General features: G+C 36.3%; 30 protein-coding genes (2 of these 30 only partly in view). All 30 read right to left on the reverse strand.

The genetic code is table 11. From position 1 onward, the window contains the following. Positions 1 to 1,088, reverse strand: the 5' portion of a protein-coding gene (locus ACFSC2_RS17485) for an alpha-d-galacturonidase (RefSeq protein WP_379815626.1). 1,642 nt of this gene lie to the left of the window's left edge; only the first 1,088 of its 2,730 coding nucleotides appear in the window; it begins with the start codon at positions 1,086 to 1,088; the stop codon falls past the left edge of the window. 154 nt (positions 1,089 to 1,242) lie between these two features. Then, entirely contained in the window at positions 1,243 to 2,127 is an 885-nt protein-coding gene (locus tag ACFSC2_RS17490; RefSeq protein ID WP_379815627.1) for a sugar phosphate isomerase/epimerase family protein, read from the reverse strand. Positions 2,128 to 2,220: 93 nt separating this feature from the next. Beyond that, positions 2,221 to 3,366, reverse strand: a complete 1,146-nt coding sequence (locus ACFSC2_RS17495) for a sialidase family protein (protein ID WP_379815628.1) — start codon at positions 3,364 to 3,366, stop codon at positions 2,221 to 2,223. A gap of 141 nt (positions 3,367 to 3,507) precedes the next feature. Beyond that, positions 3,508 to 6,258, reverse strand: coding sequence for a glycoside hydrolase family 78 protein (locus ACFSC2_RS17500; RefSeq protein ID WP_379815629.1), 2,751 nt, complete (start codon positions 6,256 to 6,258; stop codon positions 3,508 to 3,510). Positions 6,259 to 6,442: 184 nt separating this feature from the next. Then, positions 6,443 to 7,531 carry a hypothetical protein gene (locus ACFSC2_RS17505; protein WP_379815630.1) on the reverse strand — a complete coding sequence of 363 codons (1,089 nt, stop codon included), beginning with the start codon at positions 7,529 to 7,531 and terminating at the stop codon, positions 6,443 to 6,445. 14 nt (positions 7,532 to 7,545) lie between these two features. Next, the gene (locus tag ACFSC2_RS17510; protein WP_379815631.1) at positions 7,546 to 9,114 is read right to left on the reverse strand and encodes an MGH1-like glycoside hydrolase domain-containing protein; all 1,569 of its coding nucleotides are present in this window, start codon (positions 9,112 to 9,114) and stop codon (positions 7,546 to 7,548) included. Positions 9,115 to 9,296: 182 nt separating this feature from the next. Then, positions 9,297 to 11,744 carry a glycoside hydrolase family 95 protein gene (locus ACFSC2_RS17515; protein ID WP_379815632.1) on the reverse strand — a complete coding sequence of 816 codons (2,448 nt, stop codon included), beginning with the start codon at positions 11,742 to 11,744 and terminating at the stop codon, positions 9,297 to 9,299. 254 nt (positions 11,745 to 11,998) lie between these two features. Next, the gene (locus ACFSC2_RS17520) at positions 11,999 to 13,417 is read right to left on the reverse strand and encodes an acetylxylan esterase (RefSeq protein WP_379815633.1); all 1,419 of its coding nucleotides are present in this window, start codon (positions 13,415 to 13,417) and stop codon (positions 11,999 to 12,001) included. A gap of 143 nt (positions 13,418 to 13,560) precedes the next feature. Next, entirely contained in the window at positions 13,561 to 16,341 is a 2,781-nt protein-coding gene (locus ACFSC2_RS17525) for a glycoside hydrolase family 78 protein (protein WP_379815634.1), read from the reverse strand. Positions 16,342 to 16,585: 244 nt separating this feature from the next. Continuing rightward, the gene (locus tag ACFSC2_RS17530) at positions 16,586 to 18,448 is read right to left on the reverse strand and encodes a six-hairpin glycosidase (protein WP_379815635.1); all 1,863 of its coding nucleotides are present in this window, start codon (positions 18,446 to 18,448) and stop codon (positions 16,586 to 16,588) included. Between the two features lie 278 nt (positions 18,449 to 18,726). Next, on the reverse strand, positions 18,727 to 19,644 hold the full coding sequence (locus tag ACFSC2_RS17535; protein WP_379815636.1) for a glycoside hydrolase family 43 protein: 918 nt from the start codon (positions 19,642 to 19,644) through the stop codon (positions 18,727 to 18,729). Positions 19,645 to 19,905: 261 nt separating this feature from the next. After that, on the reverse strand, positions 19,906 to 21,498 hold the full coding sequence (locus ACFSC2_RS17540) for a glycoside hydrolase family 28 protein (RefSeq protein ID WP_379815637.1): 1,593 nt from the start codon (positions 21,496 to 21,498) through the stop codon (positions 19,906 to 19,908). Positions 21,499 to 21,668: 170 nt separating this feature from the next. Then, positions 21,669 to 23,075 (reverse strand): glycoside hydrolase family 140 protein, encoded by a 1,407-nt coding sequence (locus tag ACFSC2_RS17545; RefSeq protein ID WP_379815638.1) that lies wholly within the window; start codon positions 23,073 to 23,075, stop codon positions 21,669 to 21,671. A gap of 284 nt (positions 23,076 to 23,359) precedes the next feature. Next, positions 23,360 to 26,515, reverse strand: coding sequence for a DUF6298 domain-containing protein (locus tag ACFSC2_RS17550; protein ID WP_379815639.1), 3,156 nt, complete (start codon positions 26,513 to 26,515; stop codon positions 23,360 to 23,362). A gap of 155 nt (positions 26,516 to 26,670) precedes the next feature. After that, entirely contained in the window at positions 26,671 to 28,377 is a 1,707-nt protein-coding gene (locus ACFSC2_RS17555; protein WP_379815640.1) for a polysaccharide lyase, read from the reverse strand. Between the two features lie 51 nt (positions 28,378 to 28,428). Beyond that, entirely contained in the window at positions 28,429 to 29,118 is a 690-nt protein-coding gene (locus ACFSC2_RS17560) for a DUF3826 domain-containing protein (protein WP_379815641.1), read from the reverse strand. Between the two features lie 183 nt (positions 29,119 to 29,301). Continuing rightward, the gene (locus ACFSC2_RS17565) at positions 29,302 to 31,014 is read right to left on the reverse strand and encodes a polysaccharide lyase (RefSeq protein ID WP_379815642.1); all 1,713 of its coding nucleotides are present in this window, start codon (positions 31,012 to 31,014) and stop codon (positions 29,302 to 29,304) included. 115 nt (positions 31,015 to 31,129) lie between these two features. Beyond that, the gene (locus tag ACFSC2_RS17570) at positions 31,130 to 33,094 is read right to left on the reverse strand and encodes a RagB/SusD family nutrient uptake outer membrane protein (protein ID WP_379815643.1); all 1,965 of its coding nucleotides are present in this window, start codon (positions 33,092 to 33,094) and stop codon (positions 31,130 to 31,132) included. An 11-nt stretch (positions 33,095 to 33,105) separates the two neighbouring features. Further along, a complete protein-coding gene (locus tag ACFSC2_RS17575; protein WP_379815644.1) occupies positions 33,106 to 36,474 on the reverse strand; it encodes a SusC/RagA family TonB-linked outer membrane protein in 3,369 nt (1,122 codons plus the stop codon). 659 nt (positions 36,475 to 37,133) lie between these two features. Beyond that, entirely contained in the window at positions 37,134 to 37,916 is a 783-nt protein-coding gene (locus ACFSC2_RS17580; protein ID WP_379815645.1) for a rhamnogalacturonan acetylesterase, read from the reverse strand. A gap of 33 nt (positions 37,917 to 37,949) precedes the next feature. Continuing rightward, complete coding sequence (locus ACFSC2_RS17585) at positions 37,950 to 38,903, reverse strand: pectinesterase family protein (RefSeq protein ID WP_379815646.1); 954 nt, start codon at positions 38,901 to 38,903, stop codon at positions 37,950 to 37,952. A 146-nt stretch (positions 38,904 to 39,049) separates the two neighbouring features. Then, complete coding sequence (locus ACFSC2_RS17590) at positions 39,050 to 41,065, reverse strand: aceric acid hydrolase (protein ID WP_379815647.1); 2,016 nt, start codon at positions 41,063 to 41,065, stop codon at positions 39,050 to 39,052. 192 nt (positions 41,066 to 41,257) lie between these two features. After that, on the reverse strand, positions 41,258 to 43,708 hold the full coding sequence (locus ACFSC2_RS17595) for a pectate lyase family protein (RefSeq protein ID WP_379815648.1): 2,451 nt from the start codon (positions 43,706 to 43,708) through the stop codon (positions 41,258 to 41,260). Then, positions 43,705 to 46,050 (reverse strand): DUF5703 domain-containing protein, encoded by a 2,346-nt coding sequence (locus ACFSC2_RS17600; protein ID WP_379815649.1) that lies wholly within the window; start codon positions 46,048 to 46,050, stop codon positions 43,705 to 43,707. Before ACFSC2_RS17600 ends, ACFSC2_RS17595 begins: the two co-directional genes overlap by 4 nt. Before the next feature lie 153 nt (positions 46,051 to 46,203). Further along, the gene (locus ACFSC2_RS17605; RefSeq protein ID WP_379815650.1) at positions 46,204 to 47,628 is read right to left on the reverse strand and encodes a sialate O-acetylesterase; all 1,425 of its coding nucleotides are present in this window, start codon (positions 47,626 to 47,628) and stop codon (positions 46,204 to 46,206) included. A gap of 340 nt (positions 47,629 to 47,968) precedes the next feature. Next, positions 47,969 to 51,355, reverse strand: a complete 3,387-nt coding sequence (locus tag ACFSC2_RS17610) for a glycosyl hydrolase (RefSeq protein ID WP_379815651.1) — start codon at positions 51,353 to 51,355, stop codon at positions 47,969 to 47,971. 449 nt (positions 51,356 to 51,804) lie between these two features. Beyond that, the gene (locus ACFSC2_RS17615) at positions 51,805 to 55,149 is read right to left on the reverse strand and encodes a glycoside hydrolase family 2 TIM barrel-domain containing protein (protein ID WP_379815652.1); all 3,345 of its coding nucleotides are present in this window, start codon (positions 55,147 to 55,149) and stop codon (positions 51,805 to 51,807) included. 151 nt (positions 55,150 to 55,300) lie between these two features. Next, positions 55,301 to 56,425: a glycoside hydrolase family protein gene (locus ACFSC2_RS17620; RefSeq protein ID WP_379815653.1), complete on the reverse strand. Its 1,125-nt coding sequence runs from the start codon at positions 56,423 to 56,425 to the stop codon at positions 55,301 to 55,303. 103 nt (positions 56,426 to 56,528) lie between these two features. Next, positions 56,529 to 56,654 (reverse strand): hypothetical protein, encoded by a 126-nt coding sequence (locus ACFSC2_RS17625; protein WP_379818679.1) that lies wholly within the window; start codon positions 56,652 to 56,654, stop codon positions 56,529 to 56,531. 21 nt (positions 56,655 to 56,675) lie between these two features. Further along, positions 56,676 to 57,671, reverse strand: partial view of a hypothetical protein gene (locus ACFSC2_RS17630; RefSeq protein ID WP_379815654.1) — the 3' portion only. Its footprint extends 684 nt past the window's final position; only the last 996 of its 1,680 coding nucleotides appear in the window; its start codon lies beyond the right edge, outside the window — the gene reads right to left on this strand; its stop codon occupies positions 56,676 to 56,678.

A 57,671-nucleotide genomic window follows, 5' to 3' on the forward strand; every position in this document is an offset into this window, starting at 1 on the left:
GTATACAGGTTTTTGTATAATGGAAGCGATTTTTCCATAACCAAAGGCCCGTCTGTATCGTGAGAACGCAAGATAATCGGCGGTTCTTCTGTTTTTCCTAATGCCTGTAAACCATCACGAACACCCGGAATAATGGTTTTGGTGAACCATTCCACATCATCATCAACGGTATTGATTGCTTCTCCCAAACAAACCATTAATCCAACATTTGGGTATTTTTCAATGAAAGCCGCAATAGATTTTCTGGTATAATCAGACAACAAAGGCGTGATTGGTCTTGAACGATCTTGCGTTTTAATGTTATAATGTTCTGCAAAAGGCTTAGAAACAATAATGTTGTAAAACATCTGGATTACCCAGATTCCTCTTTTGTTCGCTTCAACGGTTAAGAATTTATAGATTTCTTCATTCTTTTTGAAATCTTCGTCGCTCACTTCTACAGCAAACGGATAATCTTTCAATTTTACTAAAGAAGCAAATGGATGTCCGTTCCATAAATACAAAGAGTTCATGCGGTTTTCTACCAGCATGTCTAGGTATTTAATCCAAAGTGCTTTATCATAAAACCAAGGAAAAGTTTCCGGTGTATATGGATATTCGTAAACATCGCGTCCTGGAAGGTAAACCGGTTTCTGCATTCCGATACAAGCACCGCGAAGCACCATTTCTGGGCTATCATCAATATTAATTTCTGAAGGAAGCTGACCTGAAGTTTTAATCCTGTCTGCTAATTCTAATGCGCCGTATAAAGTTCCGCTCGCATCTGATCCTTCAATATAAATTATATTTTTTTGCGTACGAATCTGAAAACCTTCTTTCTTACTTAATTTGCTATCGTCGATTTTAGCACTTTTAGCATTTTGTTTCCAAAAGTCAGTTCCTTTTTCTCCGATAACAATTACTTTGTCTTTTGAGTTTTTTAGTTTGTCAACAGAAGTCACTTTGAAACCTTTTGCAGAAAGCGTTTCTGATAATTTATCTGCTCCAAATTTTGCTCTTGGCGAACTAGCGTCACTAACAATCGTAACATTTTGCGCTGTCGTGAAAGAGACGAAAAGACATAAAAAAAGTAATTGTAAATATTTCATGGTATGCTGTTTTTGGGTATGCTGTTTAAAATTAATCTGCTTAATCTGCTAGATCTGCGGGAAAAATAAACTCTCGCAGATATAGCAGATTTGGCAGATTTTTAAGTGATAAATTCAGTTTAACGATTACATATTGATCACTCTATTTTTCTATTTAATTCTGGAAAATCTTCTTCAAATAAGCTACGTTTGCTCCGTAATTGGCTTTTACATTATGCACCTGATTAACGTCTCTTGAACGCTCTACAATAAGCCATCCACTCCATTTCATTTCGTCCAGAGTTTGTTTGATTTTTGGCATGTCGATCGCAGGGTCATTTTCTAACCAGAATTGATCGGTATTTGAAGCGTGAATCTGAGCTAAATATTTCTTTCCTAAAATTTTTAATTCTGAAGAAATATCTCTTTTATTATCTAAAGCATTCGCAAAATTAAAAGAGCTTTTAATATATTTTGAGCCTACTTCGTCTAAAAGTTTTTTCTCTTCTGTCGCATCCAAAGAAGTTTCAATCGCAATAACACCTCCAATTTTGCCAACTTCTTTTCCTGCCCATTGCAGTCTTTTAATTACTTCTGGACGCAGTTCTGGATTTTTAACTAAATCTGTTTGTGTTCCCAACGGAAGATACGCCACTTTTACGTTCATATCTTTCATCGCTTTTATACAATCGGTAATCATTGGTGTGATTTCTCTTGCAGCAAATGACTGTGCATAAAATCCAGACATCGCAATCGAACTGATTCCAACTCCTGTTTCTTTTGATTTATTCAAGAATTTTTGTCTTTCAACAGGATCGCCTAGTTTGCTGTCAAAAGTTGGTCGGTTTCCTAAACCTCCCATGTCCATTTCGATTCCGTCTGCTTTTATTTCAGATGCCAAACCAAAAGCGCCTAATTTTTGTCTTTTTAAAATCATCCAGTCGCAAACTGCCACTTTATATTTTTGCTTTTTGTTCGAAGACTGAGCCGTAGCACAGCTGTTGAATGTTGTTGATAGCACAACAAGGAATGCAATTAATAAATGTTTTTTAGATTTCATGCTCATATATTTTTTGCCACGAATTCCACCAATTTTCACGAATTATATTTTAAAAATTTGTGGAAATTTGTGCAATTCGTGGCGAACTTTCTTTTACTCTTCTTCTGCTTTTACTGCTGTTACCACTTTTCCTTCTTCGCCTGGCCAAACACCATTTTTGATTGGAAGTGCCACTAGTTTACTTGGATCAACTTTTACGTATTTCAATTTTTCTCTTCTCCAAGTATAAACAATATGCACCATTCCGTCTGAACCTTGAATCATCGAAGGATATGAATATTGGCTGATTTTTGAATCTTCTAAAACCAAAGCAGCATTCCAGTGAATTCCGTCTTTAGAAACCGAAACGTTTAAAGGTGTTCTTGGTCCTTTTGCTTCTTTTCCTGGAGGAAGAACGTGGTTATAAACCAACAAATGTCTGCCGTCTATAAGAGTTACAGCATCCGTGCCAGAGTTGTTATTTGGCAATCCGATTAACTCAACATCCGACCAGGTTTTTCCGTTATCTTTTGAGAAGGTGCTGAAAATCGCTCTGTTTCGAGTTCTTCCAATTGCTTGAATGCTTCCGTCCTTATGAAATAAAATACTTGGCTGAATCGCATTGATTTTTTGTTTTCCTCTTGAAAGCGTATCGCCCATTACCCAAGTTTTTCCGAAATCGGGAGTAGATTCCATACGAAGTCTCCATCCATCGCCTTCAATACTTGACGGACATAATAAAGTTCCGTTGCTTAATAAAACCGGTTTATTTTTGATTGGTCCTAAGAAACCGTCTGGCATCTTTTTAGCTTCAGACCATGTTTTTCCGCCATCAGATGAAGTTCTGATTACGCCCCACCATTCTGATGGTTTTGGTCCTATTTTATAAAATAACATTAAATCGCCACCCGGAATTTGATATAAAACCGGATTCCAAGTTGGTAATCTTGGGCCTTCTTTCATGACACCATCGGCAACTTTTACGCCTTCGTTCCAAGTATCGCTTCCTTTTGGTTTGATAGCGACATAAATACAAACATCAGGATTTCTCTCGTGAGTTCCGCCAAACCAAGACGCAACTAAATCACCATTTGTAGCTTCGACAATTGTAATCGCGTGACAAGACGGATAAGGTGCTTTATCGTAAACAAACTGATCTACTAAAATTCCTTCTTTCCAGGTCTTTTTTTCTAAAGCCGATTTACAACTTCCCAAAAGGAAAAGTCCAAACAAGACAAATGCTAATTTTGTTATCTTCATTCTTAATTGAATTATGAATTATTTTTTGACTATAAATATATACCTAACATTTTTTTAGGTAAAAATATTTAATAAGTGTAAAAATAACACCAAAAAATTAACAATGTATCCTGTACTATCCCGAATTATTGAAAAGGCAGATTATTTAACGTTTATCGCATAATTTCCTGACGAAAGTGTTACAACAACCTGATTTTTTTCAGTAGAATAAGTATAAGATGTCTTGTCGAGTCTCTGTTTATTGATCGAAACAGCCGAAACATCATTAGCTGGAAGATAAACTTTTGCTGAAGAATTTGCAGGAATGCTAATATTCCAAACCAATCCTTTTTTATCCTTTTTCCAATCGCTTTTAATTGTTCCGTAAACTGATTCATAAGAAGCATTTACATAAGTCAATCCAGCATTGAAATCAGGTTTCATGATGATTTGTTTGAAACCTGGAGTTTCAGGATTGCTCTTGATTCCTGCCATATTTTCGTAATACCAAATTAGTAGATCTCCTAAAAGCATGACGTGGTTTTGCGAATTCATAGCTGGATCTGCGGTATTCCCATTCCAAAGTTCCCAGATTGTAGTTGCTCCATTTTCGACCATATAACCCCAACTTGGATAAGTTTTGTTGGATGCTAATTTGAAAGCCAAATCGCCACGACCAAAATTAGTCAGCGTTCGCATTAAAAACTGTGTTCCGATAACTCCTGTACTTACGTGTCCGTTTTTAGTTACTTCGACTTCATGTGCTAAATTTTCGAATATTTTGGTTTGAAGTCCGTCTGGAACCATTCCGAAAGTCAAAGGCAATAAATTAGCTGTAACCGTATTATTGGCGTAGCTGTTTTTTTCTTTGTTTAGGTATTTAGTGTTGAATGCCTTTTTGATTCTTGAAGCCAATTCGTCGTAATGTTTAATATCATTCTGAGAATTCGCAATCACAGCAAATTTCTTCATGATATTCAAAAGCTGATAATAAAACGCACTCGAAATCAATTCGCCATCCGTTAAACGAGACGGATCTTTGGAACGAATTAATTCTAAAGATTCTGGCGGAACGCACCAATCACCGTATTTATCTTTGGTCATGATATCATCAACAAGATAATTTTCTTCCATATAATCCATCCATTTTTTCATGTTCGGATATTGTTTTTCGACCACTTTTGCATCGCCAAACTGCTGATACAACATATCTGCAACCGTAATATAAGTTCCCGGCCAAGTCACATTGTCGCCATAATAACGCCAAAAAGCAGGTGCCACATCTGGAATTCCACCGTCTATAGTCTGCGAATTTTTAATATCATCCAGCCATTTTGCATATAAAGTCTGATTATCAAACAAGAAACTTTCGCCATAAGCGCCTGTTGTTCTGTCTCCCAACCAAGGCTGACGCTCGTTTCTTTGCGGGCAATCAATTGGCATTCCTTTATAATTTCCGCTAATTCCCCACCAAGCATTCTTAAAAATCTGGTTCATAATTGGATTCGAAGAATCGAAAGTTCCTGTGGTCTGAATATCATCATAAACTACTTTCCCAACAAAGTTTTCTAATGTTGGTTTTGTAGTAAATCCTGAAATTTCTACAAATCTAAATCCGTGAAAAATAAAACGAGGTTCCCAAACTTCTTCGCCTTCACCTTTTAACGTATAAATATCAGTCGTTTTGGCATCACGCAAATTGGCAATATATAACGAACCGTCTGCCTGAAGTGATTCAGCAAATTTCATCGTGATTTTTTCTCCTTTATTTCCTTTTACTTTCAATTGCAACCAGCCCACCATATTTTGTCCCATATCTAAAATATATGTTCCTTTTGGCGTCTGTTTGATCGAAATCGGTTTTACTTCACGTTTAATTTTCATGTTTGCCGACATTTGTCCTTCGTAGAATCCGCCCGGTTCCTGAACATATTCTGCCGAAAGCCATTTTTTATCATCGAAATTGACCGTATTCCAGCCTTTCATTTCTTTTCGGGCATCGTATTCTTCTCCGTCGTATTCGTTGTTGGATAAAATTGGTCCGTCAGTTGTGACTTTCCAAGTATCATCGGTTCTGATTACGTCTTTGCTTCCATCCGTATATTCTACAAATAATTGCAAAGCCATTTTAGGGTAACCAAAAGTTTTGATTTTATATGGTTTGTAATCCTGACGCATCGTGAAAAAACGTCCGTTTCCTAAAATCGTTCCCAGCATGTTTTTGCCTTCTTGCAACTGCGAAGTCACATCAAAAACATTGTATTTTATATTCTTGGTATAATCTGTCGGAACAGGCGCTAAAACCTGATCTCCGATTTTGTTTCCGTTTATGTATAATTCGTAAAGTCCCATTCCCATGATAAAAACCTTGGCATTTTTGACTTTCTTTTTAAGATTGATTTCTTTTCGAAGATAGCGAGCTGATAATCTAGAATACTGCGAAATACTGTCTCCCAGAGAAGCTTTTTCATAACCAATCCATCGCGTAGATTTCCAATCCGCATAAGTCAAAATCCCGATACTGAAATGTGCATTTTCTTTGGATTGAATTTCTCCTTTATTTGTAAAAACAGTTACTTTCCAGAAAATATCCTGACGGTCTTTTAGCTTTTTTCCATTATAAATTACATTTACTGAAGCGTCGCTTTCTACTTTTCCGCTATTCCATAAATCACCATTTCCTGCGTTTAGTTTTTCTAAACTGGTAGAAGCAATAATTTGATATGCCGTTTGTTTTACATCGTTTACCTCTGCTTTTATTTTCCAACTCAATCTTGGTTGTAAAACGTCAATTCCTTCTGGATTGGTCAGCATTTCGCATTTTAAATCGCTTACAACAATTCTGTTTTGGGCTTTCGCCGAAATTGTGAAAAGTGAGAGGATTATGGTAAGATGTAAAAAAAACTTTTTCATGGTATTTTAAATAATGTCTAGTCCTATAGGGACGATATATTTATAGATTTTATTATCTTTAGGTCATTCAGCCCCAGCGGGCTTACATATATTTTTTAAAAATGTGTCGCTCCGTTGGAGCTTTACATTATTTTGATGTACATTTTGCTATAAATATTAGGCTTCTCTGAAGCCAATTCTTTGTTTAAGGATTAATAAACCTTTTCAATTTATCCAGCGTACTTAAACTTTCAAAAGCAATTTTATTTCGTTCTAACAGTTTACTTGTTTTCCAACGCATTTTCCATTCAGGGTCTTTCAACTTTTGTCTGAGCTTCAATACTATTGTTGGATTATTCTTCAAAACGGCTTCATCGATCCAATCTTCAAGGAATTCTAAAGCGTTTAAGCGAGTTTCTACATTCTTATGATCCAAACCTTTTAACAATGTTTCTCTAACACGATCAGCATGATAAGTATCTATTGTCTCAACTAAAATCTCATTTATAACAGAAGAAAGTTCTGTAACGTTATTTTTATCCAATCCCATTTGATACACCCTGCTAAATTCATCTGAAAGAAAATCTGCCCATTTATCAAGATCTTCATCCTCGCTCAAAGCATAATAAACAAACCTAACTTTATCAGGTTGTGCATAGAGATTGTTTTCACAAAAACGTTTTACTTTCTCAAGATCTTTTACAGCTAATTTCTGGATGTCTTTTATCGCTTCTTCAGAATCTTCATGTTCAAGATCATAATAGTACTCTAAAGTTATGATCTGGTCAAAATCATGTATAGGCTGATAAACTGTTTTTTTTTTATTCATAGGACTTGGAGTATATTTTGGAGTATATTTTTTTAGAAGTTCTTTTATTTCATTTTCAGATATATCGTAATCATCTATTTTTATTTCGATCGTTTTCTGCTTATAGACAAAACTCAGGTAAAACTCTTTATAAGGCATATTAAATTTAGCGCTATGCTCCGTTTTGGCAATAGTTCTTGGAAATACAATATCTTTCCATTCAAAAAATGTCTCATTGAGTTCTATTCCTTCTTGTGAAAATATTATTTTTTTATGAAAATTAGAAAGTGTCATTACCGCTTTTATACCATAAACAATGATAAATAAAACTGCAACGACAGGTAAAGCCAGATGAGAAAACGTAAATGTAATTCTTTCAAAGTTTGTGTGTGATAAAAGATAAATTCCTAATACCACAAACACAAGATTCCATAGAATCTGAAATACACCACCTTTGATTGAATAATTTAGTACTGTTTTCTCCAAATTTTATTCTTTATTTAATCTGCTATAACTTTTTCCAATTTCTCAGAAACCGCAATTTCCTTTCCATTTTTAAAAATCCTGAAACCTTTTCCTTTTTTATATTTCTCTCCTGTTTTATCCCAAAGAATAGTGATAATATTGCCGTGATACAAAACATTATCCAGACAAAACCAATCCCACTTTTCCTGTGGAATCAACGGACTCACTTCAATTTTTTCATCAACTCTTGGACGCAAACCAACCAAACCTGTAATCACTAAATCGTTGAAAGTCGAGTGATTGTAATAACGACTTCTTTCTTTGTCGCCCATTAACCAATATCCAGTCGTTTCGTCTAAATATTCGCCAATATAAGGTTTTCCTCTATAATACTGTGATTGCACATACAATTCCATTTGTTTGAAATAATCTGGTTTTCCAACAAAATTCTGATTGTAATCATTCAAAACATTCGCCATCGCTGTTAAAGTCTGAGAACTTGCAAAAGGCCAAATCGCACCGTCCCACTCGCAGGTTCCTGTTCCGTGAATTCTAAAACGTGGACTTCTTCTTTCAGCCGTTGTCAAACCAAACGGAGCCGAAAATCCTTTTTCATCTTTTATTTGTTCCCAAGCTTTTTCAAAACCTTTTCCTTTTTCAGGAAGATTGAAATACCAAGGAATAAATCCGATGGCTTCTCGAACTTGTGCCAATGTATCTTTTTGTGTCAAAGTCTCAAAAAATTCACTTTTTGGATTCCACAATTTCGTTTCCACTAATTGTTTTAAGGCATCTGCTTTAGCTTTGAATTTTGCCTCTGCCTCTTTATCGCCTTTCATGGCAGCCATTTTAGAAATCGCTATAGCATTTCCGTACATATAACTGTTAATTGTTGGTCTTGCATTTTGCACTTTTCGTCCGCCACTTAAGGATTCTTCCATTCCATCTTTTACATCATGCTGCCAAAACAAACCATCCTTACGCTGACGGTCTTTCTCCCAAACAGCATAATCCGTAACCATGTCTGGGTATAGATCTAATAAGAATTTTTCATCCTTATTTACCAAATAACGATTGTACAAAGCATCGGCTGTCCAACTGCTGAATTTATACAATTTATTCATCGGTTTTCCTTCGTTTCCTCTATACCAGATTTTCACATCCTGCTCAATGTATTTCGGGTCATGAATCCATCTAAACTCATTGATATGATGTCCCACAGCACAAGCAATCAAATTGTATTTATCTGCGTAGGAACGATCTACCAAAAACTCTGTAATTCCAAAACCAAGCGGTGTTTTCTTGATGTGCTTTCGAGCCGTCCACCAACGATAATAATAAATCTCCTCAAAATTCTGCTGTGGGCATTCAAACAACGGAATATTCTTTTCCATCCAAGCCCAAGCACTATCATTCGGAATGGCAAATTTTAAGTTTTCATCTTCCATCGTGTTGAAATAATCAACATAATGCTTGAAGTTTTTTTCTTTTAAAACAACTGATTTTCCTTTGTTTGAAACATTTGCACCCGATTTGCAACCGCTGTTTAAACATGCAATTACGATAGAAAGAGCTATTATCTTATGTTTGAAATTTGTCAACATTTTTATTCTGTTTTTATTTTTACCCAATCTTGTCATTTCGACGAAGGAGAAATCTTCGTTAGAAACTCGACAAAGCTTGGCGACTCAAATTGCGGAGTTACTTGCGGAGATTTCTCCTTCGTCGAAATGACAAATGTTACGTAGTATTATATTTTCTTATATCACTTATATGGTTCAAAAAATTAATTCCCCGTAAAAGTATACGTCTGCCCCGCTTTCATATTCACATCGTAAATATTGTAGTTTGGCAATTGTACTTTAGGCAATTTCGCTTCACTTGAAATAATCGGTTTCTTCACTTCCACATCATAAAACAAAGGATTTGGATTTTTACCTTTAGCTTTTTTAATTGAAGAACCGCTTAAAGTATTTTCTACTTTCAAACGACAGTTTCCTCCAATTTTCGAATATATTTTTAAAGTCGAAACTTTATTGTTTTTCCATGTCATATCGATTACGAAACCGCCTCTTGCTACTAAACCTTTTATGCTTCCGTCTTTCCAAACCGTTGGTAAAGCAGGCAATAACTGAATCGCATCTTCTTGGCTCTGCATCAACATTTCGGCAAAACCGGCAGTACAGCCAAAATTCCCGTCAATTTGAAACGGCTGGTGAGCATCTAACATATTCGGATATGTTCCTCCTCCTTTTCTTTGGTCTGCAGTTACCAAATGCAATTGATCCTGAATCAGTTTATAAGCGTGATTTCCGTCTAATAATCTTGCCCAAAGATTTACTTTCCAACCCATTGACCAACCTGTTGATTCGTCTGTTCTGTAAATCAGTGATTGTTTTGCTGCTTCAAACAATTCAGGCGTTTTTATTGGCGAAATCTGATTACTCGGATACAATCCGTACAAATGCGAAACGTGTCTGTGATTGTCTTTTGGATTGTCCCAATCGTTCTGCCATTCTTGTAACTGACTGTGTTTTCCCACTTTCATTGGAGGCATTTTTGCCAAAGCATCACTTACTTTTTTCACATAAACAGCGTCTGGTGAAACCAAAGCAGAAGCTTCCATAACATGCGTAAACAAATCAAAAATCAACTGATTGTCCATTGTCGTTCCAGATGCAATTGTCGCTTTTCCTGTTCCGCCTGCGTGTGTGTTTTCTGGAGAACTTGAAGGGACTACAACCAAATATCCTGTATTCGGATCCACAATCATGAAATCCAAAAAGAAATCGGCAGCACCTTTCATAATCGGATAAATTTCTTCTAAATATTTTTTATCACCGGTGTATAAATATCTTTCCCATAAATCCTGACAAACCCAAGCGCCACCCGTCGGCCACATTCCCGAAGCAGCAGAATCTACTGGAGCTGTTACGCGCCAGATATCAGTGTTATGGTGTAAAACCCAACCGCTGGCATTGTACAACATTTTTGCCGTTTCTGCTCCTGTTACAGCTAACTCTTTTGCCATTTGCACAAAAGGCTCGTGCATTTCCTGTAAGTTAGTTACTTGTGCTGGCCAGTAATTCATCTCCGCATTGATGTTTGTTGTGTATTTACTGTCCCAAGGCGGTGTCACCATATCGTTCCAAATTCCTTGTAAATTCGCTGGTTGTCCGCCCGGTTGTGAACTTGAAATTAAAAGATAACGTCCAAACTGGAAATACAACGAAGCCAATTGTGGGTCAAATTGTTTCGAGAAATCTCTAATTCTTTCATTTGTCGGTTTCTTAGTTAATTCATTCGAACCTAAATCCAAAGAAACTCTGTTGAAGAATTTTTGATAATAATCAACGTGGGCTTTCTTTATTGTTTGAAAATCTTTTGTTTCTGCTTTCGCTAAATAGTCTTTGCTTTTTGCAATTTCATCTCCAGAAATATCTTTATAATTTATGAAATTGGTTGCAATCGAAATGTACAAAGTTACTTCGTCGGCTTTGTTGATACTTAAAACACCGTTGCTTGCGTCGATTTCTCCGCCTTTATTTTTAGCTATAAGTCTTCCCTGAAATTTTACTTTTCCTTTTACACCTTCAAAGTTAGTTCCGACTCCTGAAAGAATGATTTGATTTCCTTCTGTCGAAGCCACCGTTTTATCAATCGGACTGTTCATAAAAACGTTACAAGTAATCTGTCCTGGTTTACTCGCAGAAAGTCTGACCACAATTACCTGATCTGAAAATGAAGTCAGAATTTCTCTTGTAAATTCTACCCCGTTTACTTTGTATTTTACTTTTGCAGTAGCATTACTAATGTCTAAATCTCTGTAATAATCGGTATATTTTTGATGTCCTGCGAATGAGATATAAACGCTACCGAAAGTTTGATACGGCATTCCGTCATTGGTCTGCGACATGATATCTTTTGTGGCCAAATCTTGTGCTTCATCAAATTTTCCGTCAAAAATAAGCTGTCTTACTTTTGGCAAAGCCTCAATTGATTTTGAATGCGCATTGCTGTTTGGAGAACCTGCCCAAATGGTTTCTTCGTTCAGTTGTAAACGCTCTACTGCGGGATCGCCAAAAACCATTGCACCGAGACGTCCGTTGCCTAATGGCAAAGCTTCGTTCCAGATGGATGCTGGTTTATCGTACCATAATTTCAGATCGCTTTGCGCTGATGCAAACGAAAAAATTCCAAAACAGATTACTGTTATTTTTGTTCTTAACTTCATAAATATATTTTTTTCGCCACGAATTGCACGAATTGGCACTAATTTCTTTTTTAATTTTTATTTTAATTTCTTTAATTTTATTAGCCACAGATTAATAAGATTAAAAGGATTTTTTTTATCTCCATAATCTGCTAAATCTGCGAGAGTAAAATTTTTCACGCAGATTTAGCAGATCTTGCAGATTTTTAATCAGTGGAAATCCTTTAATCTGTGGCAAAATAATTCGTGAATTTGTGAAATTCGTGGCAACCTTTTTATTTCTTAACTTCGTAAACCTTCAGATTTTTTTCTCCGAACATTTCATATAATTTGTTGATGTCTTTTAGCGCATTTTTTGGCAGTTTTTCTCCTTTATCTCCAAAAACAAACAACTTTTCTTTTGGTTCAATTACACAAGTCGACTCGTCGATTTCGCCTTTATCATTTTTCACTTTATTCAAATCTAAATCTAAATATTTCGCCATAAACGGATACAACGCCATACGTTTCGAGATTCCGAAATCGTGTCCTTCTTTTGCAAAATGGGCGTTCTCAACTAAATCTTTCTTGCCGTACAATTCGTAGGTTCTTTGAATGAAAGGAAATTCCAATTCGGGAACTGCTAATGTCCAGTCTTTTCCATCAGAAACAATCAATTGCGGTTTTGGAGCCATCATTGCTGAGATTTCGGCATTGTTTGTTCCGTTTCCGCATAAGTGGATTCCACGCCCGCTTTCGCATGGGCATCCGCCTGAAAAGTGCGATGAAACCATCACTACCGGAGCAGTCACTTTTACCCTGTCGTCAATGGCTCCCAAAAACATCGTGTGCGAACCTCCGCCAGAACCTCCTGTAACGCCGACTCTTGTCATGTCAGCATTTTTTACGGTTGCCAAATAATCCAAGAAACGGATTCCTGTTAATACCTGAACTGTTGATGCAATGCTGTTTCTATGTGTTTCTTCTGGAAATTGTAATAACGATTCTCCCCACGCAAATAAATCGTAAGCGACCACAATTGCTCCCATTTTAGCCATCATGGCACAACGGTACTGCTCGTCTTTTCTGTATCTTCCGTCTCCGAAATGTCCGTCTGGCGTTAAAATAACAGCCGATTTTTTATTTAACGGATACGGTTTGTAAATCGAACCTGTCGCATATACACCAGGCAAAATTTCTAAGGCAATATTTTCTACACTGTAATCTTTGTAAATTCTCTTTGGAGTTAAAAGTGGTTTAGATTTCGGTGTTGGGGGCGCCTTATCCAAACCAAATGATGCAATCATACAAGCTTTTAACTCCGTTTTGCGTTTCTCCCATTCTTCTTTGGTCGAATAAAGGTTTTCCAAATAAAACAAGCGTTCTTTTCCTTTATCTACCGAAACTTTATGGTTTTCATACTTGCGTATGATGTAGGTTCCGTCGGGTTGTTTGAAATACATCAGTTCAAACGGCGCCAAAATATTGGTCAGCGAAAGTGGCAGGTTTCCCGGTTCAATTCTCCAATCGGCATAGTCCAGTTCTTTACCTTTTAATAAACCTCGGTCATCGTTAATGGTTACTTTAAAAAGAGTTTCGATTTTCTTTAAAGTTTCTGAAACCGGTTTTCTAAAATTGGTATCAGAAGTGCTTTGTGCATTCGCAAATGTGAAAGCGAAAACGGAAACTAGAAAGATGTATTTTAAATTTTTCATTTTAATATTGTTGTGTGTTGGTACGCTGATGAAACGGATTTACTTCGTAAAGACGCTGATAAAACGGATTTTTTTATTATTTGAAAAGAAAAAATCCGCGTCAATCTGCGTCTTCGCGATAGCGAATCCGTTTAATCAGCGTTCTATATTCTGCATTCTATTGTATAAATCCCTGAACCCAATTCTAAAAATGGTTTTTGAGACTTTTCGTCAAAACTTGTTCTAACTTTCTTATCATCAATTTTTATCTCAGAATTCTTAGAAATAGGCAGTTTTATTGTCGCTGTTGTATTCACAGGAATTCTAACATTCAGGATAAATTTACCGTCTTTTTTCTCCCACGAAGAAGCAATTTTTCCGTAAACCGATTGATAGTCCGCTTTCGCGAAAGTCATATCGCCAACCACTTCCGGCTGAATGAAGAAATGTTTGAATCCGGGTTTTTCAGGATCTGACATAATTCCGGCTAAACTTTGGTAAAACCATTCTTCGATCTGTCCTAGCATAAAGTGATTCCACGAATTTCCTTTTCTCGGATCCCATTGTTCTGTTAAAGTGGTCAAGCCAAATTTAATCTGAAAACCATAACCTGGCGCATCGTAATGATTGTGCATTCTGAACATGGTTTTGTTTTCGCCGTTTCGTGCCAGAGTTTGAAATAAATAGCGATTTCCAACATCGCCAGTGGTTAAACGATCTCCTTTTTCTTTGATATCCGCCAATAAATTCTGCATTACAGCTTCTTTATACTGCGGTTCTACAATATCCATAAAAATTGGAACGGAATTGCTAAACTGACTGTTAGTTCCATATTGTTTGGTTTCTTCGTTAAAAAATTCTTTGTTAAAAGCTGTTTTAATCTCCGAAGCCAATGCATTGTATTTCTCAAAATCTTCCGTTTTGCCTAATAATTTACCCGCTTTGGCTGTTAAATATGCTCCATAATAGTAATGAGAAGTTGCAGAAAGCGCAATCGGACTATTTTTAGAATATCCCGCAGGATGCGTTCCGTAATCGTACCAATCGCCTAATCCGTGCGAAACGATATTATTTGTTGCTTTGGTTCTTAAATAATCGACATATTTTTTCATTACAGAATAATATTTCTCTAATAATGAAGCATCTCCGTAATATTCGTAATACATCCACGGTAAAATCACGCCTGTTACGCCCCATTCTGGTGAATCGGTAAAATCACCTCCAAAAATCACGTATTCTGGAACGATTGTCGGAATTAAACCGTTGTCTCTTTGTGAGTCAGAAATATTCTGCATCGTTGCCGGAAGGAAAGTCTGCAAATTATAATTGAACATTAATCCTGGACCATTCAACTGAATTTCTTCTAACCAGCCTAATTTTTCACGTTGCGGACAATCGGTAAAAACGCTTTGGAAATTACTTTTTATTGAGTTGTTAATCAGTTCGTGTGTTTTATTGAAAATTTCATTAGAACAAGCAAAACTTCCCGCTTCTCCAGCCGAATTGTAAATAAAATTCGATTTTAATTCAACTAAAGTCGGAAGTTCTTTATTCTTATCTTCTTTGTAATTAATGTTTTCAATTTGAACATATTGATAACCGTAGAAACTGAATTTTGGTGTCCATTCTTCTGTTCCGTCACCTTTGAAAGTGTAATCGTAATAATAAGGTTTTCCAGATCTTCCTTGTGCGATTGTGCCTTCTTCATTTAATCCTTCCGCAACCCAAACACGAATCGATTGCCCTCTTTTTCCTTTTACTTTGATCGTTGGAAACCCAGAAAGGTTTTGTCCCATATCAAAAACATAGAAATTCGGTTTCAGTTCTTTTACTGTTTTAACTTCGTATTGTTTCTGAATTGTAACTGGCGGAGCAGTCTGCGGTCTTAAGACTCCTTTTGGTGCTTCCTGAATCACAACTTTTTTCCAATCCCTGCCTTTGAAACCTTTACTTCCCCAGCCTTTTTGTTCTAAATTGGCATTATAATCTTCTCCTCCAAAAATGCTGTTGTACGTAATCGGACTTTTGCTGTATTTCCAAGTTCCGTCTGATTTTACAATTTCTTCTGAACCATCATTATATTTGATTTTCATTTTGAAGAATAAAGTCGGCGGACCAAAGCTCACAAAGAATTTGGTATATCTTTCAGCCAGCGTATTGTACATTCCGTTTCCTAATAAAACACCAATTACGTTATCGCCTTTTTGAAAATCTTTGGCGCTTAATTCGTAAATATTGTAATTAACCGTTTTATCGTAATCCGTCCATAAAGGTGCAAATTGGCTGTTTCCAACTTTTTTTCCGTTGATGGTCAATTCGTAATGTCCTAAACCTGAAATGTAAACAACGGCTTCTTTAACTGCTTTTTCTACTTCAAAAGGTTTACGAAGCATGATACTTCTTCGTGCCAACGAATCAGAAGCATTGATAAACGAATTCTTTTTTTCTCTGTTGAAAGTCGCTGTATGATACGTTCTTCCTTCAGGTAAATGACTGTCGGCTTTTGTAATTGCACCAATCCACGTTGGATTTAAATCTGATTCCAACGGAGCGGTTCTAAAAGAAGCATTTTTACTCCATTTCGAAACTTTTCCTGCTTGATTCCATACTTTAACTTTCCAGAAATATTTGGTTTCGTTTTTTAATGGTTTTCCGTTATAAACAATATGCAGGTTTTTATCGGTATTCACCCTTCCGCTGTTCCAAATATCGCCATCGTTCATTTTTAGTTTTTCTTCCGAAGAAGCTACTAAAACCAAATAAGCGACCTGCGATGCATCTGATTCTTTTGAAATCAATTGCCAACTTAATTTTGGTTGATTCTCTATAACGGCTAATGGGTTTTCAGCCATTTCTGTTGTTAGATGTACAGGCAAAATTTGCCCTTTAGAAACTATCGTTGCTAAGAGACAAAATACTAATACAATGTTTTTGAAATTCTTCATCTTTACTTGTTTGTCTGCCAATTTTGTTTCTCGCAGATTTTGCAGATTGAGCTGATTTATTTTTTTGCCACGAATTACGCGAATTGCACTAATTTCTTTTTTAATTTTTTATACAATTTCTCTAATTTTTTTTAGCCACAGACTAAAGGATTATTTTGATTTCTTTATATAATCTGTGCGAATCATTTTAATCAGTGGCAAAAAATAATTCGTGTAAATTCGTGTAATTCGTGGCAAAAACCATTTATAATTTTTTCGTAATCAAAGACTCAATATTGAATACCGCTTCTGGGATTTGTTTTCCGGTTTGAGGCAGGTCGTCGTAATCGTCTGTGTCTGGCGCTGTGTCGGCGTTTGGTGTATATCTTTGTTCTCCTGTTCTAAACATGATTCGCTCAAAACCATCTGTAGGCGCATAAAATATTCTGGTTGATTCTTTTCCGTCATTTACTTTTACAGTGTATTGACGGTTTTTAGCATCTAATTTAACTGTGATTCTATACGCTTTATTTGCTTCGTATTTGGTAACCGAACTCAAACGAGCACCATTTTTCACTTTTAATTCTCCATCAGAATCAAAAATTAATCTTACAGATGGTAGACCTTGTTTATTTTGAAATTCAACCTGCAATAAACCGTGATTATTCTGTTCTGGCATTACGGTAAAAACCGCTTCCAGTTTTGATGTAAACGGAATCACTCTTTCAGCACGGGAATAATCAAAATAATCCTGGTCTCTTAACGTCAGCCATTTTTTACCATTGGCTTTCTTTTCGATTTTTGTGGATGCCCAAGAAAGGTCGTAGGTATTCCAAAGTTTCAATTCTTCTCCGTTTGGTAGATTATTGAAAACATCATTTGCTTGTTCTGTCACGACTGACGTAACTGGAACAGGAATCGATGCCACCCAAATATCTTCTTTGTTTACGCTGTAACCCACCCAGATTTTTCCGTCTGGCGGAGTTCCGTTTTTTTCTGTAATTCCACGTACATATTGCGGTCCTGCAGATTTGTAGTTTCCGCCATAGCGCATCGGACTCACTTCTCCGTGAATCAACAATAAATCTTTATAATTCAGTCCGTCGTCACTTGTAGAAATTGCTAAAGGCCAACGGTATTCTGACGGATTATAAAGCGTTGCATAACGATTGTCTGATGTTTTTTGTCCCCAGATTTTAGCATTACTGTTTACAAATCCTGGCGCACGCAACGGCATATAATCCCAAGATTTTCCTCCGTCTCTACTGATTGAAGTTAAAGCGTGTTTCCATAAACCAACTACATTTCCGTTTGGCAAATGATAATAACTAAAAGCTTTATATGGTTTCTGTAACGGAATTAATTCATCGTCACGATCGGCTTCTTCTACCCATTGTTGTAAAACTAATGGTTCAGATAAAATTTCTTCGCAGGCTTTCTTAAATCCTTTGTCTTTTGATGCGGTATAAAATGGGAATTTCGATTTCGATTTGTCCCAGGTTTTGTTGTATCTGATGAAATAGATTTCGCCAAAACTTCCGTCTTTTTTGATTTCACGAATGACACGCCCAATTCCTTTTCCGTCGTTTGGATCGTCTTTTTCATCCATTGCGATTCCGTAATAGGCTAAAGCAAAAAGTCTTTTGTCTTTTGAAGTGTAAAAGCCCATTCTCTGATGCATAATTGCATCCAAATTTTTGGCAACGCCTTCTACACCTTCTTTTTTCCATCCGTCGGGAATCCTATAAATTGGGAAAATAACTTCTGGTTTTGTCCACGTTACTCCGTCTTTAGAGCTCATAATTAAAGTCTGGCTCGGCGGAATATGTTCGCCCGAAGGGTCACTTAAATAATGCAGATAAAAAGTATTATTCCAATACGCCATCATTGGCTGGTGGTTGTATGTCCAACCAAAACCATCTGCTTTTTCTGGATGTTCACGGCTGGCACGCATGATTTGTGTGGCGTGAACTCCAACTGCTGGGCTTAACTGCCCGTGATGGTAATCGACGTTCGAAAGTGTTTTGCCAACATAACGCACTGTGTCGTTTTGAGCGTTTACAGCCATACACGCCAAAAGTATTGTGGCTGTGATTATGTTGGTTTTTATGTTTTGGAAAGTAATCATATTTATATTTTTGGTTTCACGCAGATTCAACAGATTTTAGCTGATTTCCGCTGATATTTTTCTTTCTCTCGCAGATTTTGCAGATTGTGCAGATTTTATTTCTATCATCTTTAATATTAATCTGCTAAATCTGCCCGATCTGCGAGAGAAAATTTTTTCACGCAGATCTAGCAGATTTTAGCTAATTTTCGCAGATTCAATTTTAATCTTTTTTTGATTTATACTGATTAAAAAAATCTGCTTAATCTGCTTAAATCATTTTAAATCTGCGTGAAATACTATTTTTTCTCAATTAATCCTTTTAAAACGTCTGCAGAAATTGTTGTAATCGTTCCGTGTTTGTGTCCTCCGGGAAGACTTATTTTGGTTGAAACATCTTCAAAATGAACAAAATCTGTTGTGCTTAACGCCTTGTAATTTTTTGAACCGTAATTATCATAATACAGCAACCAGTTTTTACCGACTTTTACAACCGTTGGCCCCTCAGATAGATACTCTGTTAAAGGCTCTGAACTTTTTTCAAACGGCCCTAAAGGCGATTTTCCGAAAGCTACTTTTATGTTTCGCATAGGTCTTGTGTTGTCTTTTAAAACCAATACATAATCTTTCTTTCCTTTTTTAACAATCACACAATCAATTACGCTGAAACCTGGGTCGTAATATAATTTTGTATCCGAAAAAGTCTTGAAATCTTTCGTTGTTACATAATACATTCGGTGGTTGTTTTTCTCCTCTTCCACACCTTTTGGAAATCGGAATGGGATTGTCGATGCCCAGATAATAATATATTCTTTTTTCACATCATCGTAAAAAATCTCCGGTGCCCAAACGTTTACTACTTCCGGCTCATTTTTCATAACCGGAATATATTGCTGTTCTGACCAGTGAATCAAGTCTTTCGAACTTGCGTAACCAAAACCGTTTCCGCCTTTCCAATCGGTTGTCCAAACCATGTGATACGTTCCGTCTGCTCCTCTGGTAATAGACGGGTCACGCATGATTTTACTGGCTCCGATTTCGGGTTTTAAGAATGATCCTTCTAAGCCTTTCCAGTTGTAACCGTCTTCGCTGTAAGCCAAATACAAACCTTCTGTTGCGGGTTCTCTAAACGACGTAAAAAGATAGAGTTCTTTCTTTTTCTGCGAGTAAGATATCGCAAAAAGTGAAAAGGTTAGTATGATGAATATTTTTCTCATGTCTTGTTTTGTTTTCCTGCAAGGTTTTCAAAACCTTGTAGGTTATTTTATGTTCAATACAAAATCCTAATAATTACAAAAAAGCCAAATCTTTCTCTTTAGCCCCGATTGCAGTGGAAATCCTTTTGTGCCGGGGTTCGGCACAAAAGATTGGAACGAAAAGCGGGACTATGTTTCCAAAAATGCCTATTGTTTCTGCTTCTAATTATAATTATTAATACCTAACAGGTTTTTAAAACCTGTTAGGATAGGGCTAAACGATTATTCTGTAATTGCTTTTTTGTCTAAATCTTTTCCTTTTTTAATCGCTGTGGTTACGTTGTTAAACACATTATTTTTTAGGAAAATATTTCTTGTGTCTTTTCCATTGGCTTCGATAAAAATATCGGTTGGATTAAATGGAAAATTATTGTTAATCAATGCATTCGAAACATTATCTAATTTAATCACCGGAACTCCTTTGATCGCTGTTGAAGATCCAACGTTGTCTAAAATCACATTTTTTGAATCTGAGATTTTGAAAGAAGAGCCTACAGTTGCGTTCACTTTTACATCATGAAATTCAACATCTGTCGCTGTGCTTACGGTAAAACCTTCTTTTCCGTCCATACTGATGTTCGAGAAAGTGATGTTTTGAATCGGCATTTCGGTAATTCCTAAAATCTGTCCGGCTTTGTTTACGTTTGAAGCCGTAATGTTGCTCATGTGAATGTTTCTGAAAATCGGTGTTTTTTCCGTTACAGGTTCGACCGTAGTGCCTTTATCGTAGAAAAGACTCAAAACGATAGCTTCTTCTTTAATGTTTTTCATGACGATATTATCTACTCGAATATCTTCTACAACTCCGCCTCTTCCTCTTGCCGATTTGATACGGATTCCTCTGTCTGTTCCGTCAAAAACACAGTTTGAAATCGTGATTTTCTTGATTCCTCCCGACATTTCACTTCCGATAACTACTCCACCGTGACCGCTTAACATCGTACAGTTTGTGATAGTTACATTTTCTGTTGCTTTTCCGTATTTACGACCGTCGCCGTCTCTTCCTGATTTAATTGTGATACAATCGTCTCCAACGCTGATATGGCAGTTTGAAATATGAACATTGGTACAAGAGGATGGATTTATTCCGTCTGTATTTGGCGAATGCGGATTGAAAATCGAAATTCCGGTAACGGTTACATTATCACAAAATTCAGGATTGATTGTCCAAAAAGGTGAATTTTTGAAAGTTACGCCTTCGATTAAAATATTTTTGCAGTTGTAAGCCTGAAAAAAAGAAGGTCTGAAGAATTTCTTGTCTACCGTTCTTTTGTAATACGGTTCTGTGTAAAGTCCTTTGTTTTGCTCTTCCCACATGGTTTGGTATTTGGTCGGAGGAAGTGGTTCTTTTGCACTTTCGATTCGGTATACTTCGTTCCACCACGCTTTTCCTTGTCCGTCGATTACGCCTCTTCCTGTGATGGTAATATTTTCTACATCTTTTGCATAAAATAGCGGTTGGAAGCTTTTCATTACGATTCCTTCATAACGCATTTCTACATACGGCAGAAAATCATCGAAGTTTTCTGAAAACTTCAAAAGCGCTCCAGAATCTAAATGAATTGTGATGTTGCTTCTTAGTGTTAAAGCTCCTGTTAAGTATTCTCCAGCTGGGAAATAGATTGTTCCTCCTCCGTTTTTAGAGGCTTTTTCGATGATTTTCTGAATGACATCGGTGCATTTTTGGCCTTTGTTGTTTCCGCCTTCGTTTAAGATGTTATACCAGCCGTCGTTTGCGAATGCTGTGAGGCTGGTTATGAAACAGAGTATTAATAGTATATTTTTGATTTTCATAGTAGTGTTGTTTTTTCTCATTTTTGTCATTTCGACGAAGGAGAAATCTTCGCAAGAAACTCCGTAAATTGAATCTCCAATCTTTGTCGAGCTACTAACGAAGATTTCTCCTTCGTCGAAATGACAAGATCGTGGTTACTTTGTTTAGACCTGACAGGTTTTAAAAACCTGTCAGGTATCTGATGCTACTTTTACTTCGATCTCAAAATCAAAACCCAATCATTACCATCTTCTTTTTTGCCTTCTGGCTGAAAGTTTTGAGTTCCTCCTTTATTATCAAATATTCCGATTTTGGTTTTCTTTCCGTTTCTTGGATTGTACCAAGTTGCTTCGAATTTATCTCCTGCAATTTTTCCTAGTTTTACTTCTATTATTCTTCCATTGTAAGTGTATAATAAAGCGTATTTTTCTCCTTTTATTGCTGGAATATAATCGTATTTTTCTCCTTGATTAACGACTAATGAAACATCTGGAGTTCCTTCTAAAAATGGAAATTCTTCCATTAATTTCTTGATGTAAACCATCTGTTTCGCTCCGGGCGCATTGATTGCTGATGTCCATAATTCTTTATTTCCGTAAGCGGGTTTGTCGCCTTTTCTGAACATTTGCATTACGGCGTTGTGTCCGTAGGTGTAACCTGCTCCACCAGATAAAACCGACCAATATCCGTAACGGCGTACATCACTTGCGGTCCATTTGGGTTGTAAAGTATCGTGCAAACCGTGTGGAATTCCTTCGTAGGAAGGTTCTCCGTCAAGTGTTGGTTTTGTTGGTTTTAATTCGAAATCTCTTAGAACGAATTTGTAATTGTCTTCTTTGAAATTCGTTTTGATTGAATCCTGATCGTATCTCCTGTGTCCTGATTGGAACATGTTGAAATCTAACCATTTTGCATTATGAAAATTCTCTGAAGAATCGGTTCTTCCAAACGGGTGAAACGTCACTAATTGATTTGGATTACCGGTTTTTAAAGTGTTTCCGATGGCATTCCAGATATCCTGAAATTCATTTCCGTGTGTGTCTCCACCGTTCAACCAGATTATGTTGGTTCTGTTTTTATATCGATTAGCCAAAAACTGAGCGTATTCTGTTGCTTGTTCTTTGCTTACTTTATTTCCTTTTGAAACGTTTGTTCCCCAAACTGGGACCATGGCAACGTAAATTCCGTTTTTCTGAGCGACATCTAAAGTGTAATCTACTTGATCCCAGTAATCGTATTGTTTTGGGTCTTTGAAATCATTTCCTGCCGTAATCAACGGTTTTGAAACGTCTTCATTGATTAAAGCCGAAGCTCCATAAACGTTTACGGCATTGATGTTGTGTAAAACCATCACCTGAACAACGTTGAATCCTTTGTCTTTTCTGTCTTTAAAATATTTCTCTACTCCTGCTCTGTCCAGTTTTCCGAATGTCAGCCAGCCTGTGTCGCCCAGCCAGAAAAATGGTTTTTCGTTTTCGGTAACAAAATAATGCTGATTTTTAGATACTTTGATTTCAGGCAGTGATGCTTTTGTTTTGGCAGATTGCGAAAATCCGCTTTGTGCTGTAAACATAAAGCTTATACTAAGAGCGTATAAAGATTTTATTTTCAGATTCATTTTGGGTTGTTTTTTGGAATTATGTTTTTTTTGTTTGTCACGAATTGCACTAATTTCTCGATTTTTTTTGCTTTGTTTTAATTGTTTCACGCAGATTTAGCTGATTTTGGCTGATCTGTGCAGATTATTTTTTTTAAATCTGTTGAATCTGCTTTTATCTTTTTATCCCGATAGCTATCGGGAGCGTGAAAAATTTTTACTCTCGCAGATTTGGCAGATTCTGCAGATCTAATTTTAAATTAAATTCGTGCCAATTCGTGTAATTCGTGGCAAACCTTTTCTTCTTATTTTTTCACTACAAAAAGCACTTTTTCTTTTATTTCGGCTTGTGGGATTGTGACTTGTTTTCCTCCGCTGATGTTTGCTTTTTTGGTTATATTTCCTGTTGAAGCATTGATTGCAAATACTTCAAATGTTCCTTTTTCGTTTGATAAATCAATTGTAATATCTTGGTCGTTTTTCAGATAGAACAGATAGCTTTTACCTTTGTTTTCTAATTTCCAAAGATTGTCTGAGAACGTATTTCCGTCAACTAATTTCATTTCGCTTAAAGCGGAATAAAACTGAGGCAATTCAACTTTTGGAATATTTGGCAATGAAGCTCCCGCCATTAAAGCCGGCCATCCGAATCTTGGTGAACCGTCTGTTGAATATAAAATCACTTTTTCAGGATATTTTTCTCGGTATTCACGAACGGCACGATATACTTGATTGTCGGTTTCTTTTCCAGTTTTCATTTTTCTGGCGTGCTGTCTTGGTGCTAAATTTAGTCCGCCTTTTGGTGCGTATTCTGATCCGTCTTCTTTGTAATACCAATAACGAATGTCAATTACATCAACAGTTTTGTTTCTTTTGGCATCATTCAAAATGGCATCCTGAACATCTTTTGTCGCACTTAAACCGATTAAACCTTTTTTACCCGTTTCGTCTTTCCATTTTTGTGCCTGGTCTAACCAGAACTCCATAAAATGAAGCGGACCTGTATATTCGGCACTTGTCAGCTGAATTACGTTGCTGTTTTCCTGAAAGTTTTCAAATGATTTTCTGATGAAACCTTCGTGTAATTTTCTTCTTTGCGCATTGTTAATATCGTAAAACAGCTCCGCCATAAAAATACGTTTGTCTCCTGCATAAGGCGGTGGTTCTGGAAATCCTGTATTGCTGATATTGTTTGCGGAACGCCAAGGTGAACTTGACCAATGCGCTCCCGCCTCTATAATATTATGCTGAAAATATTGCTGATTGATGAGCAATTGTCCTTTGGTTTCTGCCAAATCTGCAAAAAGCGATAGACGATCCCAATACCAGTCATTGAATTTTGTCAAATCATATTTACTCAATTGATCCCAAGCCAAATCCTGACCGCTTCTTGCGAAAGGCTGTTCGTAAAACGGAGGCCAGACATCGGAATCAAATCGGCGAACACGTTCGTGATCGTCCATTCTGCGCTCGTACCATAAACCGTAATTATGTTCTAAAGCGACCATATTATTGGTACTTAAAAAATTGGTTACGTCTTCAATATTATCGGTAAAACCTGTTCCTGTTCTTCCCGGAACGAATCTTGTCACAGATGGTGATGATTTCGAAATATCGCTATCACGAAGGCTTCCGCGCCACCACGGAACGCTCAATCTGTTTCCTGCAATTACTTTTCCTTCGTATGTAAGCCATCCATTTTGGGTTATTACTTTAGCTACTGAACTATTATTTTTAGCCGAATTTATTTTTAAATCATTTGCATTTTTAAGACCTGCCGAATTAGTATTAATCGGATTGGCTTTTGCACTTTCTGCAATCCATTCTACTAAACTTTCTTTTGGCGACACGGAGTTTTTAGTTAATTCCTGTGCTACTTCAGCTGTTGGACTTGAGGAAGGTTCTGAACCTAAATCATAAATATGTGGATCTACAGGAAGTTTTCCTAGTCGGTTTTCTAATTGTGCGTAAAACAAACTTCTTGGCGAAATGTGATTGTTGACATCTTTCCAATGACCGTCGCCAGCCATGATTCCGCCCCAAACTCCAAAAGCCCAGTTTTGTGCTGTTGGTGGACTGTAACATTCTATTTTAGATCCTGAAGTTTCCCAGATTACGCTGTTGCCTGCTGTCCATCCTGCGCCTCTGCCGTTTTGTTCTCTGTTGTTGTAGCTTAAAGCGTGTCCATCTACATAAAAAATATCGAATAAAACTCCCGTCGCCCAACTGCCAATTGCTCCGTTATTATTGAAAGGCAAATACGATTCGCATTGCACAAACGCATTTGGACCCGTTGTTCCAAATCCGCCAACGGCAAAATCATGATAGCCATATTCAGAATAACAACGTTGAAAAAGCGTTTGCTGACCTTCTGTGTAAAAAGTATGGCGTCTAAAACCTCCAATTTCAGAAACGGGTTCGGTTGCAATACAATCTTCAACCGTAATTTGTTGTGCTGATTTTAATAAAGAAACTGCACCACCAGCAAAATGTTTGAAATTTACTTGTTTCACCCACGCATTTCTGGTGTTTTCGATGCTGATTCCCAACCATCTGTGTTCTTCGTCTTTTGGTTTAGACTGATTGTAATCTGATTTCAACAGCATATTTTCGATTCCGATATGCTCAACTCTTCCCGGCCAGGAATATACATTTACTTTTGCAGGTCCGTAAACATCATCTAAAGTCATAGTTAACGGAGCGTTTAATATTACTTCGCTTCCGCTGATATTGGTCACAACTCTGTTCCAGCTAATATCCCAATCGTTTTTTTTCCAGCCCACCCAGCCGGTTTCTGCTCCAAAATCATCCATTTTTAATTCCTTTATCCAATTATCGGCTAAAGGTTTTGTGATGATAATTTCATCTGATGATTTTAATTTGGATGCATTTTTTAATTGGATTTTCTGAGTTCCAAGTGGTGTATAAGTTGTATTGAATTCAAAAGTCTCTCCTAGTTTTTTGTCATCAATTCCTAAAACGCTTATTAAAGCTTCACGTTTTAATCCTGTTCCTAAAAGTACGGTTCCGTTTTCTGTATTTCCGCTTCCGCGTAAAATAACTCCTGATTTTCTGATGAATAAAGTTCCGCTGATTTTAAAAGTTCCTTTATCTAACAAAACTGCTCCACGAAAGCCTGATTTATCTGGTTTTAATGAGCTTACATAATCAATCGCATTTTGGATTTTTTGTGTTGCATCTTCTTCTTGTTTCGAAACAAAAATTTTGTTTTGAAGATTCGGAATTACTTTTTCTGACGCCATATATCCGGCAAAAGAGAAATCAGGTATTTGATTTCCTTTGCTGTCCTGAGTAAAAGAAAGTTTTCCTTCTTTGGTTTTTACGATGTCTGGGAAATTGGTTTGGGCTGATGTTTTACTTCCAATAAAAAACAGAGAAAAACACATTAAAAATAATGTGTCTTTGAAAAAAGTAGTATTTTTTAGATTAGTGAAATTCAATTTAATTCTATTTTAGAATTTTACATTTTTTTTATCCTAACAGGTTTCCAAAACCTGTTAGGTATTATCTCGATCCTATATTTCCGAAATTAAATGATACTTGTATTATTAAAATACCTAACAGGTTTTGGAAACCTGTTAGGATACGATAAAATTTATTGTAACAATGACTTCAATTTAGCTAAAGTATCTTTATTATTTTCAATTTTAGTCCAGTCCACTTTTTGATTTGGATCAATATTATTAAAATATTTCTCGATATTGGTATAACCGTCTCCGTTTGAATCTTTATTGGCATCGGAAGCATCATTCGGATTTAAACCGTATTTTTTCTCCCAAGCGTCCGGAATTCCATCGTTGTCTGAATCTTTGTATGCTTTTCCTTTGTAAGTTGGATAACCGCCAACTTGGTCCGGATGTGTTATAATTCCTTTTTTATATGAATCGGCAGGTAATCTTCTTTTGATGAAATCTTTTCCGATTGTATTTTCTAAACCGTCTTTTACTTCAATTTTTCCAGTGCGGACTTGTTTTAAAACTCTTTCATCAACTGCATCTCTTTTTGGAATTGTTGCTCCAACATTCGCAAGAACAAATTCGTATGCTTCTTCTGCTTTCATAATTTTAAATGCAGGCATTGAGAATGGTTTTGGTTGTTTGATAGCTTCCAAAAATGCTTTTGTAACTTCAGGAGTTTGATCTTCCAATTGTACTCCACCATTCCAGTTATCTGCTGTTACTTCAGGACTTCCAACAATGAAATTACCTGAAACATAAGCTCTTCCGTATTGTTTTGGCTGAATGTAACCTGATTCCGGTTTTACAATTCTATGCGCAATAGGCTGATCTGCCGGCGTAATTGGACCCGGTTTGAAATAATTATTAATGATATTCAACATCGAACGGTAATCACCACCGTCTAAGGTACGATTCCACCAATTGAAAACCACATTATTCACAAAATTAAAGTCGCCGTACATTCCGATAGAAGCATTTCTAGAAATGTTGTCTGCCCATAAATTACGCATAAAAGTACTATTTAATCCGCCAATTGTGCTTCCAAATGCGTGATTGTAAGTATCTAAACCTTCTGATGAAATAGTGTTTTGAATCGTGATATTACAAGCAGGTAATTTCTCTAATTTTGATTTTTCATTAGCTGCAAACTGATGTCTGTACAATGAAATATTTTCATCTAATCCCCAGCTTACAGAGCAGTGATCTACAATAATATTTCCCATTGGATTTCCGCCTAAAGCATCATCTCTTCTCGTAACTTCTGTCGCACCACGTCTGAAACGCATGTGTCTGATAATTACGTCGTGTGTATCAATTTCTAACGTTTCGCCTGCAATACAGATTCCGTCGCCAGGTGCAGTTTGTCCTGCAATGGTTACGTAAGGCGCACGCATGCTGATTCTTTTCTTTAATTGAATAATTCCCGAAACATTAAAAACGATTGTTCTTGCTCCAACAGCTTCACAGGCTTCACGGAAAGTTCCTTTTCCACTGTCTTCTAAACTTGTAACTACAAATATTTTTCCGCCACGACCACCTTGTGTATAAGCTCCACCGCCTTCAGCACCTGGAAATGCCGGAATATCGGCCAATACAAAATCTTTTGGATAGGAAGCCCACGGTAAATAAGGTTTTCCTTGTTTTGTTTCTTCTAAAATAGTGTTATAATTGGCAGTCCAGATTTCGTTTAATCTTTTTTCTTCATCTGCTAAAACAGCATCTGCTTTTGCTTGAACGTCTTTTGGAATTACAGGATATTGCGCATACGCCGATGATACAAGAGAACAAAATGACAGTGCCATAAATGTTCTTTTTAAAGTACGGTTGGGAGAAATATTTTGCATGAATTGTTGTGGTTGTAGTTAATAGTTGTAATAGAAATTTTAAGAGAAAACTTATTCTTTTGCAGTAGAATCTTTTACTTTGTTTTTCTCCCTTTGCTCCACACGTTCGTGCCAGTCTTTACTTTCTTTGTTTAGATCATAACCTTGTTTTGATAAATAATTGTTGATTCTTCCTTTGTATTTACCAAACCAGCCGTGTTTTTCTTTAGAAGAACCACCATCCATTGCATGTTCTCTCGCTTCTACTAAAGCATTATAAATGTATTCTTTTTGTTCTGCAGTTAAGTTTGGAAGCATGTCGTTGTAACCTGCAACCGTAATTGGAAGCACTCCGTACGTCATTCCGTCTTTAACTTCAGTAATTTTGTCTTCTGATAACTCTTTACCTAATTTTTTAAGATACGATTTATGCAATTTGGCAATTGATTCGTCTGCTTTAGATTTCAGCTTGTCAATTTTTTCGTTTTGTTTTTCTTTGGCTGAAGAAGTGTCTTCTTTTACCTTTTTGATTTCAGCGTCTCTGCCGTCTTGGATTTCTGTTAAATCTCTGAATTGCTGTGCAATAATATTTGAAACGGCTTTTTCTTTTGCTTCATTTTTCAAATCTAATTTTACAACGATTTTAGCTGCTCTTTCATTAGTAACTTTTACATATTCAGGATCTAAATGCTGTTGCGCACTTAAAGATGAAAATGCGAAAACCAGTGATAATAAGCCAACATTTATTTTATTTAGTGCCATGTTTTTTATTTTTAATTTGATTTTGAACACAGATAAAATTTTAATCTCGCAAAGGCGCTAAGGCGCAGAGTTTTTTTCTGCATTAACTTTAAAATTTGCGTCTTAGCGACTTTGCGAGCAATTCTTCAGCATCCAAGAAAACTTAATTTTCAATTGATACTTCTATGATTTCAAAAATTGTTCCTATTTTAAATCTAATAAAGGTCTAACTAAAGTTTCTTTGTTATTAACTAAATCTTTCCAGTTTACTTTTATTGCAGGATTTACACCGTTGATGTAATCTTCGATATTGCTGTAACCATCTCCGTTTAAGTCTCCCTGCGCATCTGATGGGTCATTAGGGTTTAAACCATATTTTTTCTCCCAAGCATCAGGCATACCGTCTTTGTCTGTATCAACATAAGGTTTTCCTTTGTATTCTGGATATCCTCCAACTTGAGAAATATCAGTGATAATTCCTTTTTTATAAGAATCCATTGGAAGTCTTCTGTGTTCGAACTGATAAAATTCTTTTTTCTCTAATCCTTTAGCATATTCTGGAACTCCAGTTTTTACTGTTCTTACGATTCTTTCATCTACTTTATCTCTAATTGGTAAAGTTGCTCCAACATTTTTCAATACAAATTCATACGATTCTTCAGCAGTCATGAATTTATTAAACCATGGCATTGGGAAAGGTTTGTCTGCTTTCATTTTAGCGAAATATTCTTTTGCTTCATCATAAGTCATTAACTCACCTTTTTTGTTTTCAAGCTGAATACCACCGTCCCAGTTATCTTTCGTTACTTTTTCGTTATTATTAACAACGTTTCCGTTCACAAAAGCTCTACCAAAAACCATGTAAGGCAATTTGCTTCTTCCAGATTCTGGCTTTAAGATTCTATAGCTGATTGGCTGTGTAAGATCTGTAACTGGTCCTGGTTTGTAAAAATTATTGATAATATTATAATTAGCAGTATAATCTCCACCATCAGTAGATCTGTTGTACCAGTTGAAAACCACATTATTAACGAAGTTGAAAATTCCGTTCCATCCAATAGAAGGATTTCTTCCTGCATTGTTTGCCCACATATTTCTCATAAAAGAGCAGTTTTCGCCACCTAAAGTACTTCCGAAAGCGTGGTTGTAAGTATCTAAAGCTTCTCCGAATAAACTGTTTTGAATTGTGATATTTACTGTTCCAACTTTAATATCTGGATATCCTGGTCCTGGGTTGTACATATGTCTGTAAATTGACATATTTTCGTCTAATCCCCAAGTTGCAGAAACGTGATCGATCATGATATTCCCAACTGGATTTCCTCCAATTGCATCATCACGGCGACCTACGAAAGTTTCTCCACGACGGAAACGTACGTGTCTGATAATTACGTCATGCGTATCAATCCAAGTTGATTCTCCAGCAATACAAATTCCGTCTCCTGGAGCAGTCTGACCTGCAATTGTAATATACGGTGCACGAATAATCAACGGACTTTTAAGTCTGATAATTCCAGCTACATTAAATACAATTATTCTCGCTCCTCCTTGTTCACAAGCTTCACGTAAAGTCCCAGGTCCGCGGTCTTCTAAACTTGTTACTGTGTAAACTTTTCCGCCACGACCTCCAAAAGTGTACATTCCTCCTCCTTCAGCTCCTGGAAAAGCAGGAATATCTGCCTGTGGTAAATCGGTTGGTCTTGCTGCCCACGGAATATAAGGTTTTCCATGTTTAGCCTCTTCTTCAATAACAACTAAAGCTTTTGTCCAAGCTTCATCAGAAAGTCTTTGAGCTTCTTCTTTAATTGCTTTTTCCTGAGCCTGAACTTCTGGACTTATTTTAGGATATTGAGCAAAACATTTTGCACTTCCTAAAAAAAGCAGCGATGATGCGATAAATAATGCGGAATTTTTCATGTTAATTTTTAATTGTGGTAATTCTTTTAAACAAATCACCTGTATCTTTTGACGAATACAGGTGAAAAGTTCTATATATTTATTGTTTTTAGTGAATGTAAAAGTTCACTATGATTTATTGTTGATAGTTATAATCTCCATCTCCTCCTGAAGCATCTTTCCATCCTATTGTTTGTTTCAACCAAGGGTTTTGTGCTAAAACTGTATTTTGTAATCCTTGGATATAATAGTTAGGATTAAATTTGATTTTAACTGCTACGTTATTTACCTGATCCATTGGAGTTGGCGGTGCAACAAGTATAAAGTTAGTTGTATAAAAAGTTGCCAATGTCGCCAATTGCGCTTGGAAATTAGCTGCATCTGGATCAGCTGATATACTAGCACGAGCAGAAGCCAAAGGATCCGCAGATGTAGCTGTATTTTTAAACTGAAGATAGTTACCAGTTCTCTGAGTACCATTAATAGGCTGTAAGCCTAATTTACTTACAGTACCGCCTGTAGTTCCAGGAAGTGTAACATTGTCATAAAGCATCCATCTTTGAATATCCCAGAAACGTTTTCCTTCATATGCTAATTCAACTCTACGCTCATATAAAACTGCTTCAATAGCTGCATATTTATCTGCTGGAGTTCCAATTCCATAATTATTACCTGATGGTATTCCAACACGGTTTCTGATTCTTCCTAAATAAGCTACGGCATTACTTGTTTGTCCAAGAGCAGCATAACATTCTGCAATATTTAATAATAATTCGGCATAACGATATTCTAATATGTCATTTGCTGAATATTGGAAACTACTTGCATTTGTTGCTGTCACATCAGTCATTTTTCTAACCAATGCTGGGCTGGTTTCATTATTAGAATCACTGTAATAAGGCTTGTTAGCATTATCTAACCATCTGTAAGCCCAAACAACAGGTTTAGCATTTTCTTTATAATCCCATCTTACGCCAGAAAAAGCAAATGTTCTATAGAATCTCGGATCACGTTTAAGGAAAAATAAGAACTGATCGTAACCATTAGCAGCTGTTGGTCTTTTACCGTCGTCTAAAGGAAATAAATCAATCATTTCTTTTGGAGCTTCCATTCCACTTACACCACCTTGGCTAAACATACGTATACCTCTTTCCCAAGAATTATTTACACCAAGATTGGTGTTATTAGCTGATAAAAGTTGTGTAGTAATTGCTTCAGAACAAAATGCATTGTTAGCAAGAGCAAACATATTTTGCCAGTCTTTAGCAGAATTTCCATATAAACCATATCCAGCTGATGATAATTCTGTTTCAGCTGCTAAACCTGCTTGCAATGCTGCAGTCCAACGTTCGTTAGAACTGTCCCAGCTTTTATTAAATAATGGGCTTGCGTAAGTTAAAAGCACTCTTGATTTTACAGCTAAAGCAGCACCTTTTGTTACACGACCATACTCACCTGGCCAGTTACTTGGCAATAAACTTGCTGCCATATCTAAATCTTTAACAATCTGCTCCACCACCTCAGTTACTGTTCCTCTTGGTACTTTAATTGTTGGGTCTACAGCACTTGGAGTTTGAACTTCTGTTACAATTGGCACTCCACCATACACACGCATTAAATCAAAATACTGAACAGCGCGCAGGTAATATAATTGTCCTTTAGCCTGATCACGGAATGTTTTAGGTAAACTAGCTCCTTTAACATCTACTTCAGCAATAAAAGAATTACAATCTCTAATTCTGTTATATGGATGATTATTAATTTTGTCTTCCAATTTAGTACCAAAATATCCAGAAGCATCAGCAGCATTAACATACGTAATGTTTGGATTGATAAGAGGTTGAATTCCTCCTATCTCTTCTGTCATTCTAGAATATACATCTGTAAATGAACCTACCAAACTTTGTCCAGGAGATTTAAAAGCAGAATAATAGTCAAAATACACGTTGTTTACATACCAGGTAGCACGTTCCTGACTTTCATAAAATGAATCGTCAACACTTCCAAAATTTTGCTTTTCTTCCAAAAAGTTATCACTGCAAGAAGTACTTAGCACAGCGAAAAGTGCTAAAGTTATATATTTATTAATTTGTCTTTTCATCTTTAATTGAATTAGAATGTAATGTTAAAAGTAACAGCCCATGTTCTAAGTGTTGGATAATTCTCAGAAGAACTATCGTACATATTACGATAATGATCAGGATATGGATTGTATAAATCCCAAAGGTTATTTCCTGTAACTCCAATTGACCATTTTGCAATTTTAATTTTGTCTAAAAGCTCTTTAGGCATATCAAAACCTAATGTCAAGTTTCTAACTGTACAACGGAAAGTATCAAGCATCCAGAAATCTGATGGTGCAGTAATATAATCCTGACCTGTACTATTTAAGTTAGGGTATCTACCATTTACATTATCGTCTGCATACATATCATTCCAGAAAGTCTCACGAGCCCACATATTGTGCGTTGATCCTGTTCCTTGTTTTACCACATCTATAGCACGGTAACCGCCCCAAGAAGTTCCAATTTGTGTTTTAATGAAAAATGATTTATATCTAGCTCCTAAGTTAGTAGTAAAACCATATGTTCTGTTTCTATTAACTAATTTAATATAATCCTCATTTTTTTGAATTTGTCCATTTGGTCCTGCCTGAGTTCCGTCTGTACTATTAAATTGTCCTGCTGTATCTTCATAAGCCAACATTCCTTTTCTCATATCTGCAACATTCGAAATTCCCATATAATTAGGCTGAACACCAGCTGCAGTTGCACGTTCTGTTAAGTAAGACCAGTAGTTTGCTACGTCTTGATCTGTACGAAGAATACCATCTCCTGTTGAAGTATCTTTCCAAGTTCTGAATCCCCACTGAGGAAAAAACATAGACTGACCTTCTTGAACTAAATTGTTTGATGGGTGTAATAATGCAGGCTCTGGGTATTTTTTAACTTTATTATCAGATAATCCGAAGTTGACCCCTACGTTATAGCTAAAATTCTTAGTAGCTTTATCTTTCCAGTTTAAACTGACCTCCGTTCCCCAAGAATCAACCGCTGCATAATTTTCTTCCGCATAACCACCTCCAACAGAGATTGGCACACCAACAGTACCAGCCATTCCAGTAAGCATATCTTTTGATTTATCATAGTAAAAATCAGTAGTAAGAGATAATCTGTTTTTTAAGAACGCTAAATCAATACCTAAGTTATTTTTAATTGTAGTATCCCATCCAACATTTCTGTTTGGTTCAACTCTTGGTGTTACAGAACCTCCAAGAACTCCTCCATTGCTTCCAAACTGAAATCCTTTATCAGCAACTACATCATAAAGCTTCATCCATCTCCAAGCATTGATATTGTCATTACCGGTTTTACCAATAGAGTAACGAATTTTAAAGAAATCTACAGCTGGTACATTAAACCATTTTTCTTTAGAAACAATCCAAGCTGCTTGAACTGAAGGGAAGAATCCCCAGTAGTTTTCTGGCGCAAATTTAGTAGAAGCATCACTTCTAAAAAGGAATTCCAGCATGTATTTAGATTTATAACTGTAGTTTATACGTCCTAAATAAGATAAAGTCCCTTGCTCTCCTTTTAAAGCTTGTGAATTTGTACTTAAGGTACCTGCAGTCTGATACGATCCTCCATAATCTTTTCCTGTATTTTCATAAGCCAATCGAGTTGTGTTATACTCTGTCTCAGAACGCTCTACAGAAAACATTGCTCCAATTTCATGGTTATCAAATGTTCTGTTATAGTCTGCAAAGAAGTTAGCCTGAACAGCTTTAGAAAGAGAAGTGTTGTAATAAACTCTTGAGCTACGAACATTCGTTTCTAGAGAATAGTAGTTATGAACTCCATCATTTACTGTTGTTGGTAAAGCAGCACTTGCTAAGTGGTTATCCAATTTTTCGTAACCCATTATTCTTGCTAAATCATAAGGAAGCTGGATTTGTTCTGAACTACTTGAACTTTGATTTCTTGAATAAGTTCCTTTAAGAGATAATCCTTTAATAAAAGGAACCTTCCAGTTTAGCGACATGTTAACATTATAAGTAAAATCACTTGAAACTTGTTTTGAACCATTATTAATAGCTGCAAAATAATTCCATCCTGCAATTGTATTATTAGCATTTGCTGATCCTAATGTACTTGTTGTACGTGCAAAAGGAGACATATAATATTCCTGACCATTTACAATAGTCTGCCAAGGAATGTATTTTGGCATGTGTAACAAAAGTCCGTAATCTGCCTGCTCACCACCTGCTGCTGAACCATAACTACTGTCATTAATCCCAGATGATGCTTTAGTAAATGACTTTTCAATATCACCAGAATTACCAGAAACAGAAGCTGAGAAGTCTAAAGAAGTTGTAATTTTCGCTGTAATACCAGTACGGAAATTCCATTTATTATAATCTTGTCTTCCTAAATTCGCTCCTTGTGTAAAGTAGTTAATACCAGCAAAGTATGTTGCTTTCTCAGTACCTCCACTAACATTTAAAGTATGTTTTTGCTGTATAGCTGGTTTCCAAGCTTCTTTCAGCCAGTCATAATCCAAACCTTTCATTTCTTCTAATTCACGATCCGAAAAAAGATTTGATCCATTAGTACCTATATTATTGTTTCCTCTAAAATATCTGTTAGAAAACACTCCATACTCATAAGCACTCATTGTCTTACTATGACTTACAGCATCGTTTACTGCAAATTGACTAAAGTATGAAAAAGTTGGTACACCGCTTTTTCCTCTTTTAGTTTTAATTACAATTGCTCCCTGAGATGCACGTGAACCGTAGATTGCTGCAGATGCATCTTTCAAAACAGTCATACTTTCAATCTCTGACGGATCTAATCTATTAAATGCTTCCAATGAAGGTCTACCATTAACAGGATCAACCTGAATCATATCATCAATTACAATTAATGGAGTTTTAGAACTACCATCTTTTGAAAATCCATATGTCTGACGAATTTCGATTGCAGCTGCATCTCCAGGACGTCCTCCTCCATCAATAACTGACAAACCAGGCACCTGACCTCTTAAGGCTTCAGATAAATTAGAAACTGGAAGTTCCTGAATATCTGATGCATTTATTGTAGCAATTGCTCCAGTAAGCTTTTCTTTTTTCTGACTTCCATATCCTACTACTACTATATTTTGCAGCTCATTAGAATCTTCTGTTAATTTAACATTTACTGTTGTTCTTGTTCCAATTGGCACTTCTTGTTTTCTCATTCCGATGAAAGAAAAAACTAAAGTTGCATTAGGCTTAACTTTAATTTGAAATTGACCATTAAAATCTGTGGTAACAGTATTCTTTGTAGATTTTTCAGTTACGTTAACGCCTGGCAGCAGACCTGATGTGTTATCTGTCACAGTACCAGTTACCGTTACTTGAGTAGAGTTCTGAGCGTAGCCCAGTACAGTCATCATCGCAAACAAAAGAAAACTACATCTCTTTAAAAGTGCTTGTTTCATAAATGTCTTTTTTGGTTAGTTTATTAATGTTAGTTAGTCATGTTTTTAAATGTGCTACATAATAGATAAAGATTAAATAAATCTTAAAGTTATCTTATTAAATGTTTAATTCACATTTATTTTAGTATTCCAAAAATATAACGATGATATATTACAACCGTCCTGCTCTATCCTGTTTTAATCATCTATTTTCAAAAAAAAAGACTCAAAAAAAACAATATTAATAAAAAATGAATGAAAAAAATATATGTAATCGAATATTTAAGGTAAATGTTTGCGTAAAAGAAAATATACAAAGCCGTTTGAATTAAAATATCGCAAGATTTTCAGCAAAAGCTGACTTCTGCTAATTATTCTTTAAAACCCTCTTTTATAAAAGCTGATACAGAGGAGCTTATAAGTACGAAAACGTTATCAAAAATGAAGTAATAATTGTTACAAACACACTTATTTCCTGTTAAAAAAACCTACAAAAACACCAACAGGATGATCCAAAAATAATTTAATTTTTTTTTAAGAAAAAGTACATTTTTAAAAGTATTTTCTGATCAACAAAAATTAAATGGTTGTTAAGTCCCTAAAATAGAGAGCTAATAAAAAAACCGTTAAAACGAATTTTAACGGTTTTCTTTTATTTTAACTTCTCTTTCAATTTCAAATTATAATTTTTTCATAGCGTCAAAGACCAATCTTGCAACTTGAACGCCACCTTCAGTCTGAAAATGGGTATTGTCCTTTTGTCCTTCAGGAAAAGCAGGATACTTACCTGCCTCAAAATTCATAAAATAATTAGTTGTAACATAATCTTGACCTTTTGATGAAAAGAAATTCATCGAAAGGTCATTCAGATCAATATATTTTACATTCAATTCTTTAGCAACATCAATAGCAGCTTGCGGATAATCGCCATGAACATTATTTAATTTTCCATCTTTCCAAGGATAGTTTCTTGCAACAGGAGTCAGAACAATTGGAGTTGCACCTTTTTCTTTGGTCTGATTAATGAAAAGTCGAAGAAACTCTTTATAACCTTCAATATTTACAAAACGTTCTGTTTTTTCAACCGAAGCATCGTTATGCCCAAACTGCATCATGACCACATCTCCTTTTTGAAGAGATTTATAAACCGAAGACCATCGTCCTTCCTGAAAAAAGGTTCTCGTACTTCTGCCGCCTTTTGCACGATCGTCAACTTTGACTTCTTTTACTGAACCTAAAATATTCTTAACCAATTTTAAACTGTCTTTTTGAAAGAATGGCTGAAAAACCTGTCCCCAACCTACTTGAGGAAATTTCTTAGTTTGATAATTTTCTTCCAATGAATAATCAGCAACGGTAGAATCTCCGATTAAATAAATAGTCGTTATTTTCGACTTAAAACTAAAAGAGCCCAGTAGTATAACTGAGCACAATCCAATCATGAAAATTTTAATGTTTTTCATAAGCCTATTTATTTGGATTCCATCCGTTTAAAACTAAATCCCTAGTATATTTTTAATATCCTCTTTCGTTAATTGATGCGACCACGAAACGCGTTGAGAAATATCTTTTGCACTTGAACCTTTACTTCCAAATTCGGCATAATAAGCCGTTTTATCTTTATCAGGAAATCGGGTATCAATCCATGCATTCCAGCCTTCGGGAATAATATGCGAACCAATATCGGCATTAATAAAAACCGTTTGCGCATAAGGTCGCCAAGGTCTTCCCAAAAAAACTTTATCTACCGATTTATCTTTCGCAGTAAGTCTACAATCTACAAAAACAAAACCATATGACTGACCTTGTGGCGTTGAAGCGGCTGTAATATATGAGTTCGTCAAACTTTCGATAGTACATTTATAAAAATAAGCCGTTGCAGCGCCAAAAATAAAATCAGTCGTTCCGTTAATAAAACAGTTCTCAAAATAGACCCGAGTTTTTTCTTCCGATAAATAAAGTGTATCCTGATTTGCTAAAAGATTACAGTTCTTGACAATAACCCGATCACTTTTAATATGAAGAGCCACCGCCTGCCCTACTCTTCCTGCTGTATTTTCAACAGTAAGGTTTTCAAGTGTACAATCATTTCCTTTCATCATGAAAGAATAGGAAGTTCCTGTTCCAAAAGCCTTTTTACCTGACGGATCTGGTTCACGAAGCGGTTTCCCAGAATAATCATCAAATGAAATTATCGTTTTGTTTCTATCTGTTCCTTTTAAAGTTATAAATGGCTTGGAAACTGGAATTTCTAACTTCTCAATATATTTTCCAGGTTTTATCGTGATTACAACTCGTTTTTCTGAGTTGTCTTTTACATTATTTATAGCTTCCTGAATGGTTTTGAAATCTCCAGAACCATCCTGAGCAACTGTTAATGCTAATTTGTTATCGAGCGTTTGGGCTGATATAGAAAATGTTATTAAAAATAAAGCCAGAATATATTTCATAGTTAAATAATTTAATTTTTACACAACGCATTTCGGTAGAGACGCACTGCAGTGCGTCTAACGTAACGTAACCACAATGTTTGATATACATGGCGTAGACGCACTGCTGTGCGCCTCTACGAAAATATAGGAATCTATATATAATTTTAATGCGACATCCAAACTGTCATTTCTCCTACACCTTTATTTCCCCACGCAAAATACGGAACCAATTTTACAGTCAAAGATTTTCCATCTTTTGTCGAAATTGGTTTGTAAAGCGTTTTGTTCCAAGAATTATCAGCTGCAATTTTTGAAGCCGCTTCAATCGTAACTATTTTTCTGTTTTTCAATTCCGTAAAATCAGTTTTAAAATCTGAATTCAAATTTAAAATCACATCATTCACACTCGTATTCGCAGGCAATTGGTCTGATTCTAAACAATACACCAACGGGCCTCTTTTTACAGCCACCTGATTTTTAACTTCTTCCACTAACGGGTTCGCCTCCATCAATTCAACCGGCATCGGAAGATTTAATTCAATTACATCGCCTTTTTTCAATTTTTGATTTAATTTCAAATAAGTTCCCGAAACGATTTGATCTGAAACTTTCGAATTATTAACCGACACTTCCGCATTCTGACTCCAGCCTGGAATTCTCAAAAAGAAAGCCTGTAGATCTTTTGGCGCTTTTATAATTTTCAAAGTTATTTTTCCATCCCAAGGGTAATTGGTCTGCTGTTCAATTTCCAATGCTTCTCCGCTTAAGGTTTTTGTGTTCAAATTATTACTTCCGTATAAATTCACATACAAACCTTCTTTTGAAAGATTGTAAGCATAATTTCCAACTTCGGCAACGGTTCTCGTTACATTTGGCGCACAGCAGTTTGATAAAGCAATATAACCTTCACGCACATTTCCCCAACGTTGATGAAACGGCAAATCATTCGAAACATTCAGCGGATTATTGTACAAGAATTTATCTCCTTCTAAATTCATACCTGAAAGTACACTATTGTAAAGCGCTAGTTCCACAATATCAGCATATTTGGCATCTCCCGTAATTTGAAGCATTCTCCAATTCCACAACACATTTCCAATATTGGCGCAAGTTTCGGTATGAGCCGTTGCATTTGGCAATTGGAAAGGTCTTCCGTAAGCCTGATGAATTTTTTGCACTACAGTTGGATCATAAGAAGTTCCGTCTGGCGAAACTCCGTCGTATAAAGAACCACAACCTCCTGTAATGTACATTTTGCGATACGTTACGTCATCCCAAATTGATTCTAAATTGTCTAGTAATTTCTTTTCTCCCGTTTCGGCATATAAATCGGCAACTCCAGCATAAAGGTAATTCGCTCTTACAGCGTGACCCATCGCAGAAGTCTGCTGTCTAAACGGTACTCTGTCCTGATTGTCGTCAGTTCCGTCGCTTGTCGTTCCTTTAATGTCAATTAAATTATTCGCTAATTCTAAATATTTCGGATCTTTTACGGTTCTGTACATTTCGACAATTCCCATATAATGTGACGGACAGATTGCATTTCGAGCCAGTTCTGGCGAAGCTTTTTTGTAGAAATCGTATAAGAAATCAGCAACACCTTTGGCAATATTCAGGAAATTGGTTTTTCCTGTAGCACGATAATGAATACAGGCTGCAGTCATTAAATGCCCCATATTGTATTTTTCAAAACCGAGTTGTTTTTTCACTTCTTCTGGGCCTAAAGTTCCCCAGCGTTCGTCAATTAAAACCGGCGTGTGAATATAACCATCTTTGCGCTGTACTTTAGCGAAAAGCGTAATGGCTTTATCCATTTCGGCATCCAATTTTTTATCTTTTGTAACGGCATACGTAGCAGCCATTCCTTCAAAAATCTTGTAGAAATCACCATCATGAAACGAAGGTCCTTTGAAAGTTCCTTTGCTTAATCCCGCTGCAATTTCGAAGTTTTTGTAGGCATGCGAAGTTTCACTATGATACAAATCCCACATATACGGCAGCGTATTTTTGGTTTCTACATCAAATTGTTCTTTCCAGAATCCGTTTGTCCATTTTACATCTTGTAGACCGACGCTTTGCAGTTTCGAATATGGACTTTGTGAATTCGCCACCAAACCTTTGTTCTGCGCAAAGATTATTGTAGAAAGAAATAAAGACGATATGATGATGTTCTTTTTCATTTTGAATATTTTTTTGTTAGCCACGAATTTCACGAATTGCACTAATTTTTATCTTTTTTCAGCCACAGATTAAAAGGATTAAATTGATTTTTTTATAAATAATCTGTGCTAATCCTTTATCCCGATAGCTATCGGGAGTGGCAAAAAATTAATTCGTGGAAATTTGTGTAATTTGTGGCGAACCCATTTTTTTTATTTTACGAAGAAATTGATTGTTCTGCTCATAGAATCTCCGTCAGCATCTTTTACTGTGATGACAAACGATGAAAAACCTTTATCAGAAGCTGTAAACTGAATTTCTTTTCCTTTTAAACTCACTTTTCCTTTTTTTACTTCAGAAAAAGTGTAAACTGGTTTGTTCTCAAATCCTTTGAAATAATCTGAAGCCGTTAAAACCTTTTTATCTTTTAAACTAATAAAATAATGAGGTTGTGCTAACCAATCCAAATAATTATCCAATTGCGTAAATCCGTCTTTATCGGTATCTGAATTCGCATCTGAGAAATCTCCGGCTGGTGAATTTTCATTTAAACTAAAAGCTTTTTCCCACCAGTTCGGCAATCCGTCATGATCGGTATCCCAATCTGCAGGACGTATTTCTGACGGAAAATTTGGCCATCCGCCTGCGTCTTGTTCGTTGTCAATCATTCCGCCTAAACCGCTTTTGCTTCCTTTAAAAGTAAAAGTACCTTTTAAAGTTTCATCTATAATTCGGTTGTCATGTTTGTCAAAATATGGCTGATTTGCACCAACATCTGAAAGTACATTTTTATAAGCTCCTTTTGCTGATTGAGTTTCTACGTAAGAATCAAAAAATGGTTTATCAACGAATGTTTCATAGTTCACCATTTCTTTATTTGTAACCGTCATTTTTCGCCCTTTGTCCTGATTTTTTTCATCAAAATAACCCGGCATCACATTTCCATCAAAGAAATAACGTTGCATTCCCTTTCCAACTCCTTCGTGTTGTGCATTTAACGCCACAAAAATCTTAGTCGATGCTCCCGGTTTATAATAGTTATTTACGAAATTTACTTCGTTTGCACCACCGTCTGTTGTACGGGTTCCCCAGTTATAAACGACATTGTTTCGAATATCCAATCTTCCAGTGTAGAATCCGTCACCACTTAAACCACCTCCAATACTCCAGTTTCTTCCCTGATTGTGCGCCAGTAAATTGTGGTGAAAACTTCCGATATCACCGCCAATTGTAGCCGCATATCCGTGCATTTTTCCAGCTTCGTATTTATCATGTCCTGCCACATTTAAAGCTTCAGAAATTAAAGTTCTTTGTAACGTAATATGATGTGCCCCACGCGAACTAAACGATTCATCAATCGTCCAGCTGATCGAGCAATGGTCTATAATGCTATAATTGGCACCTGTAAGTCCCATTCCATCATAGGTTTTTCCGCCCCCTATTCTGACTTTCAAAAATCGGATTACACCGTCATTTCCGGTTAGTCCGATTGGTGCTCTTGAAATGGTAATTCCTTCACCTGGAGCTGTTTGTCCAGCAATCGTAATATACGGCTGATTTACAACCAATCTATCATTCAGTTTAATATTTCCAGAAACATTAAAAACGATAGTTCTCGGTCCAATTTCCTGATTTACTGCATCACGTAAACTTCCTGGTCCGCTGTCGTTTAAGTTGGTAACTTCAACCACTTTTCCGCCTCTTCCTCCAACTGCAAAACGACCGTATCCTTCTGCATCAGAAAAAGCCAGTTGCGCTGGTTTAAACGACCACACATTTCCTAAAGTTTCCTGACCGCTGTTGTCAATTTCGTCCACTCTCCAATAATACGTTGAACCGCTGTATAAATCAGAAACCGAGAAATTTTTATCTGTTAATTTTCCTTTGAATTCTTTTGAAGATTCGGTTGCGTTTGCGACAGCACTTTGATCCAAACCAAAATACAATTTATGTGCAACTACGTTTTTTGGAGCGTCCCATTTTAAAATCACATTTTTTGTAACTTCAACATGTTCGTCTCTGTTTGCAGGTTGCGGAGAACGAGCCTGATTCATCAAATTGGGTGTATCAATTTCAAAACCATTGATTACAATTTGTTTTACGATATCTGGATTTGAAGTCGGATCGATTTCAAAACGAATGATTACGTCTTTACCTTTTTCCGCATTGAATGTAATGTAAGCCATCGATGCATCTACTTTTGCATTAGCTCTCTGACTAGCGTTTACTGTTTCTTGTAATTTCCCGTTTACGAAGATTTTAATCGGAGAAAAAGTCTTTCCAGTAATCACATCAAATGCATTATGAAAAGTCAAAAGCGTGTGTTTCCCTTCTTTTAAACCGCTGATTTTAAGTTCTAAATTTTCAGCTGTAATTAATCCGTCAGCGCCTAATTTATTGTAAAAAGGAGCACTCATTCCTACTTTGTACCATTTTGAAGTAAAGTTTCCTTTTAATTTAAAAGACAAATTATTAAATGATTTTTCAGCTTCTTTTGCTTCATTAATAACCCACGAATCATAACTTGGATCGTGCACTTCTTCTAATCTTCTCTGAAAAAAGTCAAAATCGACTTTTACAATTTGTTTATCAGTATTTTGTGCTTGTCCATTAGTTGCCAAAAGCATCGCCAGAACTGAAGCACTTAGTAATTTCTTAATCATTTTTTTGTGGTAATAGTTAGTTTAATTTTTTCTGATTCTGATTTTCCAATCAGATTTATAATGTCTTTTTTTCTTTCTTCTGGAATTACTTTTAAAACCTTTATTTCTCCATTAATCAATTCGGCTTCAATCGTAGTATTTTGTTTAGCATGTAATTTAAAATGGACGTTCCAATCTTTTGGCCAAGCCGGAAAAAGATAGATTTTGCCATCGGCTTCCTGCAAAAGCATTTCCTGCATGCCGATCATACCCGAACCGCCCCAGTTATGATCAGGAACCCAGTCAAATCCCGGTCCCCAAAAGGCAGGAAAACGTCTTTCTGAATTCGCCATTTTCAGCAGATTGTATTTTTTGGCTTCTTCGGTTAAACCCAATCGAGCCGAAAAAATATTATCCTGTTTCCATCCAATATGACTTCTGAATTTAATGGCATCCGAATCGTATTTCCATGTATTTAAAGCCGTTTCTAAATCCGGTTTTCCTACGCCGTAGATTCCCCAAGGATAAACGGGATACAATTGCGGAACTTCTGAATTATTTATTCTTTCCCATGTTTTCGCCGGAACTAAAACTTTATGATTTTCAATCTGTCCGAAATTCAAAAGCGGAATTCTATTTTGAAATGATTTTAAATATTCTGAATCTTCTTTAGACAACTCATTTGTAGAAAGGTTTAAAAGACTTTCTGTAATAACTTGCAAAGCCGAAATAGTACTATTCGAATTATTGGTCATTTTATAAGTCTCTGCACCCGAACCTGGAAAAAGGACTAATTTCCCATTCCCGTCTAATGCTTTTCTACCTCTTTGTTTGGCTAAATATTGATAATGTTCATCGAAAAAACGCAAACAACTAATAATAAATTGATTGTACTTCTGAATATTTTCTCCAGCATATTCCTTTTGTTGAAGCATCATTTGGCAGAATTCCAAAACGGTGTCCCATTCGTATTCCAGCCACGCATTGTATTCCATTCCCGGATCGTAATCTGCTGGACGTTTCCATTCGTATTCTGCTGGATTTGGCAATCCGAAATTTTCTAATTGTTCTGTGAATGATGCGCCATTATGCTTCCAATATACTTTCGAGCGTAATTCAGCATTTTTTTGAAGACTTACATAATAATCCAATTGCGATTTCATCATATCAAAATCACCGCTTTTTACCATCGGAAAATAAACCAATCGCTGATTTTGAGCCGTCATCGTTCCTCCGCCCCAATTTCTAAAATCGGGGGTAAAATTCAAGTCTTTATTGGTGTAAACAGGATCAACGGTAAACAATCCCCCGTTGAATTTCGTTGGATATTTTCCGTACGCATTGCATCCAAGCATATAACGGAACAACTGATAATTCTGTCCGATTTGATAAACAGAATCTTTTTCAATCGATTGATTTTTTTGTGTAAAAATAAAACTGCGGTTCCAGAAAGTATTCCACCATTTTATTGTGTTTTTTTCGGCTTGTTTGAAATTATTTTTATTTGAAGAAACCAAACTTTTCAAACCATTATTCCAAGTCGAAAAATCTGATTGATTGGTGTTTAAATAAATTTCTAACGAATGATTTTTTGAAGGTTTTATACTCGTCAAATTAAAACCTTTAAAATTGGTATCCTGATATTTTCCTAAATAAGTTCCGTCTGGTTTAAGGTTATCGCCTTTCATGAATCCGCCGAAAGTTAAATTGGCGATCGGGTTCATCATTTGATCTTTAACCGATTCCATTTTCTGCTGTTTTACCGCAACATTAAAAACGGTTTGTTCACGGTTTCGGTGATAAAATTTAAGTCCGTTATTTTCAAAAGCGATTGAATCTTTAAAAATTACAACATCTCCCTGAGGTGCCCATTTATAAGAATTGGCATTATTTTCTTTTCCTTTTGAAATTCGGTTCTGATAACGCCAGCTTTCATAAGAAGCGGTCATTTTCAACGGATTTTTACTTTCTAAATCAACATGAATAATGGGTTTAAAAACATCCACCCAAAGTTTGATTTTAGTATCATTTTGTCCAACTAAAATATAACCGTCTTTTAATTTTAATTCCTGACGAAAACCTTCTTTTCCCTCAAATGGATTTGGAGATAAAGAAACTCTCACACGACCTAATTTCAATAAAGTATTATGCTCGTCAAAAGTTCCGCTTCGTGAAAAATAGAAATACAAATCTCCTTTTTCTACCCAAATATTCATACCAATGTCACCGCCTCCCAAAGGCATTGATTCTGATGAATTTGTGCTTTGCGTTGTCCAGACTTGGTTGTAATTATCGAGCGCAGGAATTTGCGCTTTGATGCAAAACGTGATGAAGAAAGAAAATAGAAGTATTAAATTTTTCAACTTATTAATTTTATATAGAATACTATTATTGAACCATATAAGTCATATAAGATAATTTAAGTTATTCCTTAAATGTCGAACTTATATTTACTTAAACACAAGCCAAACGCAAAGCTTATATTTTCTTATATGACTTATATGGTTTGAAAAAATCTACCATTCATCAGTCCTAAACGAAGAAACCGGCAAACCTCCTGCACTAAACAATTCCGCTTTTGCGAAATCTTTCCATAAATATCTTACTGCAACTGGATTTTTCACTTTATCTGATGTTAAAACCACTGATTTTCTTCTTACTACGGTTTTTGCAGGATAAAAAACTTTGTCTGCACCTGCAATTTCAAAACCTAAAACTTCTTTATCGTAAGAAGTAATTCCGTTTGCCACATCATCAAAAGAAACGGTTACAGCGCCATCTTTAATTTCCATCGATTTGTATTTCGGACTTTCGAATTCGAAACCTTCGATTCCGTAAGTTCTTGCCAAAGCCTGAAAAGCGAGACGATTTCCGCCTTTTTCTTTGTCCATTGGGTGAATATTATTTTCTTCTCCAACGTCCATTAAAACTGCCATTGCCAAATTCGGAATTTCCTTTGAAGCCTTAAACTGCGCCTCTCTCAAATAAGCCGAATTGTATTTTTCTAAATAATCTTTTGGATGAAACGAAGCATAATTAAACGGTGCAATTTGAGCGAAATAAAAAGGAAATTCTCCCTGATTCCACATTGTTCTCCAACTGCTTACCATTTTCTTCATCAAAGACGTGTATTCACTTGCTCTTTCATAATTTGATTCTCCCTGATACCAAATACAGCCTTTTATTCCGTAGCCGATTACTGGCGAAAGCATTCCGTTATACAAAGTAGTTGGAACACGATTTGGGTCTTTTGCTAATTCTTCTTTTGTGGTCGGGATTTTAGCGCTGGCAAAATCTTTCAGCATTTCCTTATTCATCCATGCTTCCATGCTTGAACCTCCGTACGAAACATGTATCAATCCAACCGGAACATTTAAAACTTCCTGCAAAAGCGAACCAAAATACCAAGCCGTCGCACTAAAGTTTGAAGTTGATTTTGGAGAAGCTTCTTCCCATTTTCCTTCAAAATCCTCTTTTGGTTCGAGAACAGTCGCACGTGGAATCGTAATTAAACGAATGTTTTTATTGGTTGATCTTACGATTATTTCGTTTCCATTTTTCACGGGTTGTCCCTGAAATCCTTTCAAGGGCATTTCCATATTAGATTGTCCTGAACAAAGCCAAACTTCACCGATTAAAATGTTCTTTATCGTTACTTTTTCCGTTCCTTCTGTTACTTCAATTGTAAATGGTCCGCCAAATGATGGCGTTAGCAATGCTGTTTTCCATTTACCCGAAGTATCGGCTTTTGTTTTGTAAATTTTAGAATCCCATGATGTTTTTATGGTTACATTGGCATTCTTTTCTGCCCAGCCCCAAATTGGTGCGTTTGATTTTTGCTGTAACATCATATTGTCGGAAAACAATGCCGGCAGTTTGATTTTTGCATTGATTTGAAGGCTTGCGAAAACCATTAAAATTGCAATAATTGATTTTTTCATTTTTTATATTATTTATTTTTTTGCCACAGATTAAAAGGATTATTTGGATTTTTTTTCGACACGACCCGAGCAATAGCGAACGGGCGAAGCAATTCACGAATTATTCTATCCTGTACCTATTTAGCCTCAGTTTTATCAATTGCCTCCAGCTTTAGCTGGAGGTTATAATGTTTCAACTTCCTGGGCTTTAACCAAATTCTTCGTTTGGCTAAAGCCTTTTATCTTATATTGCTTCTAAACCTCCAGCTAAAGCTGGAGGCAATTCATACTTTTTACATTATTCACAAAAAAAAATCTGTGAAAATCCTTTATCCCGATAGCTATCGGGAGTGGCAAAACTTTATTTTTCTTTTACAATACTTACCGGCCCTAACAATCCTGCTTTCAACAATGGATTTCCTTCCAATCGAAATGGCGCTGTTGTCCATGTTAACCTTTCTTCTTTTGGTAATTTTTGATCACCAATTAAACGGTTTGCCCACGTATTTGTGACTTTTATTACGATTGTATTTTTTCCTTTTTGTAATGCTTGTGAAATGTCTGTTTTGAATGGAAAAGTCCAAAGCGTTCCACAGTCCTTTCCATTAATTGAAATCTCTGCCATATTCGAAATTTCACCTAAATCAAGCCAGATTTTGTTAGTCTCTTTTCCTTTCCAAATAAACTCTTTTTTGTAAATAACAGTTCCAGAATAATACTTAATCTGATCATTTTCTGAAGTACTCCAATCAAAAAGTTTATTAGTTTTTACAACTTCTTTTGGACCTTTGAATTCTGGATCAAACTGCATTTCCCAATTTTCATCTAAAACCTGAACTTTTTCAAATTCAGCTGTTTTTCCTTGAGCTAAAGCTTCTTTCGTTTTTTCTTTAAAAACCACAAAACCAGATTCGTTAGCCTCTAAAGTTAAGAAAACAATTGTTCTGCCATTTTCTATTTTCCAATTGGCTAAAGCCGAAGTTTTGTCCGTAACTGGATTGTACCATTGCGGAACTTTTCCAACTATTCTAAATGAAGCTTCAAATTTTCTCTTTTCCGCTTTTTGATTTGAAAGGAAATATAGTTCTTCATTGTCTACTTTTCTGTGCGCCCAAGCAATCGTTTCTGAATCGGCTCGGTTTAAATTTGGAAAATAAACATCTTGTGTAATTCCGATTGAAGCAAAATCATTTCCTAAATAAGGCAATTTGACAACCGTTCCTTTTCCGATTTTCCATGTAGAAGAATTAGCGTTCTTCCAGATTTCATCAATCATATTCTGCCATTTCGTTTGATCGGCTTCTGATTGAATTCCTGGCTGAATATTTGGTTTTTCATCCACAAAAATCGTTGCTCCGTCTTTTAGCAATTTCAGGATTTTTTCGGCTGAGGTCAAAGACAAAATCTTATTAGGTGCCATTTTATGACTTCCCGGAAACAGTAAAGCGCCGTATTCTATTCCGCCTTCAAAAGTTACTTTTCCGTTTAGCACTTTTGCTCTGTTGATTAAAACATCGGCATTAAAAGAATCATATTGATAACCATTTAGTGGATTGATCCATTGCGATAAATCAGTTATATTTTTAGAATACGTCACTTCTTTTGGCATTTTTGCCGTTGGCTGACCTTCATTTTCTAAACGGATTTTCTCGCTTTCCAGCCTTTCTTTTCCAAACACATTCGGAATAAAAGGCACTAATCGATCTGGAACAAAAGAACGCGAAGGAAAATCTTCTCCAATAAAAACTGCCAAATCAATTACAGGTTTTCCTTTTTGCAATTGAAACTGAACTCTTTGGCAATAATCAAACCACGCTTTTCCGGGTTTCCACCAAGTTTGGTCTCTTTGGAAAAAAGTTCCAATATCGTCTAAAGTCATTCCCGGTTTTCTATCCGTCCACGGATTATGAACAAAAACGTGATAAAACAAACGGTTAATTCCTAAAGCATAATTTCGGTCTGCTGTAGTTTTTAAGTTTCCTGGATGTTCGTCCCAATCCATTCTCAAAGCCGTGAAAGATTCTGCCTGAATAATATCTTTTCCGTAAATATGTCCGCCTGAAATAGCATCTACCATATCAAAAGGTTTGTCGTGTGTTGGGCTTTTCAACCAAAATTCACCACCCGGATAGTCGACATATTTATAATGCAATAAAGCATCGCTCATCATGGTTGGCGCAACGTTTTCTGAACTCAATTTTACATGGTATTCTTTAGCAATTTGAGCAACTGTTCCGTAAAAATTATCGGCAACTAATTCCGAAATTGTCTTACGGACATCATATAAAACTTTCTCCGAAAAATCAGCACTTTCTATCGGAATTCCAGCCATTACTGGAAGATATTCGACAAGATCATAACCGCGTCTCTTTTTAAATTCGTCTCTAAAAACCGAAGACCAGTTTTGGCTTCCACATTCCCAACTGTCAAAATGAAGGATTTCTAACACTTTTGAAGTCAGTTCCGGTCCTGCAGAACTAACCGCTTCTCCAAACCAATGATCCAATTGAAAACGAATTAATTCCGGATTGAATTTATCTACTTCTAATCCTTTTCCTGCTCCACCCGTTGCATTTTCGTGTCCTGTTGAAGTATGTCCCATTCGGATAATTTTCCATTTTCCTTTTGGAGCTTTCCAATTCAGATTTCCATCAGCATCCACAAAACTCGAAATATTGATGATTTCTGACTTTTTGAATGCGTCTTTATTCGGAATTTCTTTTTCTGTAGTTTGTGGAGTCAAACGCCAAATTGCTCCTGATTTTCCTTCGTAATTATTGATTAACGACTGATTTGAAAGCGTAATTTTACTCACTTTCAGGTTTTGTTTCCATTTCGCAAAATCCAAATCTTCCGCCCCTGGCTCAGTTCCTACTGGATCATACACAAATCTAAAATATTTTGCTGTAACTGGCGCAATGGTATGTGTGTTTGGAAAATCCATATCCTGCCAGCCGTGGCGTGGCGCAATCAGTCTTTCGTGGAATCTAAAATGAACTCCATCATCACTCACTTCCACAATCAGACGCTGTGCCTGATAATCTCTTCCTTTGGTTTCAATTACAATAGATTTGCAAGTAAAAGGCTGTGCAAATTCGTACTGAATCCAACCTGCATCTGCAAACTTAAAGTTTTCATCTTTTTTAGGATCAGTTAAAAATGAAGCATCTGTATTGTTTGATGTCGTAACTTTTGGTAATTGAATTTGTGATGTAGTCTGATATTCTTTTATCGGAATGGCAAAAGTTGCAATGTCTTTATAATACTCTTTATAATGCTCTGGAACTGGCAGTTTTGAAGCTACTTTTTTTCCTCCTAAAATTTCAGTTGTCGACCAAACCACTCTTTGCATCGACATTTCTGGTGTAATCCACGGCCCTCCTGCAACGGCAAATCCGTCTGCTCCGTGAAAAGCCAATTTCAAACCCAAACGATCTGCTTCTTTAAAAGCCCAATGAATCATATCCCAAAATTCAGGCGTCAACTGCAAAACCGGCGGATCAATTAATGGCGGATTGGCTGGCCCTTTGATGGTCATTAAATAAGCACCCGCAATTCCTGCTTGTTTCATGGCTTCTAAATCGGCTGTGATTCCGACTTTTGAGTACGCCGATTTCATCCAATACCAATACACCCAAGGTTTGGAAGATTCTAATGTTGGCTGAAAAGTTACTTTTTTATGAACTTCCTGCGCAGAGACGATGCTTGCGAGAAGGAGAATAAAAAAGAGGTGTTTTTTTTGAAACATTTTTGTTGTTTTATTTTGTTTTAAACCCGACAGGTTTTGGAAACTTGTCGGGTTTGTTCATTTTATGACATGGCCAATGGTTTCAACCATTGGGACGCAACGTGACTAAACGTTACGTTTCCCAAGGTTGAAACCTTGGGCTATATTTGAAAATCTGTCGAATCTTCAAAATCTGCGGAAAAATTTTACTCTCGCAGATTTTGCAGATTTAGGGGATTTTTTACGTCTGATACCGCTTTCTTTGTCATTTCGACGAAGGAGAAAACTTCGCAAGAAGCTCTACAAAGATTGGTTTTTCTTTGCGGAGTTACTTGTGGAGATTTGCTTCGCCTGTTCGCTATCGCTCGGGTCTCGTTCCTCGAAATGACAAACTGTATCTTTTAATTTTTAATTCATGTAAATACAAATACCTAACAGGTTTTAAAACCTGTTAGGATACTCATAACTTCTTAATACTTAAACTTCTTCAAACTACCTTCTAATCCATTCTTCGAACCGCTAAAAGGCGTTAAATAAAAACTATACTGATAATTTCCAGATTTAATCTGATATTGTTCAATTGGCTGTGCTACAATCGTCCAGCTGTCATTTCCACCAACTCCCATTTGAATTAAATCGATGTTTAACGTCAAAAATCCTGGGTCTTTTAAATCGTAGGTATGACCAGATGCACTTAGGTTTTCTTGTGTGTATGGCCAAGCGCTCATGCTTAGAACTTTGTTATCATTTAATACTAAAAAACCTTGGTTTTTCTGAGGCGTTGTCAATGCCATCCATCTTACGTCGCATCGGTTTCCGTTTTCTTGTGGTTTTGGATAATGTTCTATAAAATCATTAATTGGCAATGAATATTTCCCAACGAACGAGCCAAAACTTCTGTCGCTGTAATTTTCCAATTCACCTTTTCCATACCAAGAAATCTGATCGAATTTTCTTTGAACTCCCATCTGCATGCCGATTTTTGGAATGTTTGGCAATTTGTCCGACGCTTTTAAACTGTAATCTACTTTTATCACTCCGTCTGGGCTGATATTGTAAACTACATTTACGCTCGCACTATCTTTTATAATTTCGTAATCGCTTATAACCTTAATTTCAGAAGCCGATTTATCGATTTTTATATTAACTAATTTTGGTTTTGCCTTATACCATTGCTTCAACAGCTTTTGCGATTTCCAACCTCGTTTGTCGTTGTCTGTAAGCGGTCTCACGAAGTTAGGAAGTAACGGCGCAAAAACTTGTTCTTCTCCGTTGAAAACATACGAACTCAAAGCTCCGTTTGTTTTTCCAATTGTAATATCAAAAGTTTTTCCTTTGATTTTGAAATCTGAATCTGACTCAGAAACATTTAGAGTTTCTTTTTTATCATTCAAAACCAAAACTTCTTTCTTTTTCAACACAAACTGATCTTCCGCTACAGCGTAACCTTTTAACGCCCATAATTCATCCTTTGAAAGCTGGAATTCTATATTTAAAATATATTCAGCATCAGCTTTCATTTTTGGAAGATAGGAACTTACGTCTAAAGTCGTTGATTGTCCTGCTCCTACTTTTAATGGTTTTAAAATCTGAGTTTTGATAACATTTCCATTTTCTAATATTTTTAAAACTGGAATATAGCTTTCTAAAGATTTAACGGCGCTACGATTTTTGATTTCTAAAATATTTCCGTTTAAAGTTGAAATCGCTGGCTGATACACCCATTTATTCTCAAAAATCGAGCCTTTTGGTTTTCCGTTAGAATCTACAATTCCTTTTGTATTGAAGTTTCCATCATGGTATTTTTCGCCAAAATCTCCTCCGTGTGCAAAATAATTCTGACCCGATCTAGAATCAAATTTCACGATTCCCTGATCTTTAAATTCCCAAATACAACCTCCGATAACTCTTGGAAGCGAACGGAATTCATCCCACAATTCTTTTAAATTTCCAACTGAATTTCCCATGGCATGAGAATATTCTACAAAAATAATCGGACGAGTATCTTTCTTTTGATCTACTAAAAACTTCGGAGTGAAAACGCCCGGATAAAAACGACTGACCATATCGACATACGAATCGTCTTGCGGATTTTCGAATCGGTAAGCGTGATCGATGGTTTTTGGATATCTAGGATCAAGCGGATCGATATAACCGTCTAATTTTGCATTTCCCTGCGCCGGCTCGTAATGCACAGGACGTGTAATGTCGAAATCGTGAACCCAGCCTGACATTGCAGAATGATTTGGTCCTTTTCCGCCTTCATTACCCAAACTCCACACTACAACAGATGGATGATTTTTGTCACGCTCGACCATTCTGATCATTCTTTCCATATAAGCATTTGTCCAAAGCGGATCGTTGCTTAGTTTTCCGCCAATTCCGTGAGTTTCCTGATTCGCTTCGTCCATAACCATGATTCCGTATTGGTCGCATAATTCATAGAAATAAGGGTCGTTTGGATAATGACTGGTACGTATAAAATTGAAATTGAACTTTTTAATCGTAGTAATATCTTGTTTGATATCTTCTCTCGTAACGGCTTTTCCTCTTGTCGGATGATGATCGTGACGGTTTACGCCATACACATAAGTCTCTTTTCCGTTGATCAGCATTTTGCCATTTTCTTTTGAGAATTCAATCGAACGGAAACCAACTTTACAGCTTTTCGCTTCGGTAACATTTCCGTTTTTGTCTTTTATCGAAATCACCATCGTGTATAAATTCGGCTCTTCTGAACTCCATTTTTTAGGATTTTTGATGTTTTCCTGAAAGAATCCGAAACGAACATTATCCAGACGAGGATAACTTTCATTAATCAAATCAATCACAGGTCTTTGAAGCGGTTCTTTGAACATTGCCGTGTTATTGGCATCGTACAACTGAACGTTCATCATATAGTCTTTGATTTTTTCTCCCGTTAAATTTTCAACTTTTGGACGCAATTTGAAAATAGCATCTGTATATTGTTTGTCTAATTTGGTTTGAACAAAGAAATCCTGAATTCGCAGTTTCGGCTCAGCCATAATAAAAACTTCACGCTGGATTCCGCTCATACGCCAATGATCCTGATCTTCTAAATAAGAACCATCTGTCCAACGGATTACACGAACAGATATTACGTTTTCTCCAGCTTTTAAATATGGCGTAACATCAAATTCCGATGGCAGAAAACTGTCTTCTCCGTATCCTAAAAATTCTCCGTTTAACCAAACTTCAAAACCTGAACTTACGGCTCCGAAATGTAAAGTCACAGTCATATCCTTCCAATTTTCAGGAACGGTAAAACTTCTTTGGTAAGAGCCAACTCCGTTGTAATCTTTAGGAATATAAGGCGGATTTATAGGTCTAAAAGGATAAACGGCACTTTTGTAAATCGGGTTATCGTAGCCTTTCATTTCCCAGTTGGATGGCACTTCGATTTTATCCCAGCCTGAAACTGTGTTTTTATAGAAATCTTTATTCGCTTCTTTTAGGTTTACTGCGTATTTAAAGTTCCAATCGCCGTTCAGCATTTGAATTCGGCTTTTGGTTCTGTCGCCTTTTAAAGCGTCTTCAACGCTTGCGTACGAATACGCGGTTGCTCTTGATGGCTGTCTGTTGATGCTTGTTATTGTTGGATCTTCCCACGGTGCAAATTCATATTTTTTATGAAGTTCTGGAACTCCTGCAGGTTCTCCTGTTACGGATTGGGCCTGTATTGTGTAAGATGTGAATAGTAAAATGTAAAATGCATACGTCGCAAATCGAAATTTGAAAAATGGATTTTTGTATTTTGCTTTTGACGTTAACATTGGTTTTATATTTTGTTTCATTATAATTCGTTTCAATTGTCCCTACAGGACAAATTTGCTTTGGATTAATCTGTTGGCAACCGACCAATTTGCTACCAACCAAATACTCCTAGCGGAGTATTACCGTTACGACGTCTTACTTATCACGTTTAACATCTTACACTTAACTCAATTACTGTTTTTTCTTCTTCTCAGGCGGAGCCACAAAATTCAATTTGCTTTTTCCTAAATCTTTAGAAGTTGCAATTGCGATTCCTCTTTGTTCCGCTTTGTTTACTGCACAATAAAAATGATAAACCACGCCATCGTGTTTTACCACAAACGATTTATGAGCAAACATATCATCATAAGGTTCAGATGATTTAACTAAATCGTCGCCTTTCCAGTCTGTCCAGTTTACTAAATCATTTGAAACGGCGAAGCGGTTAAAGGCTCCTTGATTCCAACCTGTCCAAAAAGCTCCAAAATAGAACATCACCCAAGTATCATTAATTCGCTGAATATAAGCATCTCCCGAGATTCCTTTATGATGATTGATTAAGGGTTTATCGCCATAACGTTTCCATGTTTTCATATCGTTTGAAACCGCCATAGCAATGCGTTCTGCGCCTTTAGCTGGATTGATACTATCTCCACGGGCATTGTAATACATGATAAAATTATGTCCTGTCAATTTATCTTTATCACGAATCACACTGTTTTTGTACATTGTGCTATTATCCCACCATTTAGCATCTTTATCTTTTGGCGTTAAAACTGGATTTTCTAATCTTTGAAATTCGTGTGGTTTTGTCGGCGCTTCCTTAGTATAAGCCATTCCGATTGACAAAACGCCTGCTTCGTATCCTTTACTGTCTCCGCCAAAATAACTCATCCAGTATTTGTCTTCGTATTTTTTCCATTCGTAACTTCCGCCCCAAGTCATGTCTTGCAACGAAATATATCCTGCTTTTTGGTTGACATCCCAGTGTTTTTCATTTTCTGAGAACGACATCACTTTGCCTAGATGTTTCCAATCCAGTAAATTATCACTTTCTGCTAACCAGGTTTCGTAACCTCTTCCGTCATAAATTAAATACGTCATATACCATTTTCCGTCTTTTCTAAAAACGCTTGGGCAATCCATTTTATATGAGTTGTCTGTTGGCACCATCACCAAGCCGTATTTATAAGGCGTTTTTACTTCCTCGTAAATTTCCTGCATTACGCTATCGGTAATTTCTCTTTTCTTGTATTTGGTAGCACAGCTGGTTATGGCAAGTGCTGAAATGGTTAGGATTAGATACTTAATTTTCATTTTGCTTTGTGTATATTTTTGGTACGCTGATGACGCGGATTTACTTCGTAAAGACACGGATTGTCACGGATTTTTATTTTTTTCTCTTACTGATTTTGCAGATTTAGCTGATTTTTTTATCTGCTTGATCTGCAAAATCTGCGGGAAACTTTAATTTATTTTCTTTATTCAAATCAATAAAAATAAAATCTGCGTCAATCAGCGTCTTTATGAAGTAAATCCGTTTCATCCGCGTTCTATTTCTGCTCAATTATTTCTTCAATTCTTTTAATTTAGATTCCATCACGTCTTTGTTTAATTTTACTTTTACCATTCCTGTTGGATGAAATCTTCTTTTTAAATCAATTGCATTATAAACTATCGTATAAACATCATTTCCTTCTGGAATTAAGCACAATGGCGTTCTCATAATATCCCACCATTTATTTACTTTGGTTTCGATTGGTAAATAATGCGCTTCTGACCAATTTACGCCGTCTGCCGATAATGAATACCCAATCATATTTGGCAGATGATGTCCCCAGCCGTCTGGGCCTCCGTCGAAAATTGCTATATATAGACCATTAGGTAATTGACTTACGATTGGATTTTCAACAAACTGTGGATGAATACTTTTTATCGGTTCCAAACCTTTGTTCATTCGCAACCAAGGGCCTTCTAAACTTTTTGATTCGGCTAAAGCCACAAACCAGCCTTTTCCTGATTTCTTCGGATAATCTGCCCATGAACTGAACGGATAGGCTCCACTGTAAAATCCAAACCATTTGTCGCCAACCTGATACGGAAAAAATGAAGCTACACCCTGACGACCCTCCCATGGCTGAGAATCTAATCCTGGTTCCATAATGATTCCCATATCTTTATACGGACCTCCAATTCCATTGATTCCATCTACAGTCGATTCGCAACGCCAAATTCTTCCGAAAGAGTGATTTGGTTCTATTTCTTTACTAACAGTATACGCCAAATAATAGCCGTACCATTTGTTTGCTTTTTCATTGAAAACAGGCATATACGACCAAATTGCAGCACGGCGATCATTCATTGGATTATCATCTTCGGTTAAAGCGTAGACTCCGCTTGCTTGATAAATGGTTGATTCTCTTTTCCAGTGAATGGCATCTTTACTTGTCCAGTGTCCGATTTTGGTTTTTACACGATCATAATAATAATCAACACCTTTTTCTCCTGCTCTTTCAGTTGGAAACATATGATAGGTATCGCCTACTTTGACTACTCGTCCGCC

The organism is Flavobacterium artemisiae, assembly GCF_042678225.1.
In the GTDB taxonomy this organism is placed as follows: Bacteria; Bacteroidota; Bacteroidia; order Flavobacteriales; family Flavobacteriaceae; genus Flavobacterium; species Flavobacterium artemisiae.

Coding starts and splice junctions, on each gene's coding strand:
- ACFSC2_RS17595 (WP_379815648.1), bottom strand. CDS start 43,708: ATGATTAAGAAATTACTAAGTGCTTCAGTTCTGGCGATGCTTTTGGCA.
- ACFSC2_RS17520 (WP_379815633.1), bottom strand. CDS start 13,417: ATGAAAAATTTAAAATACATCTTTCTAGTTTCCGTTTTCGCTTTCACA.
- ACFSC2_RS17555 (WP_379815640.1), bottom strand. CDS start 28,377: ATGCAAAATATTTCTCCCAACCGTACTTTAAAAAGAACATTTATGGCA.
- ACFSC2_RS17620 (WP_379815653.1), bottom strand. CDS start 56,425: ATGAAAATTAAGTATCTAATCCTAACCATTTCAGCACTTGCCATAACC.
- ACFSC2_RS17605 (WP_379815650.1), bottom strand. CDS start 47,628: ATGAAAAAATCAATTATTGCAATTTTAATGGTTTTCGCAAGCCTTCAA.
- ACFSC2_RS17510 (WP_379815631.1), bottom strand. CDS start 9,114: ATGTTGACAAATTTCAAACATAAGATAATAGCTCTTTCTATCGTAATT.
- ACFSC2_RS17500 (WP_379815629.1), bottom strand. CDS start 6,258: ATGAAAAAGTTTTTTTTACATCTTACCATAATCCTCTCACTTTTCACA.
- ACFSC2_RS17610 (WP_379815651.1), bottom strand. CDS start 51,355: ATGTTTCAAAAAAAACACCTCTTTTTTATTCTCCTTCTCGCAAGCATC.
- ACFSC2_RS17585 (WP_379815646.1), bottom strand. CDS start 38,903: ATGAAATATATTCTGGCTTTATTTTTAATAACATTTTCTATATCAGCC.
- ACFSC2_RS17530 (WP_379815635.1), bottom strand. CDS start 18,448: ATGATTACTTTCCAAAACATAAAAACCAACATAATCACAGCCACAATA.
- ACFSC2_RS17545 (WP_379815638.1), bottom strand. CDS start 23,075: ATGAATCTGAAAATAAAATCTTTATACGCTCTTAGTATAAGCTTTATG.
- ACFSC2_RS17515 (WP_379815632.1), bottom strand. CDS start 11,744: ATGAAGTTAAGAACAAAAATAACAGTAATCTGTTTTGGAATTTTTTCG.
- ACFSC2_RS17560 (WP_379815641.1), bottom strand. CDS start 29,118: ATGGCACTAAATAAAATAAATGTTGGCTTATTATCACTGGTTTTCGCA.
- ACFSC2_RS17525 (WP_379815634.1), bottom strand. CDS start 16,341: ATGAAGAATTTCAAAAACATTGTATTAGTATTTTGTCTCTTAGCAACG.
- ACFSC2_RS17495 (WP_379815628.1), bottom strand. CDS start 3,366: ATGAAGATAACAAAATTAGCATTTGTCTTGTTTGGACTTTTCCTTTTG.
- ACFSC2_RS17590 (WP_379815647.1), bottom strand. CDS start 41,065: ATGAAAAAGAACATCATCATATCGTCTTTATTTCTTTCTACAATAATC.
- ACFSC2_RS17490 (WP_379815627.1), bottom strand. CDS start 2,127: ATGAAATCTAAAAAACATTTATTAATTGCATTCCTTGTTGTGCTATCA.
- ACFSC2_RS17575 (WP_379815644.1), bottom strand. CDS start 36,474: ATGAAACAAGCACTTTTAAAGAGATGTAGTTTTCTTTTGTTTGCGATG.
- ACFSC2_RS17540 (WP_379815637.1), bottom strand. CDS start 21,498: ATGAGAAAAAACAACACTACTATGAAAATCAAAAATATACTATTAATA.
- ACFSC2_RS17535 (WP_379815636.1), bottom strand. CDS start 19,644: ATGAGAAAAATATTCATCATACTAACCTTTTCACTTTTTGCGATATCT.
- ACFSC2_RS17625 (WP_379818679.1), bottom strand. CDS start 56,654: ATGAAACGGATTTACTTCATAAAGACGCTGATTGACGCAGATTTTATT.
- ACFSC2_RS17580 (WP_379815645.1), bottom strand. CDS start 37,916: ATGAAAAACATTAAAATTTTCATGATTGGATTGTGCTCAGTTATACTA.
- ACFSC2_RS17565 (WP_379815642.1), bottom strand. CDS start 31,014: ATGAAAAATTCCGCATTATTTATCGCATCATCGCTGCTTTTTTTAGGA.
- ACFSC2_RS17570 (WP_379815643.1), bottom strand. CDS start 33,094: ATGAAAAGACAAATTAATAAATATATAACTTTAGCACTTTTCGCTGTG.
- ACFSC2_RS17615 (WP_379815652.1), bottom strand. CDS start 55,149: ATGAAACAAAATATAAAACCAATGTTAACGTCAAAAGCAAAATACAAA.